Source organism: Enterobacter cloacae complex sp. P14RS (assembly GCF_014895895.1).
Lineage (GTDB): Bacteria > Pseudomonadota > Gammaproteobacteria > Enterobacterales > Enterobacteriaceae > Enterobacter > Enterobacter bugandensis.
In genome coordinates, this window is sequence record NZ_JADBQM010000019.1 from 56,929 (window position 1) to 112,845 (window position 55,917).

58 protein-coding genes (2 of these 58 cut by a window edge) are annotated in these 55,917 nt (G+C 55.2%); 17 read left to right on the plus strand and 41 right to left on the minus strand.

Translation table 11 applies throughout. The features are described 5' to 3' along the window. On the minus strand, positions 1–1,413 hold the 5' portion of the coding sequence (gene tamA, locus IM295_RS15000) for an autotransporter assembly complex protein TamA (protein ID WP_045259622.1). 321 nt of this gene lie to the left of the window's left edge; 1,413 of the gene's 1,734 nt are visible here — the first part of the coding sequence; its start codon is at positions 1,411–1,413; the stop codon falls past the left edge of the window. 223 nt (positions 1,414–1,636) lie between these two features. Between tamA and msrA the strand changes: the two genes are divergently transcribed. Both msrA and IM295_RS15010 read left to right on the plus strand, forming a co-directional pair. Next, complete coding sequence (msrA, locus tag IM295_RS15005) at positions 1,637–2,278, plus strand: peptide-methionine (S)-S-oxide reductase MsrA (RefSeq protein ID WP_028015284.1); 642 nt, start codon at positions 1,637–1,639, stop codon at positions 2,276–2,278. Between the two features lie 211 nt (positions 2,279–2,489). Beyond that, positions 2,490–3,827: a hemolysin family protein gene (locus IM295_RS15010; RefSeq protein ID WP_028015283.1), complete on the plus strand. Its 1,338-nt coding sequence runs from the start codon at positions 2,490–2,492 to the stop codon at positions 3,825–3,827. Positions 3,828–3,902: 75 nt separating this feature from the next. Here the strand turns inward: IM295_RS15010 and IM295_RS15015 are convergent, their stop codons facing one another. Continuing rightward, positions 3,903–4,109 (minus strand): DUF1107 domain-containing protein, encoded by a 207-nt coding sequence (locus IM295_RS15015; protein WP_008501430.1) that lies wholly within the window; start codon positions 4,107–4,109, stop codon positions 3,903–3,905. 324 nt (positions 4,110–4,433) lie between these two features. Here IM295_RS15015 and IM295_RS15020 point away from each other — a divergent pair, with 324 nt between their 5' ends. Then, complete coding sequence (locus IM295_RS15020; protein WP_193066887.1) at positions 4,434–4,991, plus strand: YtfJ family protein; 558 nt, start codon at positions 4,434–4,436, stop codon at positions 4,989–4,991. On the opposite strand, the gene cysQ is transcribed toward IM295_RS15020, so the two are convergent. Beyond that, positions 4,985–5,725, minus strand: coding sequence for a 3'(2'),5'-bisphosphate nucleotidase CysQ (cysQ, locus tag IM295_RS15025; protein ID WP_193066888.1), 741 nt, complete (start codon positions 5,723–5,725; stop codon positions 4,985–4,987). The genes IM295_RS15020 and cysQ overlap by 7 nt on opposite strands. Before the next feature lie 190 nt (positions 5,726–5,915). On the opposite strand from cysQ, the gene IM295_RS15030 reads away from it, so the two are divergent. Beyond that, entirely contained in the window at positions 5,916–7,859 is a 1,944-nt protein-coding gene (locus tag IM295_RS15030) for a bifunctional 2',3'-cyclic-nucleotide 2'-phosphodiesterase/3'-nucleotidase (protein ID WP_193066889.1), read from the plus strand. A gap of 40 nt (positions 7,860–7,899) precedes the next feature. Here IM295_RS15030 and IM295_RS15035 read toward each other — a convergent pair whose 3' ends face one another. Continuing rightward, positions 7,900–8,286, minus strand: coding sequence for a helix-turn-helix domain-containing protein (locus IM295_RS15035; protein WP_028015279.1), 387 nt, complete (start codon positions 8,284–8,286; stop codon positions 7,900–7,902). 84 nt (positions 8,287–8,370) lie between these two features. Between IM295_RS15035 and IM295_RS15040 the strand changes: the two genes are divergently transcribed. The 3 genes from IM295_RS15040 to IM295_RS15050 all read left to right on the plus strand — a co-directional run bounded on the left by IM295_RS15040 (position 8,371) and on the right by IM295_RS15050 (position 11,165). Then, on the plus strand, positions 8,371–9,219 hold the full coding sequence (locus IM295_RS15040) for an SDR family oxidoreductase (protein WP_193066890.1): 849 nt from the start codon (positions 8,371–8,373) through the stop codon (positions 9,217–9,219). 80 nt (positions 9,220–9,299) lie between these two features. After that, entirely contained in the window at positions 9,300–10,124 is an 825-nt protein-coding gene (locus IM295_RS15045) for an AraC family transcriptional regulator (protein WP_047366988.1), read from the plus strand. 75 nt (positions 10,125–10,199) lie between these two features. Next, the gene (locus IM295_RS15050; protein WP_193066891.1) at positions 10,200–11,165 is read left to right on the plus strand and encodes a DMT family transporter; all 966 of its coding nucleotides are present in this window, start codon (positions 10,200–10,202) and stop codon (positions 11,163–11,165) included. A 79-nt stretch (positions 11,166–11,244) separates the two neighbouring features. Here IM295_RS15050 and IM295_RS15055 read toward each other — a convergent pair whose 3' ends face one another. Continuing rightward, complete coding sequence (locus tag IM295_RS15055; RefSeq protein ID WP_045259627.1) at positions 11,245–12,894, minus strand: methyl-accepting chemotaxis protein; 1,650 nt, start codon at positions 12,892–12,894, stop codon at positions 11,245–11,247. A gap of 244 nt (positions 12,895–13,138) precedes the next feature. Between IM295_RS15055 and ytfE the strand changes: the two genes are divergently transcribed. Further along, positions 13,139–13,801, plus strand: a complete 663-nt coding sequence (ytfE, locus tag IM295_RS15060) for an iron-sulfur cluster repair protein YtfE (RefSeq protein ID WP_047366985.1) — start codon at positions 13,139–13,141, stop codon at positions 13,799–13,801. A gap of 86 nt (positions 13,802–13,887) precedes the next feature. Here ytfE and cycA read toward each other — a convergent pair whose 3' ends face one another. Both cycA and fklB read right to left on the minus strand, forming a co-directional pair. Then, positions 13,888–15,297, minus strand: a complete 1,410-nt coding sequence (cycA, locus tag IM295_RS15065) for a D-serine/D-alanine/glycine transporter (RefSeq protein WP_193066892.1) — start codon at positions 15,295–15,297, stop codon at positions 13,888–13,890. Between the two features lie 312 nt (positions 15,298–15,609). After that, complete coding sequence (fklB, locus tag IM295_RS15070; RefSeq protein ID WP_008502892.1) at positions 15,610–16,230, minus strand: FKBP-type peptidyl-prolyl cis-trans isomerase; 621 nt, start codon at positions 16,228–16,230, stop codon at positions 15,610–15,612. Between the two features lie 233 nt (positions 16,231–16,463). Here fklB and IM295_RS15075 point away from each other — a divergent pair, with 233 nt between their 5' ends. Continuing rightward, entirely contained in the window at positions 16,464–17,102 is a 639-nt protein-coding gene (locus IM295_RS15075; RefSeq protein ID WP_028015272.1) for an OapA family protein, read from the plus strand. Between the two features lie 46 nt (positions 17,103–17,148). Here the strand turns inward: IM295_RS15075 and IM295_RS15080 are convergent, their stop codons facing one another. From IM295_RS15080 to rpsF, 5 genes are all read right to left on the minus strand, one after another. Continuing rightward, complete coding sequence (locus IM295_RS15080; protein ID WP_063437233.1) at positions 17,149–18,078, minus strand: DMT family transporter; 930 nt, start codon at positions 18,076–18,078, stop codon at positions 17,149–17,151. A gap of 152 nt (positions 18,079–18,230) precedes the next feature. Further along, on the minus strand, positions 18,231–18,680 hold the full coding sequence (gene rplI, locus IM295_RS15085; RefSeq protein WP_006810372.1) for a 50S ribosomal protein L9: 450 nt from the start codon (positions 18,678–18,680) through the stop codon (positions 18,231–18,233). A gap of 41 nt (positions 18,681–18,721) precedes the next feature. Further along, on the minus strand, positions 18,722–18,949 hold the full coding sequence (rpsR, locus tag IM295_RS15090; protein ID WP_000135199.1) for a 30S ribosomal protein S18: 228 nt from the start codon (positions 18,947–18,949) through the stop codon (positions 18,722–18,724). Between the two features lie 4 nt (positions 18,950–18,953). Continuing rightward, positions 18,954–19,268, minus strand: coding sequence for a primosomal replication protein N (priB, locus tag IM295_RS15095; protein WP_028015270.1), 315 nt, complete (start codon positions 19,266–19,268; stop codon positions 18,954–18,956). Between the two features lie 6 nt (positions 19,269–19,274). Continuing rightward, positions 19,275–19,670 (minus strand): 30S ribosomal protein S6, encoded by a 396-nt coding sequence (gene rpsF / locus IM295_RS15100; protein ID WP_014068637.1) that lies wholly within the window; start codon positions 19,668–19,670, stop codon positions 19,275–19,277. 340 nt (positions 19,671–20,010) lie between these two features. Between rpsF and yjfY the strand changes: the two genes are divergently transcribed. Beyond that, positions 20,011–20,286, plus strand: a complete 276-nt coding sequence (gene yjfY, locus IM295_RS15105; protein WP_041911476.1) for a DUF1471 family protein YjfY — start codon at positions 20,011–20,013, stop codon at positions 20,284–20,286. Positions 20,287–20,426: 140 nt separating this feature from the next. Here the strand turns inward: yjfY and IM295_RS15110 are convergent, their stop codons facing one another. From IM295_RS15110 to ulaA, 6 genes are read right to left on the minus strand one after another with little or no spacing between them, the layout of a single operon-like run. Beyond that, positions 20,427–21,113 carry an L-ribulose-5-phosphate 4-epimerase gene (locus IM295_RS15110; protein WP_193066893.1) on the minus strand — a complete coding sequence of 229 codons (687 nt, stop codon included), beginning with the start codon at positions 21,111–21,113 and terminating at the stop codon, positions 20,427–20,429. Then, positions 21,106–21,966: an L-ribulose-5-phosphate 3-epimerase gene (locus tag IM295_RS15115; RefSeq protein ID WP_153656793.1), complete on the minus strand. Its 861-nt coding sequence runs from the start codon at positions 21,964–21,966 to the stop codon at positions 21,106–21,108. The genes IM295_RS15110 and IM295_RS15115 overlap by 8 nt, the downstream gene beginning before the upstream one ends. 9 nt (positions 21,967–21,975) lie before the next feature. Continuing rightward, positions 21,976–22,626: a 3-keto-L-gulonate-6-phosphate decarboxylase UlaD gene (gene ulaD, locus IM295_RS15120; protein WP_023334265.1), complete on the minus strand. Its 651-nt coding sequence runs from the start codon at positions 22,624–22,626 to the stop codon at positions 21,976–21,978. 12 nt (positions 22,627–22,638) lie between these two features. Then, a complete protein-coding gene (gene ulaC / locus IM295_RS15125; RefSeq protein ID WP_045259633.1) occupies positions 22,639–23,106 on the minus strand; it encodes a PTS ascorbate transporter subunit IIA in 468 nt (155 codons plus the stop codon). 9 nt (positions 23,107–23,115) lie between these two features. Then, positions 23,116–23,421: a PTS ascorbate transporter subunit IIB gene (ulaB, locus tag IM295_RS15130; RefSeq protein ID WP_003856022.1), complete on the minus strand. Its 306-nt coding sequence runs from the start codon at positions 23,419–23,421 to the stop codon at positions 23,116–23,118. Between the two features lie 12 nt (positions 23,422–23,433). Next, positions 23,434–24,834: a PTS ascorbate transporter subunit IIC gene (ulaA, locus tag IM295_RS15135; RefSeq protein WP_193066894.1), complete on the minus strand. Its 1,401-nt coding sequence runs from the start codon at positions 24,832–24,834 to the stop codon at positions 23,434–23,436. Positions 24,835–25,192: 358 nt separating this feature from the next. Here ulaA and ulaG point away from each other — a divergent pair, with 358 nt between their 5' ends. Continuing rightward, positions 25,193–26,257, plus strand: a complete 1,065-nt coding sequence (ulaG, locus tag IM295_RS15140) for an L-ascorbate 6-phosphate lactonase (RefSeq protein ID WP_006810379.1) — start codon at positions 25,193–25,195, stop codon at positions 26,255–26,257. A gap of 110 nt (positions 26,258–26,367) precedes the next feature. Continuing rightward, positions 26,368–27,123 (plus strand): HTH-type transcriptional regulator UlaR, encoded by a 756-nt coding sequence (ulaR, locus tag IM295_RS15145; RefSeq protein ID WP_024907324.1) that lies wholly within the window; start codon positions 26,368–26,370, stop codon positions 27,121–27,123. On the opposite strand, the gene yjfP is transcribed toward ulaR, so the two are convergent. Further along, the gene (gene yjfP, locus IM295_RS15150; RefSeq protein WP_193066895.1) at positions 27,120–27,842 is read right to left on the minus strand and encodes an esterase; all 723 of its coding nucleotides are present in this window, start codon (positions 27,840–27,842) and stop codon (positions 27,120–27,122) included. The two genes, ulaR and yjfP, sit on opposite strands and share 4 nt — an antisense overlap. A 137-nt stretch (positions 27,843–27,979) precedes the next feature. On the opposite strand from yjfP, the gene bsmA reads away from it, so the two are divergent. The 3 genes from bsmA (at position 27,980) to IM295_RS15165 (ending at position 30,836) form a co-directional block, all read left to right on the plus strand. After that, positions 27,980–28,309 (plus strand): biofilm peroxide resistance protein BsmA, encoded by a 330-nt coding sequence (gene bsmA / locus IM295_RS15155; protein ID WP_193066896.1) that lies wholly within the window; start codon positions 27,980–27,982, stop codon positions 28,307–28,309. A 136-nt stretch (positions 28,310–28,445) separates the two neighbouring features. Continuing rightward, the gene (gene yjfN / locus IM295_RS15160; protein ID WP_032644956.1) at positions 28,446–28,733 is read left to right on the plus strand and encodes a DUF1471 family protease activator YjfN; all 288 of its coding nucleotides are present in this window, start codon (positions 28,446–28,448) and stop codon (positions 28,731–28,733) included. 171 nt (positions 28,734–28,904) lie between these two features. After that, on the plus strand, positions 28,905–30,836 hold the full coding sequence (locus IM295_RS15165) for a methyl-accepting chemotaxis protein (protein ID WP_193066897.1): 1,932 nt from the start codon (positions 28,905–28,907) through the stop codon (positions 30,834–30,836). On the opposite strand, the gene IM295_RS15170 is transcribed toward IM295_RS15165, so the two are convergent. Then, a complete protein-coding gene (locus IM295_RS15170; protein ID WP_048998725.1) occupies positions 30,833–32,455 on the minus strand; it encodes an isovaleryl-CoA dehydrogenase in 1,623 nt (540 codons plus the stop codon). The genes IM295_RS15165 and IM295_RS15170 overlap by 4 nt on opposite strands. A gap of 194 nt (positions 32,456–32,649) precedes the next feature. On the opposite strand from IM295_RS15170, the gene IM295_RS15175 reads away from it, so the two are divergent. After that, positions 32,650–33,924: an MFS transporter gene (locus IM295_RS15175; RefSeq protein WP_193066898.1), complete on the plus strand. Its 1,275-nt coding sequence runs from the start codon at positions 32,650–32,652 to the stop codon at positions 33,922–33,924. A gap of 33 nt (positions 33,925–33,957) precedes the next feature. On the opposite strand, the gene IM295_RS15180 is transcribed toward IM295_RS15175, so the two are convergent. From IM295_RS15180 to nnr, 21 genes are all read right to left on the minus strand, one after another. Then, complete coding sequence (locus IM295_RS15180; RefSeq protein ID WP_069733199.1) at positions 33,958–35,121, minus strand: glutathionylspermidine synthase family protein; 1,164 nt, start codon at positions 35,119–35,121, stop codon at positions 33,958–33,960. A 2-nt stretch (positions 35,122–35,123) separates the two neighbouring features. Continuing rightward, on the minus strand, positions 35,124–35,738 hold the full coding sequence (locus IM295_RS15185; RefSeq protein ID WP_072058719.1) for a DUF1190 domain-containing protein: 615 nt from the start codon (positions 35,736–35,738) through the stop codon (positions 35,124–35,126). A 9-nt stretch (positions 35,739–35,747) separates the two neighbouring features. After that, positions 35,748–36,140 carry a DUF350 domain-containing protein gene (locus tag IM295_RS15190; RefSeq protein ID WP_047052621.1) on the minus strand — a complete coding sequence of 131 codons (393 nt, stop codon included), beginning with the start codon at positions 36,138–36,140 and terminating at the stop codon, positions 35,748–35,750. Between the two features lie 19 nt (positions 36,141–36,159). Beyond that, positions 36,160–36,813 (minus strand): DUF2491 family protein, encoded by a 654-nt coding sequence (locus IM295_RS15195; RefSeq protein ID WP_193066899.1) that lies wholly within the window; start codon positions 36,811–36,813, stop codon positions 36,160–36,162. Beyond that, positions 36,794–37,879 (minus strand): potassium channel family protein, encoded by a 1,086-nt coding sequence (locus IM295_RS15200; RefSeq protein ID WP_193066900.1) that lies wholly within the window; start codon positions 37,877–37,879, stop codon positions 36,794–36,796. Before IM295_RS15200 ends, IM295_RS15195 begins: the two co-directional genes overlap by 20 nt. Beyond that, complete coding sequence (locus IM295_RS15205; RefSeq protein WP_047364102.1) at positions 37,879–38,577, minus strand: PspA/IM30 family protein; 699 nt, start codon at positions 38,575–38,577, stop codon at positions 37,879–37,881. Before IM295_RS15205 ends, IM295_RS15200 begins: the two co-directional genes overlap by 1 nt. A 16-nt stretch (positions 38,578–38,593) precedes the next feature. Beyond that, complete coding sequence (locus IM295_RS15210) at positions 38,594–38,995, minus strand: YjfI family protein (RefSeq protein ID WP_069733201.1); 402 nt, start codon at positions 38,993–38,995, stop codon at positions 38,594–38,596. Positions 38,996–39,118: 123 nt separating this feature from the next. Further along, positions 39,119–39,850, minus strand: a complete 732-nt coding sequence (gene rlmB, locus IM295_RS15215) for a 23S rRNA (guanosine(2251)-2'-O)-methyltransferase RlmB (protein ID WP_047364106.1) — start codon at positions 39,848–39,850, stop codon at positions 39,119–39,121. Positions 39,851–39,915: 65 nt separating this feature from the next. Continuing rightward, positions 39,916–42,357 (minus strand): ribonuclease R, encoded by a 2,442-nt coding sequence (gene rnr / locus IM295_RS15220; protein WP_028015257.1) that lies wholly within the window; start codon positions 42,355–42,357, stop codon positions 39,916–39,918. A 38-nt stretch (positions 42,358–42,395) separates the two neighbouring features. Continuing rightward, entirely contained in the window at positions 42,396–42,821 is a 426-nt protein-coding gene (gene nsrR / locus IM295_RS15225; protein WP_028015256.1) for a nitric oxide-sensing transcriptional repressor NsrR, read from the minus strand. Positions 42,822–43,013: 192 nt separating this feature from the next. Further along, a complete protein-coding gene (locus IM295_RS15230) occupies positions 43,014–44,312 on the minus strand; it encodes an adenylosuccinate synthase (protein WP_006178975.1) in 1,299 nt (432 codons plus the stop codon). A 104-nt stretch (positions 44,313–44,416) separates the two neighbouring features. Beyond that, entirely contained in the window at positions 44,417–44,614 is a 198-nt protein-coding gene (locus tag IM295_RS15235; RefSeq protein ID WP_193066901.1) for a DUF2065 domain-containing protein, read from the minus strand. A 71-nt stretch (positions 44,615–44,685) separates the two neighbouring features. After that, complete coding sequence (hflC, locus tag IM295_RS15240) at positions 44,686–45,690, minus strand: protease modulator HflC (protein ID WP_028015255.1); 1,005 nt, start codon at positions 45,688–45,690, stop codon at positions 44,686–44,688. Between the two features lie 2 nt (positions 45,691–45,692). Further along, complete coding sequence (gene hflK / locus IM295_RS15245) at positions 45,693–46,952, minus strand: FtsH protease activity modulator HflK (RefSeq protein ID WP_028015254.1); 1,260 nt, start codon at positions 46,950–46,952, stop codon at positions 45,693–45,695. A gap of 56 nt (positions 46,953–47,008) precedes the next feature. Next, positions 47,009–48,289, minus strand: coding sequence for a ribosome rescue GTPase HflX (gene hflX / locus IM295_RS15250; RefSeq protein ID WP_193066902.1), 1,281 nt, complete (start codon positions 48,287–48,289; stop codon positions 47,009–47,011). A gap of 73 nt (positions 48,290–48,362) precedes the next feature. Continuing rightward, positions 48,363–48,674, minus strand: coding sequence for an RNA chaperone Hfq (gene hfq, locus IM295_RS15255; RefSeq protein WP_013095287.1), 312 nt, complete (start codon positions 48,672–48,674; stop codon positions 48,363–48,365). An 85-nt stretch (positions 48,675–48,759) separates the two neighbouring features. Then, complete coding sequence (miaA, locus tag IM295_RS15260; protein ID WP_193066903.1) at positions 48,760–49,710, minus strand: tRNA (adenosine(37)-N6)-dimethylallyltransferase MiaA; 951 nt, start codon at positions 49,708–49,710, stop codon at positions 48,760–48,762. Continuing rightward, positions 49,703–51,547, minus strand: a complete 1,845-nt coding sequence (mutL, locus tag IM295_RS15265; RefSeq protein WP_028015252.1) for a DNA mismatch repair endonuclease MutL — start codon at positions 51,545–51,547, stop codon at positions 49,703–49,705. Before mutL ends, miaA begins: the two co-directional genes overlap by 8 nt. A 9-nt stretch (positions 51,548–51,556) precedes the next feature. Further along, on the minus strand, positions 51,557–52,891 hold the full coding sequence (gene amiB, locus IM295_RS15270; protein ID WP_048960999.1) for an N-acetylmuramoyl-L-alanine amidase AmiB: 1,335 nt from the start codon (positions 52,889–52,891) through the stop codon (positions 51,557–51,559). Between the two features lie 16 nt (positions 52,892–52,907). Next, complete coding sequence (gene tsaE, locus IM295_RS15275) at positions 52,908–53,369, minus strand: tRNA (adenosine(37)-N6)-threonylcarbamoyltransferase complex ATPase subunit type 1 TsaE (protein WP_028015250.1); 462 nt, start codon at positions 53,367–53,369, stop codon at positions 52,908–52,910. Then, entirely contained in the window at positions 53,362–54,885 is a 1,524-nt protein-coding gene (nnr, locus tag IM295_RS15280) for a bifunctional ADP-dependent NAD(P)H-hydrate dehydratase/NAD(P)H-hydrate epimerase (RefSeq protein ID WP_193066904.1), read from the minus strand. Before nnr ends, tsaE begins: the two co-directional genes overlap by 8 nt. On the opposite strand from nnr, the gene queG reads away from it, so the two are divergent. Beyond that, positions 54,884–55,917 carry the 5' portion of a tRNA epoxyqueuosine(34) reductase QueG gene (gene queG, locus IM295_RS15285; protein WP_028015248.1) on the plus strand. It continues 106 nt past the right edge of the window, so the window shows 1,034 of its 1,140 coding nt (coding positions 1–1,034); it begins with the start codon at positions 54,884–54,886; the stop codon falls past the right edge of the window. The two genes, nnr and queG, sit on opposite strands and share 2 nt — an antisense overlap.

Genomic DNA, 55,917 nt, shown 5'->3' on the forward strand with positions numbered 1-55,917 from the left:
CCCGGCGAAGAAGCGCAGGTCCGGCGGAACGCGCTCGAAATCACCCGTCTCAATCCAGCCGAGATTGCCGCGCATCACAAAGCGGTGTTTGTCATACAGCGTGCGGATCCAGACGTTTTGCGCCTGCACCACCGTGAAGTCGACGTCAGAGCCCCACATCGTATTGGAGTAGTCGATAGAGTACCGCTGTGAATCACCCCAGGTTGGCATCAGGCCGCCGCGCGAGCGGGTACGGCTGATCATCACGCCCGGATAAAGCAGCATAGTGGTGTTGGTGACGTTTGCCTGGGTAAAGTGATCAAGGCTCCAGCGCAGGTTAATGGCGCGCTGCCAGCCGCTGGAGAGATCCCAGAAGCGTGAAACCGCAAGCGTTGTCGAGTCCTGCTCGGTATCGTTCAAATCGGTACGCTTAAAGCCGCCCTGCACCAGGTAATATTGCTCAAGCGGGTTTTTCAGCAGCGGTATTTTATAGCTGAAATCCAGCTGCTGTTCCGGTGCGGAAATGCTGGCGCTGGTGGTCAGGCTGTGGCCGTAGGAGTTCATCCACGGCTTTTTCCAGGAGGTCTTCACGCGCGGACCGACGTCTGTCGAGTAGCCAACACCGGTCTCAATGGTGTTCTCGGTGCGCGGCGAGACAACGCCATGCAGCGGCAACACCTTGGTTTTTCTAGACTTATCAAATTCCGGTGCGACAACCACGGAGTTAAACCAGCCGGTAGCGGAGAGGCGACGGTTCAGCTCCGCAAGATCGCTCGACTGGTAGTAGTCGCCTTTTTTAAACGGCACGAGGTTTTGCAGATACTCTTCACGAATTTGCGAACCTTCAAACGTTACATCGCCAAAGCGGTAGCGCTCACCGCTGTCGTAGTCAATATCCCAGAAGGCCTGACGTCGCTCCAGCGCGATGCCCAGCTGGCTTTTATTGAACTGGCTGTCGAAGTAGCCCTTGCGCAGGGAGACACTCGTCAGCTCTTTTTTGAAGTGGTCGTAGTCACCGTGGTTGAGCACGGTGCCGATTTTCGGTCGCGTGCTGAGCAGGTCCAGGTAGTCGCGGTCGGTACGCGCGCCGCCGCGCAGGATGACGTTCGTGCCGCCAATCAGCACCGGCTCGCCCGGCGAGACGCGGGCAATAAGCACCTGCCGCCCCTTCTTTGGCGGCGGGCGAAGATCGAAATCAATGGTGGGTTCGTAATACCCCAGCGCTTTTAGCCCTTCACGGATCGCGTCATCCACGCGCGCGCGAAAACGCCGGTCCGGCGTCACCTCATCGCTCTGGATGGTCGACAGCTGCGCACGCACGTTTTTTTCCAGCGTCCCGGATAACCCCTCAACCTGCAAACGGACATTCGCCGCGCTGGCAACCCCGCTTGTCAGCAATACACTGACTAAACATAACTGGCGGATTTTTGTCACGTTTTCTCCTGAATATCCCTTTTCCACCCTGGAAGCAAATGAAGCGCCGCCGTGCGGCAAAATACGGCCCGGAAGCCAAAAACCCAAAACGTGGGTTGAAAACGGGTGTAACACCCAAATATTTCTTATGATTAAATCTAGTCTCATTCAGCGCATTTATTGTGTTCAATTAAACGCTTCGTGACAACCTTAACCGAAACATCGCACCCCGGGAGGCCCCATCGTGAGTTTATTCGACAAGAAGCATCTGGTTTCACAAGCTGATGCATTACCGGGACGCAACACCCCTATGCCTGTGGCGACCTTACACGCCGTCAATAACCATTCAATGACCAACGTTCCTGATGGAATGGAAATCGCCCTGTTCGCCATGGGCTGCTTCTGGGGCGTTGAACGCCTCTTCTGGCAGTTGCCCGGCGTTTACAGCACCGCGGCCGGCTACACGGGCGGTTATACGCCGAATCCAACCTACCGCGAAGTCTGCTCCGGCGAAACCGGCCATGCGGAAGCGGTACGCGTGGTATATGACCCGACGGTCATCAGCTACGAACAGCTCCTGCAGGTCTTCTGGGAAAACCACGACCCGGCGCAGGGCATGCGTCAGGGCAACGACCACGGCACACAGTATCGCTCGGCCATTTATCCGCTCACGCCTGAGCAGGACGCCGCCGCGCGCGCCAGCCTTGAGCGTTTCCAGCAGGCCATGCGTGAAGCAGGCGATACGCGCGAGGTGACCACGGAAATCGCCACCGCGAAGCCGTTCTACTATGCCGAGGACGATCATCAGCAGTATCTGCACAAAAACCCGTACGGCTACTGCGGCATCGGGGGCATCGGCGTCTGCCTGCCGCCACAGCTGGCCTGATTATTAACCGTTAAATCGTCACCCGTACCGGACAGCGCACGCTGTCCGGTCTGTTTTATGCCAAAAATGTGACCTCTGGCAGATTTACATCTCTTTACGCTATACTACCGCTGAAATAATCGGCTCAACGCTACGAGCTGACGTTCTACGTGTTTTCACACAAATGGTATCAACTCCCCTTCTGAGGATCTGGCGAGAAGCCGGATAAACTATGTTAAACAGTATTTTAGTAATACTTTGTCTTATTGCCGTCAGTGCATTTTTCTCGATATCTGAGATCTCGCTGGCCGCGTCCCGCAAAATCAAACTTAAGCTGCTTGCCGACGAGGGCAACATCAATGCCACCCGCATCCTGAAAATGCAGGAAAACCCCGGCATGTTCTTCACCGTGGTGCAGATTGGCCTTAACGCGGTCGCCATTCTCGGCGGTATCGTGGGCGATGCGGCCTTTTCTCCAGCGTTTTATAGCCTCTTTGTCAAATACATGTCCGCTGAGCTTGCCGAACAGCTGAGCTTTATTCTCTCCTTCTCGCTGGTAACCGGCCTGTTCATCCTCTTTGCAGACCTGACCCCGAAACGCATCGGTATGATTGCGCCAGAAGCTGTAGCTTTGCGTATCATCAACCCGATGCGCTTCTGTCTGTACGTGTTTCGTCCGCTGGTGTGGTTCTTCAACGGCCTGGCGAACGTGATTTTCCGCATCTTTAAGCTGCCAATGGTGCGTAAAGACGACATCACCTCTGACGACATTTATGCGGTGGTGGAAGCCGGCGCGCTGGCCGGGGTGCTGCGTAAGCAGGAACACGAGCTGATTGAGAACGTATTTGAACTGGAATCCCGTACCGTGCCCTCTTCCATGACGGGCCGTGAAAACATTATCTGGTTCGATTTACATGAAGATGAGCAGAGCCTGAAGAACAAAGTAGCGCAGCATCCTCACTCCAAGTTCCTGGTCTGTAATGAAGATATCGACCACATCATCGGTTACGTCGACTCCAAAGACCTGCTGAACCGCGTGCTGGCAAACCAGAGCCTGGCGCTGAACAGCGGCGTGCAGATCCGCAATACCCTGATTGTGCCGGACACCCTGACGCTCTCCGAAGCGCTGGAAAGTTTCAAAACCGCCGGGGAAGACTTCGCGGTGATCATGAATGAATACGCGCTGGTGGTGGGTATCATCACACTGAACGACGTGATGACCACGCTGATGGGAGACCTGGTTGGCCAGGGACTGGAAGAGCAGATTGTTCAGCGTGACGATAATTCATGGCTGATCGACGGCGGTACGCCGATTGAAGACGTCATGCGCGTGCTGGATATCGACGAGTTCCCGCAGTCCGGTAACTACGAAACCATCGGCGGCTTTATGATGTTTATGCTGCGTAAAATCCCGAAACGCACCGACTCGGTGAAGTTCTCCGGCTACAAGTTTGAGGTGGTGGATATTGATAACTATCGCATCGACCAGCTGCTGGTGACGCGTATTGACAATAAGCCGACCGTACTGGTGCCGAAGCTGCCGGACGCGGAAGAGAAGGTGTCGGCGTAACGTTCCTGCCCCCACAAACATCAACGGCTCCCATCGGGAGCCGTCTTTTTAACTACTTACTGCATAGCACGTTGGTTAAGCCATCTCAGTTTGCAGACGCATAACCTGACGGTTGACTTCGGACATCACAGACAGGTGCTGTTTGTCCTTCACTTTTGGGACAAGGATCTTGCCCTTATCAAACTCAAAAGCGCCAACATCCTTGATGTACAACCGTCCACGGAACAGGATCTTCACGTACTTCGCCACCTGAAGCGGGTTGTAGCGTTGGAAAATTTTCATTCTTGTATCTCCTGCGAATCATACGCTCTTGCGGTGCCACAATCGGCCCGACTGTCCTGAGCGCAAATTTTGATGCCCAATGACTATAGACCAGAACTACGGTGTTACCCAGTGTGCATAAGTTTATTTACCGTTTGATTACAATTATTCAGAATAATCTTTGCAAAGCGTGATAGAGAGCAGTATAAGCCGTCGTTTTTTCATGGATATGTGCGTTCACCCGCAAACTGGCACTCGGATTGCGGGAAAACCACATTGATCGCACTTATGATTAAAAGCGTATGACCAAGTGGTCGGATCACCTGCAAACAATAAGGAAACGCCATGACCCTACGTAACATCCTTGCGGCAGCCTGCCTGCTGCTGCCCCTGTGGGCTTCCGCTCACAGCATTGAAAAAGGACAACGTGTACCGCCAGTCGGCATTGCTGACCGGGGAGAATTGATTCTCGACAATGATAAGTTTAGCTATAAAGCCTGGAATAGCGCGCAGCTCGCGGGCAAAGTGAGAGTTGTACAACATATTGCCGGTCGTACATCCGCAAAAGAGAAGAATGCCAACCTCGTGGAGGCGATCAAGGCCGCAAAATTCCCTCATGGCCGCTACCAGACCACCACGATTGTGAACACCGATGATGCCATTCCTGGCTCCGGGATGTTTGTGCGTTCAAGCCTTGAGAGCAATAAAAAGCTCTACCCGTGGTCGCAGTTTATCGTCGACAGCAACGGCGTGACGCGTAAGGCCTGGCAGCTTGAGGAAGAGAGCTCCGCGATTGTCGTGCTGGATAAGGACGGCCGCGTGCAGTGGGTGAAAGACGGCGCGTTAACTCAGGAAGAGGTGCAGCAGGTTGTCGCCCTGCTGCACAAACTGCTGGCTCAGTAAAGAGAGACGCGGAAGCCGGGGTTGAGGAATGATTCGCGCGGGGTATAGTCCAGCGGCTTGCCCTGCCAGTCATGGACATGCGCCCCGGCGGCCGCGGCAACGGCATGGCCTGCCGCGGTATCCCAGACGTTGGTTGGCCCAAAGCGCGGATACAGCTGCGCCTGACCTTCCGCCACCAGGCAGAATTTCAGCGACGAGCCAATCGAGGTGGTCTGGTGTTCACCCAGCTGTTGCAGGTATTCCTCCAGCTCGCTGTCGCTGTGCGAGCGGCTAATCACCACCAGCGGTGGACGGGCATCGCGCACCTGGATCTGCTTGCGTACGCCGCACTCCTCCTTCCAGGCCTTCCCTTCTGCGGCGCTGTACATCACCTTCATTACCGGCGCGTAGACCACGCCGAGCACCGCTTTACCCTTCTCAATCAGGGCAATATTGACGGTGAACTCACCGTTGCGCTTGATGAACTCTTTTGTCCCGTCCAGCGGATCGACCAGCCAGTAGCGCTGCCAGTGCTTGCGCTCGTCCCAGCTTTGCGGCGCTTCTTCAGACAGAACGGGGATATCCGGCGTTAAGGTCTGCAGACCTTGCAGGATCACCTTATGCGCCGCGATATCGGCCGCCGTGACCGGGGAGTCGTCCGCCTTGCTGACGACCTCCATCGGTTTAACACCGTCATACACCTGCATGATGGCATCTCCCGCATCCCGTGCGAGCTGACAAATCTTATCTAGCATTTTCCACCTCTTTGTTAACGCAGTGAGGTTAACTCTTTGTTTTAGTTATATCGTAATGTGAACAATTCCGCTATCTGTGAAGCAATTCCGGTTTCAGGTCGCTTTTTTCTGTCAGGATTCACATTTCTGTAAGCAACAAACGATAGATACATACTCTTTTGTGGAACGGATCGAAAAAAGGACTCCTCTGATGATTAAGTTTAGTGCAACGCTTCTGGCGACGCTGATTGCAGCGAGCGTGCAGGCGGCGACGGTAGATCTGCGTATTCTGGAAACGACCGATCTGCACAGCAATATGATGGACTTCGATTACTACAAAGATACCCCTACGGAAAAATTCGGACTGGTACGTACAGCAAGTTTGATCAACGCCGCGCGGGGTGAAGTCAAAAATAGCGTGCTGGTGGACAACGGCGATCTCATTCAGGGCAGCCCGCTCGGCGACTACATGGCGGCGAAAGGTCTGAAGAAAGGCGAGATCCATCCCGTTTATAAAGCGATGAACACGCTGGACTATGCCGTCGGCAACCTGGGCAACCACGAATTCAACTACGGCCTGAAATACCTGCACGATGCGCTGGCCGGCGCGAAGTTCCCGTACGTTAACGCCAATATCATCGACGTTAAGACGCAAAAGCCGCTCTTTACCCCATACCTGATTAAAGAGAGTGAAGTTGTCGATCGGGACGGTAAAAAGCAGACGCTGAAAATCGGCTATATCGGCTTCGTACCGCCGCAGATCATGACCTGGGATAAAGCCAACCTCGACGGCAAAGTGACCGTTAATGACATTACCGAAACCGCGCGCAAGTACGTGCCGGAAATGCGCGCGAAAGGCGCGGATGTCGTTGTCGTGGTGGCTCACTCAGGCCTGTCAGCCGACCCGTACCAGGCCATGGCGGAGAACTCCGTTTATTATCTGAGCGAAGTCCCGGGCGTTGACGCGATCCTGTTCGGCCACGCTCACGCCGTTTTCCCGGGCAAAGATTTTGCCAGCATTAAAGGGGCGGATATCGAGAAAGGGACGCTCAACGGCGTGCCGTCGGTGATGCCGGGCATGTGGGGCGACCACCTTGGCGTGGTGGATCTGGTGCTAAATAACGACAGCGGCAGCTGGAAGGTGACGCAGTCAAAAGCCGAAGCGCGCCCAATTTACGACGCGGCGGCTAAAAAATCCCTGGCAGGTGAAGATAAAAAGCTGGTCGACGTGCTGAAGCACGACCACGACGCCACCCGCGAATTCGTCAGCAAGCCGATCGGCAAATCCGCCGACAATATGTACAGCTTCCTGGCGCTGGTGCAGGACGATCCGACCGTTCAGGTGGTCAACATGGCCCAGAAAGCCTATGCCGAACACTTTGTTCAGGGCGATCCGGATCTGGCAAAACTGCCGGTGCTGTCTGCCGCTGCGCCATTCAAAGTGGGCGGACGCAAGAACGACCCGGCAAGCTATGTTGAGGTCGAAAAAGGCCAGCTCACCTTCCGTAACGCCGCCGATCTCTATCTCTACCCGAATACCCTGGTGGTGGTTAAAGCCACGGGGAAAGAGGTGAAGGAGTGGCTGGAGTGCTCCGCCGGACAGTTTAACCAGATCGACCCGAAGAGCAGTAAACCACAGCCGCTGATTAACTGGGACGGCTTCCGCACCTACAACTTCGACGTGATCGACGGCGTAAATTACCAGATTGACGTCACCCAGCCGGCGAAATATGACGGCGAGTGCCAGGCGATTAACCCGCAGGCCGAACGCATCAAAAACCTGACGTTCAACGGCAAGGCGATCGACCCGAATGCCACCTTCCTGGTGGTAACCAATAACTACCGTGCCTACGGCGGTAAGTTTGCCGGTACGGGAGATAGCCACATCGCCTTTGCCTCGCCGGACGAGAACCGCTCGGTGCTGGCGGCGTGGATCGGCGCGGAGTCGAAGAAGGCGGGCGAAATTCACCCGGCGGTGGATAACAACTGGCGTCTTGCGCCAATCCACAGCGATGCGAAACTGGATATCCGCTTTGAAACGTCACCGTCCGATAAGGCAGCCGCGTTTATTAAGGATAAGGCGCAGTATCCGATGAAGAAGGTTGCGACGGATGATATCGGGTTCGCGATTTATCAGGTGGATTTGAGCAGGTAGCGGTGATTGTGCCGGGTAAGGCGAAACCGCCACCCGGCTTTTACGCCGCACGCTCATCCCGATTCGCCATCACCTTCGGCGTATTGACTTCAATCCAGTCCGCCAGCGCGGCGACTTTCTCGCTCACCTCAATGCCCATCGGTGTCAGGCTATACTCGACGTGCGGCGGCACGACCGGATACGACACGCGATCGACAAACCCGTCCTGCTCCAGCGCCTGAAGCGACTGGGACAGCATCTTTTCGCTCACCCCGCCCATTTTATGGCGCAGCTCGCTAAAACGGTGCGTTCCTCCGCGCAGAGCCAGCAGGATCAGCACGCCCCAGCGGCTGGTAACGTGTTTAAGCACCTCCCGTGAAGGGCACTGTTCCGCGAAGAGATTGCCATCGCGCATTTGCTCGCTGAGCGTTGGGATCGTTTTTTTCATACTTACCTTTTTGTACGTACTTACTAAAAGTTAGCTATGGTGATAGTGTGCCACAACACCAGACAAACACGAAGGAGATTTATCATGATCGCGATTACCGGCGCTACCGGCCAGCTTGGCCAGCACGTTATTGAAGTACTGCTGAAAACCGTTCCAGCAAACCAGATTGTTGCCATTGTTCGTAACCCGGCGAAAGCTGAAGCGTTAAGCAACCAGGGTATTGTGGTTCGTCAGGCGGATTACACCGATAAGGCCGCCTTTACTGCCGCGCTGAGCGGCGTGGAAAAGCTGCTGCTAATCTCCTCCAGCGAAGTGGGCCAGCGCGCGACCCAGCACCAGAACGTTATCAACGCCGCCAAAGCGGCAGGCGTGAAATTTATCGCCTACACCAGCCTGCTGCACGCGGATAAATCACCGCTGGGTCTGCACGTTGAACATGTCGAAACCGAGAAAGCGCTGGCAGAATCTGGCGTGCCATACGCCCTGCTGCGCAACGGCTGGTACACCGAAAACTACCTGGCGAGCGCGCCGCCTGCGCTGGAACACGGCGTATTCATTGGTGCCGCAGGCGAAGGCAAAATTGCCTCTGCCACCCGCGCAGATTATGCCGCAGCGGCAGCCAAAGTGATCGCTGAAGAGGGTCATGCGGGCAAGGTATACGAACTGGCAGGCGACCACGGCTGGACATTGAGCGAGCTGGCGGCGGAACTGAGCAAGCAGAGCGGTAAACCTGTGGCGTATCAAAACCTGAGCGAAGCGGACTTTGCAGCCGCATTGAAGAGCGTGGGTTTACCCGCCGGGCTGGCGGATATGCTGGCGGACTCCGACGTGGGCGCGTCCAAAGGCGGCCTGTTTGACGACAGCTGTACCCTGAGCAAGCTGATTGGCCGCCCGACCACACCGCTGGCGGAGAGCGTCAAAGCCATTCTGTAATTGTTACGGATTGGTTATTTTTTGTGGCATCCCCTCGGGTCATCTCTGATAATGAAGCGATGACCCAGAGGAGGCTCACCGTGCAAGGCGTACCGGAACAGTTTATTGATGAGAGAGACAGCGCGCGCTTTCGCCATCTGGCGCAGCTGCCGGGCCTTGAACTCTATCACGCGCATATCTCTGACTACGCCTTTGAGCCCCACACCCATGAAGCCTTCGGCATCGGCACCATCGAAACCGGCGCCGAACGCTTTCGCTATCGCGGCACCCAGCATCTCGCACCTGAAAAATCCGTTGTTACCATGAACCCGGACGAGATCCATACCGGGGAGTCCGCGACCGAAGACGGCTGGCGCTACCGGATGGTCTACATCGAACCCGATCTTCTGGAAGAGGTAACCGGCCTGCGCCACTGGTGGTTCAGCGACGTAACCCGTTACGACCCGCAGCGCTCTCAGCAGATCGGCAGGCTAATTTACGGCCTGTGGCATACGGACGATCCGCTGGCGCAAAAAGGCTTATTGCTGGATCTGATCGAGACCTTTCAGCCGCTAGCCCATCACGCGCCGGTGGTTCAGGAAGGCGCACACCGGTTCGAGCGCGTGCGCGAGTATTTGCACGACAACTATATGCACGCCCTGACGCTGGACGAACTGGCGAACGTTGTCTCGCTCAGCCCGTACCATTTCCAGCGCCAGTTCAAAGCCCATTTTCACGTTACGCCGCACCAGATGTTGATGGCCATCCGCCTGTGGCGCGCCAAGGCGTTTCTCACCCACGGTATGCCCGCCGCCGAAGTCGCCGCCGCAACGGGGCTGACCGACCAGTCGCATTTAACCCGCGCCTTCACCCGCCGCTACGGCATTACGCCCGTGCGCTACCAGAAACAGGTCACCCGGCGCTAATGCGCAATCTCATACAATACGCGCGCGTTTCCCCCTTCTAGACTGAGTGCAGAGTAAATCAATGTGGATGGAAAAATGATTAGCGGCGTGTTGTATGCCCTGCTTGCAGGTCTGATGTGGGGGCTGATCTTTGTCGGCCCTCTGATCGTGCCGGAATACCCGGCGATATTGCAGTCTACCGGACGTTATCTGGCGCTCGGGCTGATTGCCCTTCCTCTGGCATGGCTGGGGCGTACGCGCTTGCGACAGCTCAGCCGTCAGGACTGGGGCACCGCGCTGGCGCTGACCATGATGGGCAATCTCATCTATTACGTCTGCCTGGCAAGCGCCATTCAGCGAACCGGAGCGCCGGTGTCGACCATGATTATCGGCACGCTGCCGGTGGTCATCCCCATCTTCGCGAATCTGCTTTATAGTCATCGGGACGGCAAGCTGGCGTGGTCGAAAATGATACCCGCCCTGGCCTGCACCGCCGTGGGGCTGGTGTGCGTCAATATCGCCGAGCTGCGCCACGGCCTGGCAGACTTCAGCTTATGGCGTTACGGTTCGGGGATCGTTTTAGCGTTCATCTCGGTCGCGTGCTGGGCCTGGTACGCCCTGCGCAATGCGCGCTGGCTGCGGGAGAACCCGGACAAACACCCGATGATGTGGGCAACGGCGCAGGCGCTGGTCACGCTCCCCGTCTCGTTAGTGGGGTATGCCAGCGCATGCCTCTGGCTGGGTCATCAGCAGCCGGAATTTGCCCAGCCCTTCGGGCCAAGACCCTGGGTCTTTATTGGCTTAATGGTTGCGATTGCGGTGCTGTGCTCCTGGGTGGGCGCGCTGTGCTGGAACATTGCCAGCCAGAAGCTGCCGACGGTGATCTTAGGGCCGCTGATTGTGTTCGAAACCCTGGCCGGGCTGCTGTACACCTTCCTGATGCGCCAGAGCGTGCCGCCGCTGTTAACGGCCTGCGGGATCGCGCTGCTGGTGGTGGGGGTGGTGATGGCGGTAAGAGCGAAGCCGGAAAAACCGAGGGTCGTTCCGGCTTCGGAGATGTGAGTCATGCCCAGCGGCGCTACGCTTGCAGGGCCTACAAAACCGTAGGTCTGGTAAGGCGTAGCCGCCACCGGGCAAGCCCTTAAAACGTTTCCCAGTTCGCTTCAGACGCCGTCGCTGCTGGCTGCGCTTTTGGCACATAGGTTTTCACCGGTGCCGCTTTGACCGCCTGATTACGCGTTATTTTGAACACTGCTACCGCTTCGTTCAGGCGTGCGGCCTGATCTTCCAGCGCCGCCGCTGCCGCCGCAGACTCCTCCACCAGCGAGGCGTTCTGCTGGGTCACGCGGTCCATCTCGGCTACCGCCTGGCCCACCTGGTCGATACCGCGGCTCTGCTCGTCAGAGGCAGAGGCAATTTCGCCCATGATGTCGGTCACGCGGGTAACCGCGTTAACGATTTCCGCCATCGTCGCGCCCGCTTCGTTCACCAGCTGAGAACCCGCGTTCACGCGCTCGCCGGAATCATCGATCAGCGCCTTAATCTCTTTCGCCGCCTGGGCGCTGCGCTGGGCAAGCGTGCGTACTTCTCCTGCAACCACCGCAAAGCCACGGCCCTGCTCGCCCGCACGCGCCGCTTCCACCGCCGCGTTCAGCGCCAGAATGTTGGTCTGGAAGGCAATGCCGTCGATAACGTTAGTAATTTGCGCGATTTTGCTGGAGCTGGTGGCGATCTCGTCCATGGTGCGCACCACGCCTTCCACCACGTTACCGCCCTTCTTCGCGGTTGAGGAGGCATCCAGCGCCAGACGAGACGCCTGACGCGCGTTATCGGCATTCTGCTTCACGGTGGCGGTCAGCTGTTCCATGCTGGCTGCCGTCTCTTCCAGAGACGCGGCCTGCTGCTCGGTACGGGAAGAGAGGTCGTTGCTGCCCGCCGAGATTTCACCCGCACCGGTATAGATGGTGTCTGCGCCTTCACGCACCACGCCCACAGTGTTCGCCAGCGAGGTTTGCATCTCCTGCACGTTGCGCGCCAGGATAGCCATTTCGTTTTTGCCTTCAGCCTGAATCGGCTGGGTTAAATCCCCTGCCGCGATGGCGCGGATATGGTTGATCACCTCTTCCAGCGGCAGCAGCAGCACCCGGCGCATGGCGATCCAGCTGGAGATAATCACCGCAATGACGAGGATCATGACGGCAGAAAGGATCCACAGGATGCGCTTGTAGTCGCTTTCGTTATCCTGAATGCCTTTACTGGTGAGCGCAGCCTGCGCCTCGCGCCACTCGCGATAGACCTTTTGCATTGCCGTCTGCTTCTGTTCGGCATTCTGTTTGAACATATCTTCCAGGTTGCCCTGGCCCAGCAGAACGTTCATTTGCGTCAACGTGGCGGAGTAGATGCGGTACTGCTCTTCCAGCCGATCGGCCAGGTTCTCATCCAGACCCGGGGTATTCGGCAGGGCGTAGTATTTGTCGTAATGGACCTGTGCATTGGCCAGCAGATTTTTCGCGGTGTTAACCAGCTCGTTCAGCTGTCCGCCGTTAATCTGAGAGGCCATGCTGCTTTGCAGACGCAGCATCCCGCGGTTTAGCGTGACGCGCGCCTGGTTCAGGCTGATCCAGGCGTCGGTAAATTCCGCCACGTTCTGGCTGGAAAGCTGCGACACGGTGAAGTTGTCTTTATCGTTATTCAGCGCGTTGATAAAGATACCCGCGGAAATCACTTGCATGATGCCGAGCACAAGCAGCACCGAAATAAGAAGAGTAATGACTTTTATACGTTTAAACATGCGTTGCCTTTGTTATATGCAGGTTTGTCTGACGTGTATCTATCGGCACGCGCGGCGGGTTGTTTACTGTTTCTCCACCTTTAAAAACTTTCTAAACCACTTTCCTAAATCCATTCAGGGAGTTAAACGGGACATTTTTTTGTGATCCGTGTCGCACTTTCTCCCTTCCCTCTAAAGGGTTATAGCGCCGCCTTAAAGATGCATTTAATATGCATCTTATATTCTTGATGACGAGGTAACTGCTATGGCCTTTCGTGACCACCCCCTCGGCGAGCTGGCGCTCTCCATCCCTCGCGCTTCCGCGCTGTTCCGTAAATACGATATGGATTACTGCTGCGGCGGTAAGCAAACGCTGGCGCGAGCGGCCTCGCGCAAGGAACTGGACGTGGAGGCTATCGAAGCGGAGCTGGCGCTGCTGGCTGAACAGCCTGTTGAAAAAGACTGGCGCACCGCCCCGCTCACGGAAATCATCGACCATATCATCGTGCGTTACCACGACCGCCACCGAGAACAGCTGCCTGAGCTGATCCTGCAGGCAACAAAAGTTGAGCGCGTACATGCCGACAAGCCTTCCGTGCCGCGCGGTCTGGCAAAATACCTGACCATGCTGCATGAAGAGCTTTCCAGCCACATGATGAAAGAAGAGCAGATCCTCTTCCCGATGATCAAACAGGGAATGGGAAGCCAGGCGATGGGGCCTATCAGCGTAATGGAAAGCGAGCACGATGACGCGGGCGAACTGCTGGACGTGATCAAACACACCACTAACAACGTCACGCCGCCGCCGGAAGCGTGCACCACCTGGAAAGCGATGTACAACGGCATTAACGAGATGATTGACGACCTGATGGAGCACATCAGCCTTGAGAATAACGTGCTGTTCCCGCGGGCATTGGCGGGGGAATAAAAAAGCCCGGTGGCGCTAGCGCTTACCGGGCCTACAACGTCCTCGAACATAGGCCGGGTAAGCGTCAGCGCCACCCGGCAACATGCTTAACGCAGGCCTGCCATACGTTTCTTACCGATAAACAGCCAGCCCAGCCCCAGCGCGATAAACCACAGCGGCGTGACGATCAGCGCCTGACGGGTGTCATCTTCGAGCGTCAGTAGCACCAGCACGAACACGAAGAACGCCATGCACACCCAGCACATCAGCTTGCCCAGAGGCATCTTGTAGATCGACTTCTCATGCAGGTGCGGACGCTGTTTGCGGTACACGAGGTACGAGCACAGGATAATGGTCCAGACGAACATGAACAGGATCGCCGACACCGTGGTGATCATAGTAAACGCGCCAATTACGCTTGGGTTTACGTAGAGCATCACCACGCCACCCAGCAGGCACATGCAGGAGAAGGTCAGCCCTTTCGCCGGTACCGCACGTTTAGAGAGTTTCGCAAAGGCGCTCGGCGCTACGCCCTCCTGCGCCAGACCAAACAGCATACGGCTGGTTGAGAACACGCCGCTGTTCGCAGACGATGCCGCAGAGGTCAGCACCACGAAGTTAATCAGGCTCGCCGCAGCAGGCAGCCCTACCAGCACGAACAGCTCAACGAACGGGCTCTTGCTGGGCACCACGGAGCTCCACGGCGTCACGGACATAATGATGATCAGCGCGAAGACGTAGAACATGATGATACGCACCGGTATGGAGTTGATGGCGCGCGGCAGGGACTTCTCCGGATCTTTGGTTTCCGCAGCGGTCGTTCCGACAAGCTCAATCCCCACAAACGCAAACACCGCAATCTGGAAGCCCGCAAAGAAGCCGCTGATGCCTTTCGGGAACCAGCCGCCGTCATTCCACAGATGGGTGAAGGACGCCTGAACGCCCGTTGGCGACTGGAAGTGCGTCAGGACCATCACCAGGCCCACCACAATCAGCCCCACGATAGCGACAATCTTGATCATCGCGAACCAGAACTCCATCTCACCGAACATTTTCACGGTGGCAAGGTTCAGGCTCAGCAGCAGAATAATCACCGCCAGCGAGGCGACCCAGTCCGACAGCCCCGGGAACCAGAACTGCGCGTAAGCGGTAATCGCCACGACGTCCGCCATGCCGGTGACCACCCAGCAGAACCAGTAGGTCCAGCCGGTAAAGTAGCCCGCCCACGGGCCGAGCAGGTCCGACGCGAAGTCGCTGAAGGATTTGTATTCGAGGTTCGAGAGCAGCAATTCACCCATTGCGCGCATCACGAAGAAGAGCATAAAACCGATGATCATATAAACGAAGATGATCGACGGCCCGGCAAGACTGATGGTTTTGCCCGACCCCATAAACAGCCCGGTGCCGATGGCACCGCCGATGGCGATAAGCTGTATATGACGGTTTGTGAGATTGCGCCGTAGCGACTGTTCAGACGTCGCCTCTTCTGCAGCGGCGACTTTGACCTGATCTACCATGTAATTTTTCCTGTTTATGCCTGTCTGTGTTGTTAAGGCTCTTCTGGCCTTTAAAAACGTCAAATAAATGACGGTCCCTTCGTAAGGGTTTATCGATATTAGGTAAGAATCGGCGGGATGAATACTATGATTTAGATATTATGTTAATAATATGTTGAAAGTGAGTGTCATATCACTCATACAGCGCGAAACAGCTCACAAAAATACACGCAACAGTTTCGTTTGCAACATAAAATGTTGATTCCGTCGTAACTATGGGTTTTATCACTATTTTCCTCTCCCCGGGCGGAGAGAGGAAATAAGAAAAGTCGATTACAGGATTTCCAGCAGCTCGACTTCAAAGACCAGGGTGCTGAATGGCGGGATGGACGCGCCAGCGCCACGCTCGCCGTAAGCCAGGTTGTGCGGGATGGTCAGTTCCCATTTGGAACCCACTGGCATCAGGGTCAGGGCTTCGATCCAGCCCGCAATTACGCCGTTGACCGGGAACTCAGCCGGTTCGCCGCGCGCCACGGAGCTGTCGAACACGGTTCCGTCGATCAGCTTACCGGTGTAGTGCACGCGAACGTGGTCGGTACGCGCCGGGATAGCGCCGTCGCCCTGGTTGATCACGCGGAACTGCAGGCCGGATTCGGTGCTGTTCACGCCTTCGCGCTCGCGGTTCTCTTCCAGATATTTCACGCCTTCGGCTGCCATCTCTTCGAAGCGCGCGCGACGCACAGCGTCAGCACGTTCGTGGATTTCACGCAGCGCACGATGCACAACGTCAACCGGAACGGCAGGCTGTTTACCTTCCAGCGCATCAGCGATACCCGCCACCAGCGCTTCAGGTAACAGACCTTCCAGGCCGGATTCGCTCAGCTGCTGTCCTACCTGCAAGCCGATACCGTAACTTGCCTGCGCTTCGATAGTGTCAAAAGTCGGGGTGGTCATGGGTTTTCCTTCCATCACATTTAAAGTAGCGGGCAGCATATCAGCCATGCCCTTATGGGTAAAACTTTGTCTGAAGTTAAGGTGACAAACCGCGACGAAACAGAAACAATAGAGACAACCAGGATTAATCCCGAACTGATGTCACGGATGTCCGGTTTGCTACGTCGTTCAGGCAGTTAGCGAACTATACTTCGAAGCACAGGATATAAAAGACGCGGAGCAGGAGGAGAGCCATGCCCGGGCGATTTGAACTGAAACCTACCCTGGCGAAAATCTGGCAGGCGCCGGACAATTTTCGCATTATGGACCCGCTGCCTCCTCTGCACCGCAGGGGGATCATCATTGGAGCGCTGATGGTGATCGTGGGCTTCCTGCTTCCTTCCGGCGGTGATGATGTTGATACCGCGCCGGTCACCCGCAATGCGCAGCTGGATCTTCAGTCGCAAACGCGGCCGCAGCCTGACGCGCAGCCGATGCAGACGCAGCTGGTAACCCCGTCTAACGATCCGGGTCAGGTCGCGCCTGTTGAACCCGAACCCGTTCAGGATGAACAGGAGCAGGCCGCAGCGCCGTCTGAGCCGCAAACCCAGCAGCCGACCGGCATTGAGCAGCAGTGGCGTTCCTATCGCGTGGAGCCGGGCAAAACCCTGGCACAGCTTTTCCGCGACCACAACCTGCCGCCGACCGACGTGTATGCCATGGCAAAAGTGGAAGGCGCAGGTAAACCGCTGAGTAACTTACAGAACGGCCAGATGGTGCAGATTCGCCAGAACGCCAGCGGGGTGGTCACCGGGCTGACCATTGATACCGGAAATGGGCAGCAGGTGCTGTTTACCCGCCAGCCAGACGGCAGTTTCATCAGAGCACGTTAATGGCGTATGCCGGGTAAGGCGAAGCCGCCACCCGGCACTTTTGTTCTCAGGCACTCCGTTTATTCACCCACCAGATCCCCGAGCAGACCAGCACCAGCGCAATCGCGTATTTGATATCCAGAATGTTTTCGCCGAGGAAAATGGCGGAAAGCACCGTCCCTGCAACAGGAATGACAAAGTTGAACGGAGCAATCATGCTTACCCGGTTCACTTTTAGCAGCGCGCTCCACAGGGCGAAAGCTACGGATGAGAGCAGCGTCAGATACCCCAGCACCGCAACGGCCTTCATGCTGTGCACTTCCAGCGTTCCGCCCGTGGCATAACCTCCCGCAACCAGCGCAGCCCCGCCTATCGCCAGCTGCCAGCCGGTCATCACCGTTGGGTCGACGGTCTGGGAAATACGTTTCCCGTAAAGCGTGGCGGCAGAGAGAATAAAAGCCGCCAGCACCACAAAACCGTCGCCTTTCCAGATAAACTGGAAATCGCTTAACCCACTGTGAAAGTTCACCAGCATCACCCCGGCAAACCCAAGAATACAGCCCAGCGTTTTGTTATAGCTGAGTTTGTCATTGTGGTAGATAAAGTGCGCCAGCAGTACGCTGAAGAAAGTCCCGGTGGCGTTCATGATTGAGCCGTTTACCCCCGTCGTGTAGGCCAGTCCTATATAGAAGAAAGTGTACTGAATGGTGGTCTGGGTCAGCCCGAGGATCGTGAGCTGGCCAAACTGCGCGGGCGTGAGCCTGCCAATCGGTTTGCGCTGGGCCAGCGCAAACAGCAGCAGCAAGGCACCGGCAAACAGAAAACGGTATCCGGCAAAAACGACTTTGGACGGAATATCATCGGTCGCGATCTGAAAGAGTTCGTAGCCATTTTTAATGGCCGGGTACGAGCTCCCCCAAAGCAGGCAGCAGAGCGTGGCGCAGGCGTAGGCCACATGTCGACGGGCAAAGACGGGCGTGGGCAGAGCGGTATCCATGACAAATCTCATAAATAAAATTGCGTTTCAATTTATTATCAGAGAATGCGTCAGGAATAGCTACCATACGAGATAAAAAGAGAATTTCCGGTAGCTTTAAATAGCAAAACGCCGGCACAAGGCCGGCGCTTCGACGCGAGCAGAGTAAAAAATTACTCAGCTACAACGTTAACAACCAGTTTAGCGAACACTTCGCTGTGAACCTGGAAGTCAACTTCGTGCTCACCAGTGGTACGCAGAACGCCGTTCGGCATGCGAACTTCGCTCTTAGCCACTTTAACGCCTGCTGCAGTAACTGCATCAGCGATATCGCGGGTACCGATGGAACCGAACAGTTTACCTTCGTCGCCAGCTTTGGAAGCGATGGTAACAGTGCCCAGTGCGTTGATTGCTTCAGCGCGAGCGTTAGCAGCCGCCAGAACGTCAGCCAGTTTGGCTTCCAGTTCAGCGCGACGTGCTTCGAAAAACTCTACGTTTTTCTTAGTAGCTGGAACAGCTTTACCCTGTGGAACCAGGAAGTTACGAGCGTAGCCCGCTTTAACGTTAACCTGATCACCCAGGCTGCCCAGGTTTGCTACTTTATCAAGCAGAATAACTTGCATTACCTTATCCTCTTAAAGTCGTATTAATGGACCGTGCCCGATTACTGATGACGATCAGTGTACGGCAGCAGGGACAGGTAGCGAGCGCGTTTGATAGCGCGAGCCAGCTGACGCTGATATTTTGCACGAGTACCGGTGATACGGCTTGGGACAATCTTACCGCTTTCGGTGATGTAGTTTTTCAGCGTTGCGATATCTTTATAGTCGATCTCTTGAACGCCTTCCGCGGTGAAACGGCAGAACTTGCGACGACGGAAATAACGTGCCATATGGCTAGTCTCCAGTATCTATCAAATCAATCTGCTCGGCATGCAGAACCATTTTGCTCAGGCCGTTCTTTGCCTTGTGGCAAGAGATGAACCCCTGAACGATTACTGCGCTACCGACCGTTAAACTGTGAGTAATGGCCTGGTTTTCGTGTCCGCTAATAATAACGGGCATTTGGCACCACGCCTGCCGGTGAAACCCGGCTTCCTCTTGCACAGAACGATGCTCAAGCACGAACTGGCAATGCGGAATTCCTGATGGACTGACCTTTCGAAGGGGAGCCCTGCATACGATGCCGGACAACGCCAGACGGTTGGTCATCAGAAATTACTCTTCAGAATCCCCAGCATCAGAATCATCTGCGGTTTCGTTTGCGAAATCATCGCGACGCTCACGGCGCTCGTCTTTCGCTTTAACCATCGGAGATGCTTCGGTAACTGCGTTTTTGGTACGCATAACCATGCTGCGGATAACGGCATCGTTGAAGCGGAAGGTAGTTTCCAGCTCATCGATCACTTCCTGCGGCGCTTCAACGTTCATCAGAACGTAGTGTGCTTTGTGCAGTTTGTTGATCGGGTAAGCCAGCTGACGGCGGCCCCAGTCTTCCAGACGGTGGATCGTACCTTCTGCACCAGTGATGGCAGCAGAGTAACGCTCGATCATACCCGGAACCTGTTCGCTCTGGTCAGGATGGACCATAAAAACGATTTCGTAATGACGCATCGAATTGCTCCTTACGGATTATTCAGCCTCCTGTCTGGGTCAGCCGAGGCCCGGGGAGGCAAGGAACGTGTTAAAGGTCGGCTGAAAAATTGACGCGTCATAATACTTGCCCCCCCCAGGAAACTCAAGCTGATTGCACAAATAATTCGCACAAAGCGTAAAGCTGGTCTAAGTGGGTGATTTAAAATTAATCGCATCAGGAAGCGTTGTTTTTTTGAACAATTGCATCAGAAATGGTCACGCATCCCCGCCGGAGGAATGATTACACTTTAATCAGAGATCAACTGAATTAAAGAAGGAGTATTTCCCTCACACAGCACGCAGTCGTGGAGCGCATATCATGAAAAAAATCGCAGTAGCCATAATGGCGGCGCTTTTGCTCAGTGCAAACGCGATGGCAGCCATCAAAATAGACGGCCGGCAGGCCAGAAACATGGATGATGTGCACAGCTTGGGCGTAATCTATATCAATCATAATTTCGCCACTGAAAGCGAAGCAGATCGGGCACTAAATGAAGAGACCGATGCCCAGGGCGCAACCTATTACCACGTGATGTTAACCCGTGAGCCCGGCAGCAACGGCAACATGCACGCCAGTGCAGATATCTATCGGTAACCTTTAACGCTAGCACCAGGAAAGCCAACAACGAGAACATAGCCATAGTTGACGTTGCCCCCTGTCCGGGGGCTTTTTTTTGTGAATGGCTCCGGAATACCACCGGTTACAACTATTTTTCGGTATTCCAGAGCACTTATTCACTTCTGCCCGTAGTAGGCATTCGGGCCGTGCTTGCGCATGAAATGCTTGTTCATCAGGTAATCGTCAATGCCCTGAAGCTGTGGGTTGATGCCGCGGGCAATCCACGCCATTTTAGCTACCTCCTCCATCACGACAGCATTATGTACCGCGTCGTGAGCATCTTTACCCCAGGAGAACGGACCGTGCTGATACACCACAATACCCGGCGTATGCAGCGGTTCGCTTTCACCCAACGTTTCGATGATGACCTTCCCGGTGTTGAGCTCGTATTCGCCTTCCACTTCAGCCTGCGTTAATGCGCGCGTGCAGGGGATGTCGCCAAAGAAGTAGTCCGCATGCGTTGTTCCCAGCGCCGGAATCGCCAGCCCCGCCTGTGCCCAGGCGGTGGCATGCGTGGAGTGGGTATGCACAACGCCACCCAGCGATAGATAACGCTGGTACAGCGCCAGATGGGTCGCCGTATCAGAAGAAGGACGCCATTTGCCCTCAACGACGTTTCCTTCGAGGTCGACCACCACCATATCGTCCGCTTTCATGGTTTCATACGCCACGCCGCTCGGCTTGATCACAACCAGACCTTGTTCTCGGTCGATGGCGCTCACGTTGCCCCAGGTGAACGTTACCAGGCCATAGCGCGGCAGATCCATATTGGCCTCAAAGACCTGCTGTTTCAGCTTAAGCATGTGCAACCTCCAGCAAACCCGCCCGCGCCATTCGCTCGCGCACCCAGTCCCGCGCTTTTGCCACTTCCGCAGCCGGATCGTCTGACGTTTCGCTCCACATCTCAATCAGATAAGGCCCGCAATACCCTGTCTGTTTGAGCGTCTCGAAGCACCGTTCGAAATCCACCACCCCGGTGCCGAACGGTACGTTTTTAAACACGCCAGGGCGGGTATCTTTGACGTGCACCGCCACGATATGCCCAATGCCCGCCTGCAGCTCCATCTGCACGTCGTTATCCCAGGCCGACAGATTGCCGATATCCGGATAAAGCTGGAACCAGGGGTTATTCAGATAGTGCGCATAGCCCAGCGCCTTGCTGATAGAGTTCATCAACGGGTAGTCCATGATCTCCATCGCCAGCGTGACCTGCGCGCGGCTTGCCATCTCAACGCTCTCTTTCAGGCCGTCACGGAAACGACGGCGCGTTTCGTCGTTGGCTTCCTGATAGTAGACGTCGTAACCCGCCAGCTGGATCACGCGGATGCCGACATCCTGCGCAAAACGAATGGCTTTGCGCATGATCTCCAGCCCTTCAGCGCGCACAGCATCGTCTTCACTGCCGAGCGGAAAACGGCGGTGGGCGCTCAGACACATGGACGGCACGCGCACGCCGGTTTCGGCAATGGCGCCCACCAGCGCCAGGCGCTGCTCGCGACTCCAGTCGAGGCGAGAAAGGCGCACATCCGTCTCATCCACGGACATTTCGACAAAATCGAAACCCAGCTGTTTTGCCAGCCGTAACCGCTCCAGCCAGCACTCCCCTGCAGGGAGTGCCTTTTCATAGATGCCAAGCGGGACCTGTTTTGACAACATACCCGCTCCTTAACCCCAAAGCTGAGCGATTGAGCGTTTGAACTGACGCGCTGCTTCCACCGGAGATGCCGCGTCGCGAATGCTGCGGCCAGCGATAAAGACGTGAATAGGGATGCCCTGGAACAGCGGCAGATCTTCCAGCGCCAGGCCACCGGTGACGGTGACTTTGAAGCCCATATCCGCCAGACGCTTAATCGCGCTGATATCCGCTTCACCCCACGCCACGCCTGCGGCTTGCGCATCGCGGCTGCGGTGATAAACCACCTGCTGGATGCCCGCATCGCGCCACTCCTGCGCCTGCTCCCAGGTCCAGAAGCCGGTCAGTTCAATCTGCACGTCGCCGTTAAACTCTTTTGCCACGTCCAGCGCGCCTTTGGCGGTGTTGATATCCGCACAGCAGATCACGGTGACCCAGTCGGCGTTGGCTTCAAAGCACATGCGGGAAAGGATTTTGCCTGCGTCAGCAATCTTGGCATCCGCCAGCACGATTTTGTGCGGATAGAGCGCTTTCAGGTCACGAACGGCGCGCACGCCTTCGCCCACGCACAGAATGGTCCCCACTTCGATGATATCCACCTCCTCCGCAATCAGGCGGGTGGTTTCGTAAGCGTGAGACAGCGTCTGGTTATCCAGCGCAACTTGCAACATTGGTAATGACATGTTCAATTCCTCTTAAACGGCCGCCGCAGTGGCGTTATCAATTAAATCCAGCACTTCCTGCGCGGTGCGGCAGGCGCGTAAACGGTCAAAATTGGCTTCGTCATCAAACAGGTTGACGATCTGCATGATGCCCACCTCCTGGTGGGTGTTGGCATCAACGGCCGCCATGGTGATGAGAATATCGACCGGGTCGTTATCTTCGTGGTTGAACACCAGCGGCGTTTTCAGGGTCACCAGCGCAAAACCGGTTTTCTTGACGCCCTCTTCCGGGCGGCCGTGCGGCATGGCCAGGCCCGGCGCAATCACGAAATAGGGGCCGTGCTGCGCCACGCCATCCAGAATGGCCTGGTAATAGCGCGGCTCGACAACGTCCGCCTTAACCAGCAGATCCACACTCAGCTTCACCGCTTCCTGCCAGGTGCTGGCGTCGGCCTGTAAAAGGATGGCGTTATTCTCTGCCAGCGAATCACGTAGTTTCATGTGGCGTCCTTACTTCACGTCTTGTGGGAAGTGTTCTTTGATCACTTCCAGCAGTTTTGGCCCGAAATCCGCAGGCGACAGCATGTTGCGCACGCCTACCACATATTTGTTGCCCGACACGCTAATCTCACCGGCAATATGAGTTGAAGCGATGATGATGTCCGCGCCGTTCAGTTCACTTTTGTATTCACCCACTGCGCAGCTGTTCACCGTGTGGTCGATGTTTGACTGGGTCAAAAACTGGTCCACTTTCATCTTCATGATCATGGAGCTACCTTGCCCATTGCCACACACAGCCAGGATACGTACGGTCATAATCGAAACTCCTTAATGAGCAGACACTTCTGCTGTTTGTTTTTCCGCATCTTCTTCAGCTCGCAGCGAACGGCCAGCGAAGAACATATAAGCCAGAGCAATCAGGATGATGACGGCCATAAAGGCCAGACCGACGGAGGCAAAGCCCTGCATCATCGGCGGTGCCAGAATTGACCAGTCCGCCATGCCCATCCAGGCGCTCATACCGGTGAGCTTGACCGCCCACACGCAACCGAAGATTTCCACCATGCCCATCACCAGGCAGATCTTGAGCGCCGCGCGCCAGCCGCCGAAGTGGTTCGCAAACACGCCAATGGTGGCGTTGGAGAAGAACATCGGGATAAAGCCAGGAATGATCAGGATTGAGGAGCCGCAGCCCACCAGGATGCCCACCGCAATCAACTGGCCGATGGTGCCCCACATAAAGCCCCAGACGACGGCGTTTGGCGCAAAGCTATAGATAGCCGCACAGTCAATCGCCAGTACCGCACCAGGGATCAGGCGCTGAGAGATGCCGTTAAAGGCTTCCGACAGCTCGGCGACGAACATACGCACGCCCTGAGTGATGATGAAAATCGCTACCGCGAAGGAGAAACCAGTCTGCAGGATATAGACCGTCCAGTGGGTTTTACCCGCCATCGCCTGCACGACGTCAATGCCGAAAGAGAGCAGAATGGCGCCGAAGAAGATGGTCATCACAATCGCCGTTGAGACGATGTTGTCGTGGAAGATATTCAACCAGCTAGGCAGTTTGAGGTCTTCGACACTCTCCTCTTTTTTGCCCAGGTACGGCGCAACTTTATAGGCAATCCAGGCGGCAAACTGCTGCTGGTGACCGATGGAGAAGCCACAGCCGTCGGTCACGATCTGCGTTGGCTTGTACATCATGTTGGAGGTGATACCCCAGTAGAGCGAGACCAGCACCGCGGTGCAGATAATCGTGGTCCACATTGGGTAACCGAAGATATAGAGAGAAACCGCGATCAGCCCCGCCTGCTGGAACATGATGTGCCCGGTGAGCATGATGGTGCGAATGCCGGTAATGCGGCGCAGGAGCACGTAAATGATGTTCAGCGCCAGCGCGAGCAGCACCGCATACCCCACCCAGCTATAGGCATCACCCATGCGATCGATGGTCGCCATCATTGAGGCGTACGTATCAGAGATAGCGCCGTTGATGCCATACACTTCCGACATTTTGGCGACGACTGGCTTAAACGTACCGGTGAGAATGCCTGACCCCGCCTGCAACAGCATGAAACCGATAATGGTTTTGATGGTGCCTTTAATAATCACGCTGACGCTTTTACGCAGCAGGATGTACCCCAGGCACGTCACGATACCCAGCAACAGCGGGGCGTTGGTCATTACCTGATTAAAGAAAACGGTAAAGACGTTGTAGAGGATCTCCATAACTCTCTCCAGAAATGAGAACACGAGGGGCAATCCCTGTGCGGTTGGTGCCATCACTCTATTAATCACAAATAATCACCACAAGATTGCATTTGATTATTTGTGACGCATCACGCAATTTATTTCCATGCTGTTAGTAATGATTTTCACTACCGCACCACAAAAATAAATTAATCCTTATAATTCATCGAATTAATGTTTAATGCAGGATAATCTAACAAGTAAAGAGTGGAGAGTCCGTGAAGTCGCGCAGATAAAATTCCGCATTTTGACCATTGCAAAGCACGTCAAATAGTGCCAGCATTAATCATAACGAATCACTATGTGATTATTTTTGATTAAACCAGGAGTCAAAACGATGAGTAAAGTGAAAACCATTACCCGTGAATCATGGATTCTGAGCACCTTTCCGGAGTGGGGTAGCTGGCTGAACGAAGAGATCGAGCAGGAACAGGTTGCTCCTGGCACGTTTGCAATGTGGTGGCTGGGCTGCACCGGTATCTGGCTGAAATCTGAAGGCGGCGCCAATATCTGCGTCGATTTCTGGTGCGGCACCGGCAAACAGAGCCACGGCAACCCGCTGATGAAAAAAGGCCACCAGATGCAGCGTATGGCCGGCGTGGAAAAGCTCCAGCCGAACCTGCGCACCACGCCGTTTGTGCTTGATCCTTTTGCCATTCGCCAGATCGATGCCGTGCTTTCTACTCACGATCACAACGACCATATCGACGTGAACGTGGCGGCAGCGGTGATGCAAAACTGCGCGGACGACGTACCGTTTATCGGGCCGCAAACCTGCGTAGATCTCTGGATTGGCTGGGGCGTGCCGAAAGAGCGCTGCATCGTGATGAAGCCTGGCGACGTGGTGAAAATTAAAGACATTGAAATCCACGCGCTGGATGCCTTTGACCGTACCGCGCTGATTACCCTGCCGGCCGACCAGAAGGCTGCTGGGGTACTGCCAGACGGCATGGACGAGCGTGCGGTGAATTACCTGTTCAAGACGCCGGGCGGCTCCCTGTATCACAGCGGTGATTCCCACTACTCTAACTATTACGCGAAGCACGGCAACGAACATCAGATTGACGTGGCGCTGGGCTCGTACGGGGAAAACCCGCGCGGTATTACGGACAAAATGACCAGCGCCGATATGCTGCGCATGGCGGAAGCGCTCAACACCAAAGTTGTGATCCCGTTCCACCACGATATCTGGTCAAACTTCCAGGCCGATCCGCAAGAGATCCGCGTGCTGTGGGAGATGAAAAAAGACCGCCTGAAGTACGGCTTCAAGCCCTTTATCTGGCAGGTAGGCGGCAAGTTCACCTGGCCGCTGGACAAAGACAATCTCGAGTATCACTACCCGCGCGGCTTCGATGATTGCTTCACCATTGAGCCGGATCTCCCGTTCAAATCCTTCCTCTGATTGTGAGGCCACATCGCCAGACCCTGTGTCTGGCGATTTCATATTTATTTTAGTAATTTCACGCTATTTCAAATATCATCTTTTCAAATCAATTCTTATCGGAATAGCTCATGACGGAAGCGCAACGGCATCAAATTTTACTGGAACTCCTGGCGCAAACAGGGTTTATCACCGTCGAGAAAGTGATCGAACGTTTAGGGATCTCCCCCGCCACCGCGCGGCGAGACATCAACAAGCTGGATGAGAGCGGCAAGCTGAAAAAAGTCCGCAACGGCGCAGAAGCCATCAGCCAGCAGCGTCCACGCTGGTCGCCGATGAATATTCATCAGGCGCAGAATCACGATGAAAAAGTACGGATTGCCAGAGCGGCATCACAGCTGGTGAACCCCGGTGAGAGCGTCGTCATCAACTGCGGCTCCACGGCGTTTTTGCTGGGCCGTGAGATGTGCGGCAAGCCGGTGCAAATCATTACCAACTATTTGCCGCTGGCTAACTACCTGATCGATCAGGAACATGAAAGCGTGGTGATCATGGGCGGCCAGTACAACAAAAGCCAGTCCATCACGCTCAGCCCGCAGGACAGCGAAAACAGTCTCTACGCCGGGCACTGGATGTTTACCAGCGGCAAAGGCCTGACCGCTGACGGCCTGTATAAAACCGATATGCTGACCGCGATGGCGGAACAAAACATGCTCAACGTGGTGGGCAAGCTCGTTGTGCTGGTCGACAGCAGCAAAGTCGGTGAACGCGCAGGCATGCTGTTCAGCCGCGCAGAACAGATCGACATGGTGATCACCGGCAAAGGGGCGAACCCCGAGATCCTCCAGAAGCTGGAAGATCAAGGGGTGAAAGTCCTGCGCGTTTAAAGATGCTTGCGGAAAAACGCCACCGTGGCGTCCAGCGCCGCTGGCGTGATGCGGTGGCGGACGCCTGATTCCCACAAACAGGTCAGATTAGCGTCCAGTCCTTCATTCTTTAACGCCTGCTGCAGGCGGAAGGTTCCATCGGGCGGGACAACATCGTCCGCGTCACCATGCCATAGCAGCAGCGGGCGATCGGCCAGGCGCGGCAATGCCCGGGTCACTTCCCACTCTGCCAGCATCGGCTTAATTTCCGTTAAGTCCTGAGGGGGGAAAAGCGTCTTCGCCAGCGAGGTAAAATAGCCCGAGCCCATCAGACAGGCGACAGACCGCACGTCAGGATGATGCGTCATAATCCCCAGCGCCGTCATGCCGCCCATCGACGCCCCGGCCACCGCCAGCCGATTGTCGGCCACCAGCCCTGCCTCATAGAGCGCATCGCGCAACCCGGCAAACTCGGTCAGGCTGCCGTGCAGAATGTGCCAGAACTGCCCCAGTCGCGCCCGCTCATTGCCCGTAAAGCGCGCGCCGTGGTCAGGCGCATCCGGCATTACCACGCGAAAACCTGCCTGAGCCAGCGCCACTGCAAAATAACTGTAAACCAGTTTCGATGAGGTAAACCCATGATAAAAAACCACAACAGGCAGCGATTTATCACGTTTCCCTGCCGGCACAGCGTGTAAAATTTCATGGGCGCCGAGATGGCGTATTTCAATTTCAATCATTGTCGACCCTGTACGAATGAATGATTCATAATGTTGAGAACTGGATTACGGTTTGACACTATTTTCATTCGAAAATTACGTCCCAGATAACACTTCGGGAACATTCCCCCAAAACTAAATTCGCAGACAACTACACTATGGCTAACAGGAAACGAGATATGGTTATGCACAGGTTTGCTGCTTTATTGCTGGTGTTTCTGCTCAGCGGCTGTAGCGCACTGCAGGGTACACCGCAACCCGCTCCCCCGGTTGCCGATCATCCGCAGGAGATTCGTCGTAATCAGACGGAAGGATTACAGCGAATGGGCACCGTCTCCGCGCTCGTTCGCGGTTCGCCGGATGATGCAGAAGACGCAATAAAGGTACAAGCCGTCGCTGCCAAAGCAGATTATTACGTCATTATTATGATCGACGAAACCATCATAACGGGACAGTGGTATTCACAAGCCATTTTGTACCGGAAATAATGGTTTACCTTTGAACGACATTTACACTGCTTTGCGTCCATAGACATTTTCCTGTCCACAATAAACTCCATGCCAGCGACAAGGAATGGGAGTTTATTCGCGAAGGATTGCCCGGCGGATACCGGAAATATGTGAAATGGAGCTGACGATGAAACGAACTCTTGCTTTGACCTCTTTGTTGCTCTCTGCAGGCCTGGTGAGCACCACCGCGCAGTCAGCAGAATTCGCCAGTGCGGATTGCGTAACAGGTCTGAATGAAATAGGCCAGATCTCCGTCAATAACATTCCGGGGAGCCCGCAAGACGTTGAACGTATCGTGGCATTAAAGGCCGATGAACAGGGCGCGTCATGGTATCGCATCATCCAGATGCAGGAAGATAACCATATCGACCAGTGGCGGGTACAGGCCATTCTCTACGTATAAATCCTTCCTGATAAAAGCCACTTATTTTTAGTGGCTTTTCGTTTTTGCAAATTTTTTATCTAATTTAAAACCACTCTAAAACAATAAAATAACATTTTGTTACATTAATTCAGTAAACGTAATCTCCGCTCTGCCGTTGAAGAACCATACCTTTTCAATGATGAGCAATTTATGATCAATGTTTTCCGCCGTGCGGGCCTTGGAACAAAGCTGTCGCTGCTGACGGGCGTCAGTGTCGCCACGCTGTTTCTGCTTTTCACTTTCCTGCTCAGCCAAAAAGCCAGCCAGCAGCTTGAAGCCCTCGCGGTAGAAGATCTGCATAATCAGTCCACCGGTATGGTCGACATGGTGCAGATGTTTAATACCAGCCTGAGCGAAGAAGTCGAAAGCTACACCAGACTGTTTACGACATTTCTGCCTCAGCCGTTTAGCGTCGATACTCAGCAGACCCGGTCCATAAACGGGCTCGCCGTTCCCCTGCTGAAAGGGGGCGACGCTGAACTCCATGAAAATACAACGTTTTCTGATGATTTTCTGAGCCGTACGGGAGCGATCTCAACGCTGTTTGTTCGCAGCGGTAACGACTTCATTCGCGTTGCCACCTCCCTGCGCAAAGAGAATGGCGATCGCGCTATGGGGACGGTTCTGGACACGAGCAGCCCGGCGTTTGCCTCCGTCACGAAAGGCGAGGTGTACCGCGGCCTGGCGCTCCTGTTTGGCAAGCGCTACATAACCCAGTACCAGCCCGTGAAGAACAGTGAAGGTCAGGTTATCGGGATCATCTTCGTTGGGGTGGATATCACTCACTCCTGGAATGTCATGCGCGAGAAAATCCTCAACCGCCGCCTGGGCGAGAGCGGGCACTTCTTCGTGCTGGACCGCAGCAACGGCAAAACGCGCGGTCAGTATCTGTTCCACGCCAGCGAAGAGGGAAAACAGCCGAAGTGGGATAGCGCCACCCAACAGCAGCTGTTGAGCGATTCCTCAGGCTCGCTGGAACGCGTAAGCGACGACGGTCGCACGCTGAAAATGGCCTATACGCCGCTGCCCGGCTGGAACTGGACCATCGTCGGTGAAGTGGATAAATCAGTCCTGCTCTCAAGCGTTAACGCTATGCGCGACCGTTTCCTGCTGGCCGGCGTAGCGTTGTCTGTCCTCTTCGCGGGCCTGTTTGTGGTGCTTATTCGCCGGATGCTGACCCGTCCGCTGCGTAACGTGATTGACCTTGCCCGCCAGTATGCCGCGGGCGATTTACGCTCCAGCCTGCCCGTGACCCGCCAGGATGAGGTTGGCCAGCTGGTTGAAGCCATTAACGGTATCGGCGATGGGCTACAAAAAATTGTCCTGCAGGTCCGCGAGGCCGCGGGCGAGATCCATCTGGGCACCAATGCGCTGGCCTCCGATACCGGAGACATCTCCGAGCAGATCAACAAGCAGGCCAGCAGCGTTGAAGAGACCTCCGCCAGCATGGAGCAACTGGCCGCGACCGTGCAGCAAAATGCCGCCAACATGGAGCAAACGCAGCAGCTGGTAGGTGAAACCTCGCGCGCGGTTCATCAGGGTGGTGAAACGGTGACCCATGCGGTTGCCACCATGGACGACATTCGCGAAGCGTCAAAACGTATCGAGGACATCACCCGCGTGATCGAGTCCATCGCGTTCCAGACTAATATTCTGGCGCTGAATGCGGCGGTAGAAGCGGCACGCGCAGGCGAGCATGGAAAAGGTTTTGCCGTGGTCGCGCAGGAAGTTCGCGCCCTGGCAGGTCGAAGCGCCAACGCGGTGAAGGAGATTGAACATCTGATTGGCGATACCCTGCGAAAAGTGGGCGAAGGCCACGCGCTGTCTGAACAGACGCGTCTGGCGATGGATTCCATCATCGTTCATATCGACAACATAAGCCAGCTGGTCACGGAGATTAACCACGCGTCACGCGAGCAGTCCGCGGGGATCGGCCAGGTCAATCTTGCCATGACCCACATTGGCGAAGCGTCGCATATCAATGCCGATCGCATCTCACGCAGCGAGCAAACCGCACGCACGCTGCGCGAGAAAGGGTCACACCTTACCCAACTGGTCAGCCTGTTCCAGCTTAAACGCTAGCCAACCCTGCCCGTGGCGCGCAGCAGCAGATCGCTTTGCACCTGCTCATTCATGAGCGTACCGCCACGGGTATCCAGCATCATGCGGCACCACGCCTGCGCCACGGGCGGCGATGCGTGCCGCAGCATCTGGCTGCCGGCCCCCAGCAAAAAGAGCTGCTGAGCGATCTCCCTCCCCTGCGCCTCCTGCGGTTTACGCAGCTTTTGCTGAAGCTGCCGCCAGCTGCGGTCAAAGTGTCTGTCCTGCCCTTTGACCTGGGCAAACTCGTCGGCAAGCAGGTCGTGGATACCTGGCTGCTTCGCCAGCACGCGCAGCACGTCCAGGCACATGATATTGCCCGATCCTTCCCAGATGCTGTTCACCGGCATCTCGCGATACAGGCGTGGAAGTTCATTCTCCTCGCAGTACCCGACGCCGCCGAGTGCCTCCATCGCCTCCGCCACGAACGGAATGCCCGCTTTGCACACGCTGAATTTTGCGGCTGGGGTAAAAAGCCGCGCCCAGGCGGCCTCCTGCGGGTCGGTGCGGTTATCCCACGCCCGGGCCAGACGGAACAACAGCGCCGTATGCCCCTCCAGCACCAGCGCCATACGGCTCAGCACTTCACGCATTAGCGGCTGATCGATAAGATTTTTGCCGAAGGTCTGACGCTGATGGGCGTGGTACAGCGCCACGGAAAGCGCCCGGCGCATTAGCCCGTGGCTGCCCAGCGCACAGTCGAAGCGCGTCAGCCCGCCCATCTTCAGGATTTGCCGCACGCCTTCTCCCTCTTCACCCAGCAGCCAGCCGGAGGCATCGAGGAACTCCGCCTCGCTGCTGGCGTTCGAGCGGTTGCCGAGCTTATCTTTCAGACGTTCCAGCCGGACGGCGTTGCGCTGTCCGTCGGGTAAGAAACGCGGGACAAAGAAGCAGGACAAACCGCCTTTCGCCTGCGCCAGCACCAGATGCGCATCGCTCTGCGGCACGGAGAAAAACCACTTGTGGCCCACCAGTCGGTAGCTGCCGTCGCTGCATTTTTCCGCTCTGGTGGTGTTGCTGAGCACGTCCGAGCCGCCCTGCTTTTCCGTCATTCCCATGCCGATCAGCAGGCCGCGCTTTTGCCCACCCGGCGCGAGATGGGGATCGTAACGGTCGCTCATCAGCGGCGTTAACCATTCATGAAACGGTTTGGGCAGCGACTGCTGCAACAGCGGCGTGGCGGCGAAGGTCATGGTCACCGGGCATAACGTCCCCGCTTCTACCTGAGCATGGAGCACGAAGCGCGCGGCCCTGGCGACGAAAGACCCTTTTCGTGCCTCTTCCTCCCATGCCAGATTATGTACCCGGTTAGCGCAGAGCCCCTGCATCAGCAGGTGCCATGCCGGATGAAAGCGGACGTCATCCAGCCGCTCTCCCGTGGGGTCGTAGCGTAATAGCTCCGGCGGATTCACGTTCGCCAGCCTGCCCAGCTCCAGCGACTCCGCCGTGCCTAACTGTTGTCCAATGCTGGCAAGAAGATCCATATCCCACTCGGCACCCTCGCGCGCAACCGCGTCGCGCAGGGCGCAGTCAGAGAGGAAAAGGTTGCTGTTAGAGAGTGGGGCTGGTTGATTAAAAACGGTATGGGTCTGCCAGTGCATGCTGTCTCCCTCCTTCAGTGGCAATGAAGGTAAGTATGGACAGACCGTATGAACGCTGCATGGGAGTGAGGTCACACGATGGCGATCCCGCTGATATCATTCGTGAAATAGCTCACAGAACATAAGAATAAACTATTTCATTACTTCGCTTATGTTGAATAATTTATTCTTAACCCGTCTTTGTGAGGATCGTTATGCAACAGGATGCGCACAAGCGAGCATTAATTGCAGGCTCCATTGGTAACTTTATCGAATGGTATGAGTTTGCGGTCTACGGTTTTCTGGCGACCGTGATTGCGAAGCACTTCTTCCAGCTTGAGGGAGAGGCGGGACTGACCAGTCTGATCCTCACCTGGGCCTCGTTTGCCATTGCCTTCTTCTTCCGTCCGCTGGGTGCGGTGGTATTTGGCCGCATTGGTGACAGGATAGGCCGAAAACCGACGCTGATTATTGTGCTGGTGCTAATGACGCTCGCCACCACGGCCATCGGCATCGTGCCCGTCTACGCCAGCATTGGCATTGCTGCGCCGCTGATCGTTACGCTGCTGCGCATCCTGCAGGGCCTGTTCGCGGGCGGCGAGTACGGCGGTGCGGTCTCACTGATGACGGAGTTCGCCCCGCGCGGCAAGCGCGGTCTGTACGGCGCGTGGCAGTCCTTTACCGTGGCGCTCGGGCTGTTAGCGGGCGCAGGTATTGTCGCGCTGCTCTCTGCCCTCCTCACGCCTGAAGCCCTGCACGACTGGGGCTGGCGCATTCCTTTCTTCCTTGCCCTGCCGATGGGCGCGGTCGCGCTATGGCTGCGGGTGAGCATGGAAGAGACGCCGAGCTTTGTGCAGCAGAAGGAAAAAGCGGTCATTGCTCAGGCCAGTACTTCCGCCACGCTCAAAACCATCCTGATGGGCATTGGCCGCGTGATGGTCTGGTCCGCGGCGGGGTATACCTACCTCGTGATCATGCCGACCTATCTGCAGTCTGCGCTGCACACTGGGTTTAATCAGGCGCTGCTGATAGCGGTGATTTCTAACATTGGGTTTGCGCTCACCATCATTCCGTCGGGAATGCTGAGCGACAGGATCGGGCGGCGAAAGGTGATGATTATCGCCACCGTGCTCCTGCTGATCCTTGCCCTGCCGCTGCTGAAAATTTTGCAGGCGGAATCCAGTACGCTGGCGGTGAAAGCGATAGTGGTATTGATTGCGGGCGGTCTGGTGGGGATGCTGGCGGGGCCGGGCCCGGCGATGCTGTCTGAGATGTTCCCGACGCGCGTGCGCTATACCGGGCTGGGGCTGGCCTATTCGTTATCGAACGCGATTTTTTCGGGCTGTGCGGGGTTAATCATCACCGGGCTGATTAAGCAGACGGGCAACCTGGACATTCCGGCCTATTACGTGATGGCAACGGCGGTGGTGAGTATTTTCGCGCTGATGACGCTCAGGAAGGATGACCATTTACGGTCGTTAGAGGAGTGAACTTCAGAGCTGGGGTTTTCACCCCAGCTAAAATTAACCCGCTATGTAGTGGGGAATAAAACGCGAGGTGTCTTTCGTTATCAACGATCCGTCTTCACGAATACCGATTCCGGCAGGTTCATCATCGACCACCCAACTTCCTATCAATGTATAGCTGTTGCCAAAACGCGGTAATGCCTGGAAGCCCTGATAAATCATAGGTTCGTTTGCATAATCACCAGCTTCACTCTCAACAATATTGCGCTGCGCGTCAAAAATAGTCACATTTCCTCCTTCTCGTGAAAAAAGGGGCTTACGGACTAACGGAACGCCATTTGGAATCGACGTTAATTCATCTTCAAACCACGCAGGAAGAAGGTTGGGATGCCCTTCAAAAAAGCGCCACAAAAGGGGTAAAATACCCTTATTGCTGATGACGCTTTTCCAGAGTGGTTCCAGCCATTGCTCTCTTCTGGCACACAGCAGCGGACCATTTTCATCACGCATCATCCATTCCAGAGGGTAGAGCTTAAACGCACGCCGGATAACATTATCGTCAATGTCCGTTAAAAAACCGCCAGTGCCCAGGCCAATATCGTCCATATAGATAAAGCGGGTGTTCAGTCCGGCCTGGACGGCGCAATCTTCCAGATAGAGAAGCGTGCCGCGATCCTCCTCACTCTCTTTGCAGCAGCAGAAGTAGAGTGGAATGTCGGTGGCTAGTTCTGCAAATCGAGCGACAAGCTTATCCTGAATGGAATTAAACTGATCGGCGTCTCGAGGAATGATCCCAGCGCGACGTGCGTCCTCCATCCATTGCCACTGAAAATAGGCTGATTCATATAGGGACGTCGGTGTGTCGGCATTGTATTCCAGCAGTTTGACACTACCTTCATTAGTCCATACGAAGTCCATACGGCCATACAGTGAAGGATCCTGGCTCTGCCAGCTTTCCGCAATGGCATCCCAGTAAAGCGGCGGAATGGCAAGTTGCGTCATCAATTCTTCACTTTTTACCGCACGATCCACCACATCCAGACACATTTGATGCAGTTCAGCCGTGGGTTTTTCAATTCTTTCTTCAATCTGCTGTAACGTAAAGCGGTAGGCACGGCTCTCATCCCAGTAAATTTCATCGTCGATAATATGAAAATGAAAACCATGGTCGCGGGCAATTTTGTCCAGCCCCGAACGAATAGGAACGTCATGACGTAACATAATTACCCTCCCCAGCTTCCACGGGCACTGGATGAGCGCCCATATCCACCCCGAGAGATTGTTGATACGCGCTTTGTTGTATAGCCCATTTGACTGCCGGCCTGCTTACCGGAGTGCCAGACATAGGATGAAGAATTTCGCCACACGGGACGGGAAGAGTAAAATGAACCTCCACTTGTATACCTGTACCCTTCATCAGCGTCTTCTCTGACTTTTTTATTAAGTAAAAATCCTGACAGAACCGGTATCCAGCTATTTTCGATATTGTCGTAATAGCAGTTCTCGAATTGACGTATGCAGTCTTCCCTTGACATATTTTTCGGCATATCTGCTTCAAATTTAGCTTTCGCATTGTTCCATGCATCGCTGCAAACCTGAGCGCTATTGCCATCGTCAACGCACGCCTGCGGCGATGCGTAAAACACGCCATCACCGTCATTATCATCAGCCGAACTATCGCACCCCTTCAGGGCGATAAATGCTGCACCGCCCATAATTGCCAGCGTCAAATACTTCCCGCTTTTGCGCTTTGAGGGTGAAGAGCGGAACGCTGCATCTTGGCTTCCTGATGCAGATCGAATCGGACTAGACTTCCGTGTTTTTTTCTTTTTAGCCATGTTCATTTATTACCATGTCATGCAGGCAGCATTTAAGATCCCGCCAGCCAGTGCTGCCATCCCCATAAATAAACCTGCGGCGTAGTGGCGGTTAACGATTTTTTCACTAATGTTCGGCATATAAATGCGTACGCAGCCATACACCAGTAATTGTACGACTAGCGCAACGCATCCCCATATCAGGTAATCCGGCATGCTAACCGAGTTTACGGCAGCGCTGGACAGAGGAATCACATACCCCAATAGCGTGCCACTGAATGCTGCCGCCGCCGCCAGGTTATTTTCTTTAATCAGTTTCCATTCATCATGTGACGTTATTCTTGAGTAGATGAATAAGAATATGACGGTCATCGCCAGACCGGTTAAGAAGTAAGAAAGAAAAGCAAATAATGAACCCAGCATGGTTTACATCCCCAGAAAGTTATCCAACAATGTTTAGCGAAGTGAGTGGAATATCCACACCTACGGCATACGAAAAGATCCACTCTGGCTCGCTATTATCACAAAATATCTCTTCGCCAGTTAGCAAAAGGTACTCATACAGATCGGCAGTCGCCTCCCTCTGATATGCCATCATGAAATTATGCACATCCCATTTTTCGTTCTGGTTATTTTCAACGTGTTCCAGCAGGTAAACCGGCTCAACGTTCCCCTCCTCATTCTCGTTAAATATTCTTGTCCAGTCTCGTTCATTCCATTGCAGACTGGGTCTGCCAATTAAAGCTGCACCAATCTCTTTTTGCCATTGTTTCTCCGAAGTAATACCAAAGCTATCCTGATAAATAAAAAGCTTAATATCATCAATACTTTCCCTTTCCATACCACCAGTAGTATTTATCTGCAAAAACTCATCACCAGACGTGTAATAACGATAAATACGACAACCCGCGCCAGCTTCAATCACGCTGCTAGCTGCAATGGTATATTCCTCTTCTGGTAGTTGAGTCAAAAAACGGGCGGACAGTCGAAATGTCAGCGTATCAAGTGTAAACGCCGCACGTTGATGTAATCCCAATGGGCCACGCATTACTGGCTGAGGTGTTTTATTAAATAAATTAAAAAATAAGTTCCGCATGACTTTTCCCTATGTTCTGCCAGCACACCTCATTCGACGAAATGCGACTATTGCCGATTAAATGCAACCACATCCCTCCTCTAACCTCTGTGGAGATCTCAGGGTTAAGCTCCATACCACGACCATTTTTACAGTGGCTAATCCCCAGCACCGTCGCATCATGTTGCAGTTTCATGTAATGCATTAACGCACCATAAGGTATACAGGAAACCGATGTGGGTACCATCAGCGTGTAACCCGTATCACCCAGCATCGGGTTCATGATTGACGCTACGGATTGAGAAGAGCCAGGATCCTGGATCGAACGGGAAAGCTGTTCGGCTGAAAGATTGCGAACAATCTCTATTGTCGGGCAATGGGTCTCCAGTAAGCCTGCGTAGCGTTCATCCTCAAGATAAGCAACGATATGGCAATGCGCTGGCGCATCGTTTACCAGTGAGAGTGTGGCCGTAAAGGTTTGTTCATCGGTGCTGGAAAAAATGACTACACATGAACAATTTACTAACCCCATCCGTTTTTGCTCTTTCGGATCGCTGTAATTACTTACTTTGAGAAAATCGACATATAAATTATCGGATAAAGGATGCGCTATATCCTGCTGCTCACACAACACTACGCGACTAAATACCCGCTGCTCATCATAAAGCAGCAATGAGATCATTTTCTCTGTCTGATGACCGCGCCAGCCAATCACCAAAACATGGTTATGTAGTGAACTAAAATTGCCCATTCCTGCTATTCCTTTAGCTAATAATCCCTGTACTAACGCGATGATTTTGCCCATCAATGCGCCGAAAAGCCCAACGCCGATAGGGATTTGCCAAAAAGCTGTGAACAACTCCCCTGCTTCGCTCTGAGGACTCAAATCCCCAAAGCCAATCGTCGCCCCAACCACTGAGCTGTAATAAACAAAATCACTTATCCGGCCAACGAGGGTCGTCTCTCCCAACCAATGAAAGACAATAAAGCAAAGCAAATAATGCCCGGCAAACAAGCACAGCAGCGCTGTCCAGGTAAGCCGGAATAAATGTTGCCTGCAAACATTCACGACCCAGGAGAGAAACATTACAGAGCCTGCGTAAGTTTTAACCGTTCAAGAACCGCCTGTGCGGAGCTTGTTCCTGTGGTACCCACGCCTGCCTGCGCGAGTTTCTCTTCAAGCTCACGTCCATCCGCCACTTTTTCCAGTTGCGCTACCGCATCCAGTTTGGCCTGACGTTCAGCCTGACGCGTCTGAAGTCTTTTTAAAGACTCTGCGGCCGTCGTTACGTTCGATGTTGCTCCGACCGTTGACGTCGTCACGGCCTGTTGCGCCCGCTGCATGGCTTCCGTGGCTTTAACAACCTCCAGCTGCTGTTCAAACTGATTAATACGTTGTGAAGTAATAGCTACGGCTTTTTCAATATTATTTCTTGAGGTTTCAAGAGAGTCCAAAACCTGTGCTTCACGAGTAATGGTATTCTCAAGTCGGGCGATTTCTTCTGCAACCTCGTTTAGCAGCGCAGCATCAATATTCTTGCTCATTCCTTCTATCGCTCGTGACTCAAGATATTGCTTCCGCTCCCGCAACTCGGAAAGCTTGTCATTACTGAGCTTCACCCGGGCAAGCAGATCAACCCGGGATTTGCCTGCTTTATCAAGCTCAGCTTTTGCATCCCGGATGTGCTGCTCCAGCATCCGAACGCCCTGCGCTTCTTCTATCGCTTCATCGGCCTGATTGAGTAGTGATTTACCCAGTGTAAAAAGATTCTTCAAGATGCCCATACCTTTCCCTTACCTGTTAATTTATAAATTCTTGTGTAAGCTCAGCCAAATCCAGCGCATTCTCCGCAAGGGTTGTAATTTCCAGAATGATATCCTCAAGAGAAGAACTTACGGATAAGGCACCAAAAGCGACATAATATTCATCATGCTGAATTTGCGAAATTCCAACAGAAGATAAGGGAAGCATTTTTTGATTACGTAATAAGAAGAGGTTGAAGTCAGCCTGGCGCTTAATGTCATTAACAGGACATATATAGGTTTCAATGATAATTTGCTGGGATGTAATAAAAATACTTAATGGCAAATCGCCATATTCATTCATTTTTATAATAAGTACATCATTGTTATTTTTTAAATCAATATAAATATCGCGCCGGCGTGACAATTCATCGGCAAGCGATGAGAGAGACCATCTCATAATTTCATCCATGTGTTAGTTTTAAAGATATTTATAAAAGCCGAAATCACTTCGGTCGTTATATTACCAGCCAGGGCATAAAAAAAGCCACCCGAATTGGGTGGCTTTTTTACAGATTAATAATCAGCTACGCTGGCGCACCGCTTCAAACAGGCAGATACCCGTTGCAACGGAAACGTTCAGAGACGACACGCTGCCCGCCATCGGGATGCTGATCAGCTCGTCGCAGTGCTCGCGCGTCAGACGACGCATGCCTTCACCTTCCGCCCCCATCACCAGCGCCAGACGGCCGGTCATTTTGCTCTGATACAGAGTATGATCCGCTTCGCCCGCGGTACCGACGATCCAGATATTCTCTTCCTGCAGCAGACGCATGGTGCGCGCAAGGTTGGTCACGCGGATCAGCGGAACGTTTTCCGCCGCGCCGCAGGCTACTTTCTTCGCCGTCGCGTTCAGTTGGGCAGAGCGATCTTTCGGTACGATCACCGCGTGCACGCCCGCCGCATCCGCGCTGCGCAGGCACGCGCCGAGGTTATGTGGGTCGGTGACGCCATCCAGAATCAGGAAAAACGGGTTTTCCAGCTCAGCGATCAGATCCGGCAGATCGTTTTCCTGATACTGACGACCTGGCTTCACGCGGGCAATAATGCCCTGGTGCACCGCGCCTTCGCTTTTCTCATCCAGGAACTGGCGGTTCGCCAGCTGGATCACCACGCCCTGCGCTTCCAGCGCGTGGATCAGCGGCATCAGACGTTTATCTTCACGACCTTTCAGAATAAACACTTCCTGAAAACGCTCCGGTGCGCGCTCAAGAAGGGCCTGCACCGCGTGGATGCCGTAAATCATTTCACTCATTGATGGTTCTCGTAATAAATATTTCCCCTCTCCCGGTTGGGGAGAGGGTCAGGGTGAGGGGAGAATTACTCCGCCTGCTTTTTCTTGGCTGCGCGCTTCGCTTTTGTCGCGGCAGCGATTTTCTGCGTTTTCGCGGAAGGCTTTTTCGCTGAGCGAGCCTCTTTCTTCGCCGCCTTTGGCTTCTGTTTCTTCTCGCCGCGGAACGCGCTGTCCGGCTCGAAGTTTACCTTTTTGCCCGCCTGGCGACGTTTACCGCTCGCTTTGCCGTTTCCGCCTTTTTTCGCCCTTTCACGCTCGGTTTTACCGACGTTACGCGGCGCGCGCTCGCTGGAGATCAGGCTGAAGTCGATTTTACGGTCGTCCATATTCACGGCTTCGACCTTCACTTCCACGCGATCGCCCAGACGGTAGGTCTGGCCGCCTGATTCGCCAATCAGACGCTGGCCGACCTGGTCGAAGCGGTAGTAGTCGTTATCCAGGCTGGAGACGTGCACCAGACCGTCGATAAACAGCTCATCCAGACGAACGAAGAAACCAAAGCCGGTCACGCTGGCAATCACGCCCTTAAAGACGTTGCCCACCTGATCCAGCATAAAGTCACACTTCAGCCAGTCCGCCACGTCGCGCGTCGCTTCATCCGCACGGCGCTCGGTCATGGAACAGTGCTGACCCAGTTGCAGCACTTCGTCCATGGAGTAGTGATACCCACCGGTTTCAGTCGTGTTGCCTTTATGGCCCTGCTCGTGTGCCAGCAGATACTTGATCGCGCGGTGCAGTGACAGATCCGGATAGCGACGGATCGGCGAGGTAAAGTGCGCGTAAGACTGCAGCGCCAGGCCGAAGTGCCCTCGGTTTTCCGGATCGTAAATCGCCTGCTTCATGGAGCGCAGCAGCATCGTCTGCAGCATTTCTGCGTCAGGACGGTCGCTAATGGATTCCAGCAGTTCGGCGTAATCGCGTGGCTCAGGCTTATTACCGCCAGGCAGCTCCAGGCCGAGCTCAGCCAGCACGGAGCGGAACGACGTAATGGCTTCCGTGGTCGGCTTATCGTGAATACGGAACAGCGCAGGTTCTTTGGCTTTCTCAACGAAGCGTGCCGCCGAGATATTCGCCAGAATCATACACTCCTCGATCAGCTTGTGCGCATCGTTACGCTGGGTCTGTTCGATACGCTCAATGCGGCGCTCGGCGTTGAAGATAAACTTCGCTTCTTCGCTCTCAAAGGAGATCCCGCCGCGCTCTTCGCGCGCCTGCTCCAGCGTTTTGTAGAGGTTATGCAGCTCTTCAATGTGTTTAACCAGCGGCGCGTACTGCTCGCGAAGGTCCTGGTCGCCCTGCAGCATATGCCAGACCTTGGTATAGGTCAGACGCGCGTGCGAGCTCATTACCGCTTCGTAGAATTTGTAGCCCGTTAAGCGCCCTTTGGTGGAGATAGTCATCTCACATACCATACAGAGACGGTCAACCTGCGGGTTCAGGGAGCACAGGCCGTTGGAGAGCACTTCCGGCAGCATCGGTACAACCTGAGACGGGAAGTAGACCGAGGTACCGCGGCTGCGCGCTTCGTTATCCAGCGGCGTATGCGGACGAACGTAGTAGCTTACGTCAGCGATAGCCACCCACAGACGCCAACCGCCGCCGCGTTTTTTCTCGCAGTAGACCGCGTCATCGAAGTCGCGAGCGTCTTCACCGTCGATCGTGACCAGCGGCAGGGAGCGGAGATCCACACGGCCCGCTTTGGACTCTTCCGGTACTTCTTCGCGCAGGTTTTCGATCTGCTCTTCGACCGCTTTCGGCCAGACGTACGGAATTTCATGGGTACGCAGCGCCATATCGACGGCCATGCCGGTGCCCATGTTATCGCCCAGCACTTCGACGATTTTACCGACCGCTTTGGTGCGACGGGTCGGACGCTGGGTGAGTTCCACCACCACCACAAAGCCCATGCGCGCGCCCATCACCTCTTCAGGTGGGATCAGAATATCGAAGCTCAGACGGCTGTCGTCAGGCACCACGAAGCCTACGCCCGCATCGGTAAAGTAGCGGCCCACAATCTGGCTGGTTTTTGGCACCAGCACGCGAACCACGCGTGCTTCGCGGCGGCCTTTACGGTCTGCACCCAGCGGCTGCGCCAGGATCTGGTCGCCGTGGATGCACATTTTCATCTGTTCGGATGAGAGGTAAAGGTCGTCCTTACGGCCTTCCACGCGCAGGAAGCCAAAGCCATCGCGGTGACCAATGACGGTCCCTTTCAGCAGATCGAGGCGTTCCGGCAGCGCGTAGCACTGGCGGCGGGTAAAGACCAGTTGCCCGTCACGCTCCATCGCGCGCAGGCGGCGGCGAAGGGCTTCAATTTGCTCTTCACCTTCAATATTTAATTCAACGGCAAGTTCTTCACGATTGGCGGGTTTTTCGCGTTTTGTTAAGTGTTCAATGATGAACTCGCGGCTGGGGATAGGATTCGCGTATTTTTCGGCTTCGCGTTCCTGGAAAGGATCTTGTGACATGTCGGTTCCTCCGTTGTCAGCTCCGGTGGAAATTTTCTTCATTCCACCAGCAATAATTTATAAAGCGGTTGATTCTCTTCAACCAAATCGGCCAGCGTGTAGTTATCCAGTTCCTTGAGAAAACTTTGCACGGCCTTAGAAAGCGCCTGTTTCAGGCGGCAAGCGGGCGTAATGTGGCAGAACGCGCTGCTGCAGTTCACCAGAGACAAGGGCTCCAGCTCGCGTACCACATCCCCGATACGAATACTCTGTGCCGGTTTACCAAGACGGATCCCTCCATTCTTCCCGCGGACGGCAGCAACGTATCCGGCACGGCTAAGTTGATTGATTATTTTGACCATATGATTACGGGATACACCGTATACCTCTGTCACTTCAGAGATACTGGTCATCTTCCCTTCGGGTAACGACGCCATGTAAATCAGCGCGCGTAAGCCGTAATCGGTGAAACTTGTTAACTGCACATCAACCTCAGGAAAAAGGGAAAACGCGGTTAAACCGCAGAGATATTCATTAATGATGATAAACCAGCCAGATAGTTAGCGGCTAATTTATTTGACAGACGGGGCGAAAAAGCGGAGATCCAGGAGCGGTCGCCGGTTGGCGCTACGCTTATCCGGCCTACGGGTCTCCCCGCAGGCCAGCAGTCACGAAGATTATGCGTCGAACGGGTCGCGCAGGATCATCGTTTCAGTACGATCCGGGCCGGTAGAAATAATATCGATCGGCACTTCGGTCAGTTCTTCAATGCGCTTGATGTAATCCAGCGCCGCCTGCGGCAGGCCGCTACGCTCTTTCACACCGAAAGTGGTCTCAGACCAGCCCGGCATAGTTTCGTAGATTGGCTCAATGCCTTCCCAGTCGTCAGCAGCCAGCGGCGTGGTGGTCACTTCGCGGCCATCTGGCATACGGTAGCCTACGCAGATTTTCACTTCTTTCAGGCCGTCCAGCACGTCCAGCTTGGTCAGGCAGAAGCCAGACAGGGAGTTGATCTGCACTGCGCGACGCACGGCAACCGCATCCAGCCAGCCGGTACGACGACGACGACCGGTGGTCGCGCCAAACTCGTTACCCTGCTTGCACAGGAACTCGCCGGTTTCATCAAACAGTTCGGTCGGGAATGGACCCGCACCTACGCGAGTAGAGTACGCTTTGATGATGCCCAGAACGTAATCCACATAACGTGGACCCAGGCCGGAGCCGGTCGCCACGCCACCCGCGGTGGTGTTAGAAGAAGTAACGTACGGATAGGTACCGTGGTCGATGTCCAGCAGCGTACCCTGCGCACCTTCGAACATGACGAAATCGCCACGCTTGCGCGCCTGGTCCAGCAGATCGGACACATCAACAACCATACCGGTCAGAATGTCTGCAATCGCCATGACGTCATCCAGCACTTTCTGGTAGTCAACAGCGTCAGCTTTGTAGAAGTTCACCAGCTGGAAGTTGTGATATTCCATCACTTCTTTCAGCTTTTCAGCGAAGGTCGCTTTGTCGAAGAGGTCACCGACGCGCAGACCGCGACGTGCAACTTTATCTTCGTAAGCCGGGCCGATACCACGACCGGTGGTGCCGATCGCTTTCGCGCCACGCGCTTTTTCACGCGCCACGTCCAGCGCCACGTGATAGTCCAGGATCAGCGGGCAGGCTTCGGAGAGCAGCAGACGCTCACGAACAGGGATACCACGGTCTTCCAGACCTTTCATCTCTTTCATCAGCGCAGCAGGAGACAGCACAACGCCGTTACCGATGATGCTGGTGACGTTTTCGCGAAGAATGCCTGATGGAATAAGATGGAGGACGGTTTTTTCACCGTTGATTACGAGAGTATGGCCTGCGTTGTGACCGCCCTGGTAGCGTACAACATATTTAGCCCGTTCAGTCAGAAGATCGACAATCTTCCCTTTACCTTCGTCACCCCATTGGGTGCCCAGTACGACGACGTTGTTACCCATTTTTTTCAAAATCACCGTTTGCTTAAAAATGGATTCTACCATCGCTTTTTCAGATATACAGCACTTTTTGACCTTAAAATACGCCAATTGCGGCTAGTTTTTGATCAGCCAATCGTTTTCCTCAACATGTAGTAGATAACGATACCAGCAACCACAAGACCACCGCCGAAACGACGCAAAATAATATCCGGTAGCTGGCTCATGGTCGCGATCATACGACGCCATGCGCGCGGATAGAGCATCGGGCCGAGACCTTCCAGCACCAGAACCAGAGCCAGCGCGAGCCAGATCGTTGAATTCATTTTTCATCCTTATAAAAGAAAACCACCGCTCCGTTGGGAGCGGTGGTTTGAATACTCAAACGAGCCTGAGTTTATCGCGTTGCGTTGGTCGGCGTCTTCATATAACGGAAGAAATCGCTGTCCGGGCTGAGCACCATCACATCCTGGTTGCTCTTAAAGCTATTCTCGTAAGCGCGCAGGCTACGGATAAAGGCGTAGAAGTCTGGATCCTGGCTGAATGCATCGGCAAACAGCTTCGCCGCTTCCGCATCGCCTTCACCGCGCAGGATACGGCCCTGACGCTCTGATTCCGCCAGCGTCTTGGTCACTTCATAGTCCGCTGCTGCACGCAGTTTTTCAGCCTCTTCCTGACCCTGTGAACGGTGACGACGGGCTACCGCTTCACGCTCGGCGCGCATACGGTTGTAGATCGCCTCGGACACTTCCGCTGGCAGGTTGATCTGCTTGATACGCACGTCAACCACTTCGATACCCAGCGCCGCCATACTGTTCGGGTTGATCACCGGCACTTTACCGTTGGTTTCAGCCTGAACGCGTTCGGCCGCTTTAGCAATCGCGTCATCCGCTGCTGGCGTTGCCACTTCGTCTTCGGTGCCCGCTGTACCGGAGTTCAGCGCATCGCGCACTTCCAGGGTCAGACGACCGCGGGAGTCGGTCACGATGTCTTTCACATCAAGACGACCAATTTCAGAACGCAGACGGTCAGAGAACTTACGTTTCAGCAGCACTTCTGCCTGAGAAACGTCACCGCCGCCCGTTGCCAGGAAGTAGCGGCTAAAATCGCTGATACGCCATTTGATGTAAGAATCAACGATCAGGTCTTTCTTCTCTTTAGTCACGAAACGGTCAGCCTGGTTATCCATGGTCTGGATACGCGCATCGAGCGTTTTCACAGACTGAATGAACGGCACCTTGAAGTGCAGGCCCGGCTCGTAAATCACCGGACGTTTGTCGCCATCACGCACGACGCTGCTGAACTGGAATTTGATCCCACGCTCGCCCTCTTTCACCACAAAGATCGAGGTATACAGCACGACCAGTACGATGACGATGATCGCAATAACTGACTTACGCATCCTTATTCCCCCTGACGCTGGTAGTCGTTACGCTGCGCGTTAGCACGGCGTTGGTCCATAATGTCACCATCGTTCGAAGAAGGCGTTGTGTTCGCGCTGGAGCTGCCTGATGAGGCTGGCGGCAGACGCAGCAGGTTGTTCGCTCCGCTGGTGTCTTTCGCTGCCGGTGCAGAACCGCCTTTCAGCATCTGATCCAGCGGCAGAACCATCAGGTTTCCGCCTTTGCTGTCGTTAACCAGCACTTTGCGGGTGTGGCTCAGCACTTTTTCCATAGTCTCGATATACAGACGCTCGCGGGTAATTTCCGGGGCGGCTTTGTATTCCGGCAGGATGCGCGCGAAGCGAGCCACTTCACCCTGAGCTTCCAGGATGGTCTGGGTCTTATACGCTCGCGCCTCTTCCAGAATACGCTGCGCCTGACCGTTAGCACGCGGCTGAACTTCGTTGGTGTACGCTTCTGCTTCGCGGATGTACTGCTGTTCGTTTTCACGGGCAGCAATCGCATCGTCAAACGCGGCCTTCACCTCTTCCGGCGGACGTGCAGCCTGGAAGTTGACGTCCAGCAGGGTGATACCCATGTTGTACGGACGAATCGTCTCTTCCAGCTCGCGCTGGGTATCGCTACGAATAACGGTACGACCTTCGGTCAGGATGCGGTCCATGGTGTATTTGCCGATCACACCACGCAGGGCGCTGTCGGTCGCCTGACGCAGGCTGTCATCGGCGCTGGTCACGCTAAACAGATAACGCTCAGGATCCGTCACGCGGTACTGCACGTTCATCTCAACGCGCACCACGTTTTCGTCCGAGGTCAGCATCACGCCAGAAGCGGCCAGTTCACGGACGGATTCCACGTTTACCGCAGTCACGTCGTCAATGAAGGTCGGTTTCCAGTTCAGGCCCGGCTCAACCAGGTGGCTGAACTTACCGAAACGGGTGACCACGCCGCGTTCTGCTTCTTTAATGGTGTAGAACCCGCTGGCAGCCCAGACGATCACCAGCCCGGCAGCAACGATGCCCACCAGGCGGCCACCTAATTGCGGGCGCGGTCCCTGGCTGGAACTGCCACCCGAGCCAGAACCTTTTCCTCCGCCAAGGCCACCAAGCTTTTTGCTCAGCTTGCGGAAGATATCATCCAGATCCGGCGGCCCCTGCTCGCGACCACCTTTGTTGCCATTTCCCCCAGAGTTGCCGCCTTGATTATTGCTGCTTCCCCACGGGTCGCGGTCTTGTCCGTTATTACCGGGCTGATTCCACGCCATGTATATGCTCCATATTTGTTATGCAAGGGCGAATTTTTCAGGCTTCCCCTTTCTGATCAGACGATATAGTCCGCCAGCGCAGGTTCTTGTTTACAGAGGCGACGCCAGTCAACGATCGGCATACGCACCTGCATCCCCACGCTGCCGTCATCCTCCATCCACTCTTTTTCTATCGCCTGAAGCTGATAAAACCGACTGCGCAGCCTGCCTTCCTGTGGCGGCAGTCGCAGCGTGTGCTGAGCTACCTCACCGGAAAGACGTTCTGTCAAAGCCTGGAAAAGCAGTGGCACACCGATTCCGGCCTGAGCAGAAAGCCAGACCCGAATCGGTTTGTTCTCTTCATCACGGTCGATACGCGGTTCGAAATCCTCCAGCATATCGATCTTATTCATCACCAACAGGGTGGGAATTTCGTGGGCGTCAATTTCTTCCAGCACCACGTTCACCGCGTCGATGTTCTCCTGCACGCGTACGTCAGCCGCATCAATCACGTGCAGCAGCAGAGTCGCCTGACGCGTCTCCTGCAACGTCGCCTTAAACGCCGCCACCAGATCGTGCGGCAGATGGCGGATAAACCCTACGGTATCCGCCAGCACTGTTTCACCCACGTCTGCAACGTCAATGCGGCGCAGCGTCGGGTCCAGGGTCGCAAACAGCTGGTCTGCGGCATACACCTGGGCCTCGGTTATCTGGTTAAACAGGGTGGATTTACCGGCGTTGGTATAGCCCACCAGCGACACCGTGGGGATGTCGGCTTTGGTTCGCGCCCGACGCCCCTGTTCACGCTGTTTCTCGACACGTTCCAGACGTGAGAGGATCTGGGTAATACGGCCACGCAGCAAACGGCGGTCGGTTTCGAGCTGGGTTTCACCCGGACCGCGCAAACCAATCCCGCCTTTTTGTCTTTCAAGGTGGGTCCAGCCACGCACCAGACGCGTCGCCAGATGGCGCAACTGCGCCAGCTCAACCTGCAGTTTCCCCTCGTGGGTACGGGCACGCTGAGCAAAAATATCTAAAATCAATCCCGTGCGATCGATAACACGGCACTGGCAGAGAGCTTCCAGGTTGCGCTCCTGGGCTGGAGACAGCGCATGATCAAACAACACGACTGACGCGCCGGTTGCTTTTACGGCATCCGCAATTTCTACTGCTTTACCTTCACCAACAAAATACTTTGGGTGCGGCGCTTTACGGCTACCGGTAATCACCTGCATTGCTTCGACACCGGCGGAAGAGACCAGAGATTCAAACTCCTGGAGGTCTTCCATATCTTTGTCTTGCGAAAAATAGATGTGTACCAGCACCGCCTGCTCACCGGCATCATAACGGTCAAACAAGCGTAAACCTCTCTAAAAAGATCAGCGGGGAACGCAGGATCCCTGGCTCCCCGTGTGGATAACAGCTAAAACCTTATTCGGTCTCGTCGCTGTCCTGCGCAGGAGCAGAAGAACCCTGCGCGTTGCTGCCATGATGGTAGTTACTGCCTGTGCCGCCGCCAGCGTTATTGCTGTGATGAGAGACCGGACGGGACGGAACAACAGTAGAGATAGCGTGCTTGTAGACCATCTGGCTGACCGTGTTTTTCAACAGGATCACGAACTGATCGAAAGACTCAATCTGACCTTGCAGCTTAATACCATTCACCAAATAAATAGAAACTGGAACACGTTCCCGACGCAATGCGTTCAGGAACGGATCTTGTAAAGATTGCCCCTTAGCCATTCTATCTTTTCCTTATATGCTTGTTTTGTACTTAGAACCTTGCGATTCTGAAAAATTGCGCACGATACGTCTCAATTGTACACATTCAGTGGGCGATATCACCAACAACCTCAATCACATCGTTTAACGCCTGTTGCGGTTTTTCACTGTCTAACCAGTGAACCCCCTCCCAACCGCGCAACCAGGTGATCTGGCGCTTCGCTAACTGTCTCGTGGCGCAAACACCTCGATAAACCATTTCATCGTATGAAATCTCACCTTCAAGATACGACCACATCTGGCGGTATCCCACACAACGAACGGAAGGCATATCCGTATGCAAATCTCCACGGGCAAATAGCGCCCGCACTTCTGCTTCAAAATCTGAAGCCAACATCTGATGAAAACGCTGCTCAATTCGTTGATGGAGCAGTTCACGGCTCGCCGGGGCGATGGCGAACTGATGCACCTGATACGGCAGAGCGTCTCCTGACGTTTGCGTCAGTTCCGTTAAAGTTTTACCCGAAATGAAAAAAACTTCCAGTGCCCGGGAAAGCCTTTGCGGATCGTTTGGATGGATTCGCGCCGCCGCAACCGGGTCAATCTCTGCCAGTTGCTTATGCAATGCGTCCCACCCCTGCTCTGCCGCCTGCTGCTCAATCTTTGCTCTGATTTCAGCATCTGCAGAAGGTAAGGGTGACAAACCTTCGAGCAGCGCCTTGAAGTAGAGCATGGTTCCGCCAACCAACAGCGGTATACGCCCCGCCGCCGTTATCTCGGCCATCTCAGCTAAGGCATCCCGGCGGAAATCCGCTGCGGAGTAAGCCTCTGCCGGGTCGAGAATATCCAGCAAACGGTGCGGTGCCGCACGCAGTTCGTCTGCGCCGGGCTTCGCCGTGCCGATGTCCATCCCTCGATAGATGAGGGCGGAATCAACGCTAATCAACTCTACAGGCAAAACTTTACGTAACTCAATGGCTAACGCTGTTTTGCCAGAGGCCGTTGGGCCCATTAAAAAAATTGCCTTTGGCAGGCTCGCCTTGCTTACGTCAGTCATGTTTCAGGGCGGTCATCGCCGTTTTTAAATCAACAGGTTGTAATAACCCACCCGGCGGCGCTTTCACCAGCTGTGGGCAGAGGCGTTCCACCTCCGCCAGCACGGTAATCGCCTGCGCCATACTCCACGGTGAATGTTCGCTGGCCAGATGGCGGGCGATCCACTGCGCGGTGTTGGCAGCCTCCAACGATGTTTGCTGCGCCAGGTAGCCTATCAGTTCAGGAATCAAGTTTTGTAAATTTTGTTGGCGTAAGGGTAAAGGCACTGCGCGAATTGTCACATGTTGTGGTTCGAGCACAATTTCAATGCCCATTTGCGCCAGCTGGGCCTCTGCACGCTGCAATACCCTTGTTTCTTCAGCGGATATTTTCAGGCGAACCGGGATCAATAACGGCTGCGCACAGGCCGCATGTTCCCCCGGCGTCAGTTGCGCCTGCTTGAGCCAGCGTTCGGCAACCGGCAGCGCCAGAAGCAGCAGTTTGCCGTCGCGCTCAAGCAGGGCCATATCCGGTGCGATAATCGTCAGCACCCGGCCAAAACTCTGGCTATGGCCTTCAAGGGAAGGTGTCGCCACCGAAACGTGCTCTTTGCGCTCGACTGCGGGCGTTTCCAGCAGTTTACGGTACAGCGCCCCCTGCTGCTTCTGATAGCCGGGCTGAGCGTTCGGGTAGTTCACGCCCGTCGGACGCGGCGCGGCTCCTGCAGAGGAGAAACGCGGGGCGTCTGGTTCACGCGCGACGGCAGGCTCCGCAAAATGGTTGCGGCCTGCCGCGACACGGTTTTCCGGAATGGGGCGCGGTGCGGAGTCTTCTTTTTCCAGCGGCAGCGTGGGTTCAAGCTGCTGTTGCAGCACGCTCAGCACGCCCTGGTAGATAAAATCATGCACCAGACGCGACTGATGGAACCGTACTTCATGCTTGGCAGGATGGACGTTGACATCCACCTGATGCGGGTCGATCTCCAGATAAAGCACAAAGGCCGGTTGCTGATCGGCCCCGAGCTTGTCTTCGCAGGCCTGGCGAATGGCGTGGTTAATGAGGCGGTCGCGCATCATGCGGCCGTTCACGTAGCAATACTGAATTTCAGAATACGCCGCGCTACTGGCGTTCGGATCGGCCACCCAGCCGCGTAAAGCCAGATCGCCGTGCTGCCACTCGATAGCCAACGCCTGCTCCAGGAACGGGGTCCCGCAGATAGCGCCTAACCGTCGCTCTTTCTGACCACCTTCAGCCACCGCGCGGTACTGGCGCATCACCTTGCCGTTATGGCTGAGGTTGATGGTGACGTCGAAACGGGCGAGCGCAATTCGGCGGATGATCTCGTCGATATGGCCGAACTCGGTTTTTTCGGTACGCATAAACTTGCGGCGGGCGGGAGTATTGTAGAACAGGTCCAGAACTTCCAGCGTAGTACCGACAGGGTGCGCCGCGGGTTTGACCGTGACGTCCATATCCCGCCCTTCAGCGTAGGCCTGCCAGGCTTCCTGCTGTTCAGCGGTGCGGGAGGTCAGCGTTAAACGAGAAACCGAGCTGATACTGGCCAGCGCTTCGCCGCGAAAACCGAGGCTGATAATCGCTTCCAGGTCATCCAGAGAGGCAATTTTACTGGTGGCATGACGCGCCAGCGCCAGCGCCAGCTCCTCTTTTTTGATGCCGCAGCCGTTGTCGCGAATGCGGATAAGCTTTGCGCCGCCGCGTTCGATATCAATATCAATGCGGGTGGCGCCCGCATCGAGGCTATTTTCAACCAGCTCCTTCACCACCGACGCAGGGCGTTCCACCACCTCACCGGCGGCGATTTGGTTCGCGAGCTGCGGCGGCAGAACCTGAATCGGCATGAAATCTCCTTAATTTGTGGCGGTCAACCCACCCGGCTGCGCGGCGCTGGCCGTCTGGGCTGCTCCGCCCTGCGGCGCGGACTGCAGAGGATGCGCCTCAAAATATTTACGTAAACCGTTATAAATCGCTTCGGCAATTTGCTGCTGATAGCTGTCGCTGCCCAGCAGGCGCTCTTCACTGTTATTGCTGATAAAGCCCGTCTCTACCAGAATTGACGGAATATCCGGCGAGCGCAGAACGCCCAGGCTCGCATGTTCAGGGCGGCGCTTATGCAATGCCCCGATGCCCTGCAACTGGTTCAATACGTTAGTGGCGACATCATACCCGACGCGCTGAGAATGACCGAATTGTAAATCCAGCACCGCCTGGCTGAGGTATGGGTCAGACTGGCTGTTTGCCAGCACATCACCCGCGCCGCCTAACAGTTCAGACTGTTTCTCATGCTCTTCCAGCCAGTTGGCCATTTCGCTGTTTGCCCGGCGGTTCGACAGGACCCATACCGAGGCGCCCGTCGCGTTACGGTTCGGCGCGGCATCCGCGTGAATGGAGACCAGGAAATTGGCGTTTTGTTTGCGCGCCACGTCTGAGCGGCCCATCACAGAGATAAAATAGTCGCCGTCGCGGGTTAGTACGCCTTTAAACATCGGATCATCGTTTAACAGCGTCCGCAGCTTGCGGGCCACCGCAATAGTGACATTTTTCTCTCGCGTGCCGCCCGGGCCAATCGCTCCAGGATCCTGTCCACCGTGCCCGGCATCAATGGCGATAATCACTTTGTCACCGCTGACCGTACGCCGTGCGCTGACCGCCGGACGCGTTACCGTGTTACTGCTGGTTGCCGCGGTGATGCGATCGTTCTGCGATTTAAACGGATTACGCGCAGGTTCCGATGGGCGAGGCGTATACACCGGTTCTTCCACGCGTTTCGCGACAACCGGTGGCGGCGGAGGCGGCGGAACATCGGCATTGATGGTGAAGACCACCGTATAGTTCGCCCCGTTTTGCTGCTTCACCGCCCTCGTTTTGCCCTTTTCGGTCAGATCGACCACCAGGCGCAGTGACTGGCTGTCCTGAGGGGTACCCGAGCGGATACTTTTCACCAGGTTGTTACCGCTGAACCGCAGCGGTAACCCCTGGATCACGCCTGTCTGTTTGATATCCAGCGCCACGCTGTGGCTGTCTGGCTGTGAAAACGCGTATTCAGGGTCGCCCATAAAGCTGAACGTAATCCGGGCCTGGCTTTCGCCGTTTGACACCTGAATATCCGAAAGGCTTGCCGCCCCGGCCTGCGCGCACAGCAGCACCGTCGCAGCCAACACCCAACCTTTAACGCGACTAATCATCCCGTCATCCCTACTCTTAACCGGCGAGACGCGCCAGTAAGGAACACCCTGATGAGGAAACCGCACTGATGCGAGCCTCACGCCCTTGAGCCTGGTAATCTAAGTGAATTTCGACATCCGGGTCAGGCAGCACACCCGCACCTTGTTGCGGCCACTCCACCAGGCAGATGGCGTCGTTGGCAAAATAATCACGGATCCCCATAAATTCCAGCTCCTCAGGATCCGCAAGGCGGTATAAATCAAAGTGGTACACCATAAGATTGTCGAGGGTGTACGGCTCGACCAGCGTGTAGGTAGGGCTTTTCACGTTCCCGTTATGCCCTAACGCCTGCAAAAAACCCCGGCTGAAGGTGGTTTTACCCGCACCTAAATCGCCATACAGATAAATGACGGTTGCCCCCTGACAGGCCTGCGCCACGCGCTTGCCGAGATCTAAAGTGGCTTGTTCATCAGGTAAAGGAATCGCTCGATTAGTCATTTTCTACGTCAATCACATCCGGGTTAACAACACGCCGCAGCGTGCAAAAGAGATCGGTGGCCAGCATACCGCGTGTCCCCTCCCGCGCAGCAAGCCTGTCAGCTGCCGCGCCGTGGGCCACGCAGCCCGCACAGGCTGCATCATAAAGGGGAAGTTTCTGTCCAAGCAATGCGCCGATGATGCCTGAAAGCACATCGCCCATACCGCCGCTCGCCATGCCCGCATTTCCGGCATCAATAATGCCCTGCGTCTCGTCACTGGCGACAACGGTGCCTGCCCCTTTCAAAACGGCAACACCTCCGTAACGTTTTACCAGACGCTGAGCAGAAAGTAAGCGATCGCTTTCAATTTCTGCCACGCTGCAGTTAAGCAGGCGCGCGGCTTCGCCGGGGTGTGGCGTCAGAATGCGATTGTGACGCTTATCCGGATTTATTGCCAGAAGGTTAAGCGCGTCGGCATCCCACAGCATCGGTTTACGAAAATTCTCGACCTTTTGCAGGGCCTGTTTACCCCATGTCTGTTGCCCAAGCCCGGGACCAATAACCACCACATCCGCCCATTCGAGGCTTTCTTCCAGCGTCTGGGGCGTAAGCTCATGGACCATCAGTTCCGGTCGGGCTGTGATGATTGGCGCAATATTTTCAATGCGAGTGAGTACTCGCACTAACCCGGCACCGCTGCGAAGTGCCGCCTCACCGGTCATGCGAACCGCTCCTGCCGTACCGCGATCGCCACCAATAATCACCAGCCTGCCGTTGTCGCCCTTGTGAGACGTTGGGCGGCGCGGCGGAAGCCACTCTTTTAGCTGTGAGGAATCAAAGCGCGACAGGAGCGTTTCCTGTCCAACGAGCCAGCTCTCCAGCCCCAGCGCGTTATGGTGCAATACGCCGACCACATCCCGCGCTTTTCCGGTTAACAAGCCCGGCTTCAGGGCGATAAAGGTCACGGTGTGCGCAGCCTGAATAACGGCGCCAGGCGTCGCGCCGGTCTGCGCGATCAGGCCCGACGGAATATCCAACGCGATTACTGGTGCAGAGTACCCGTTAGCGTGTTCAATAAGCGCGGCAATGTTTTCGCGAGGCGCGCTGCGTAGCCCGGTCCCCAGCAGACCATCAACAATCAGATCAACATCTTCCGGCCAGACGATATCAGGAGCATGAATCACGCCGCCTGCGTTCAGCCATGCCTCCCGCGCCGCGCAGGCCTCTTCCGGCAGGGGCTTATCACTCTCCAGCGCCAGCAGGGTAACGCGGAGACCGGCTGCAACGGCAAGACGCGCAACGACGTAGCCGTCGCCGCCGTTATTGCCGTGCCCGCACAAAATCAGCCAGTGAGTGGACTGCGGGTACGCGCTGCGGGCAACGTTAAACGCCGACTCTCCCGCGCGCTGCATCAGTTCATAAAGGGTAATGCCGAGACTGTCTGCGGCCTCTTTTTCGGCGCGCCGGAGGTCATCCGCATGCCAGATGGAATGTGGTATACTTGCGGGGTTTTTCTTCACCGTATGGTCCGTCATGTCACAGCCCCTCGATCTCAATGAATTAGCGCAAAAAATAAAACAGTGGGGTGCTGAGCTTGGCTTCCAGAAGGTAGGCATTACCGATACCGACCTCTCTGCCAGCGAGCCAAAACTGCAGGCCTGGCTGGACAAACAATACCACGGCGAAATGGAGTGGATGGCGCGTCACGGCATGATGCGCGCCCGTCCACATGAACTTTTACCGGGTACATTACGCGTCATCAGCGTGCGCATGAACTACCTGCCTGCCAACGCGGCCTTTGCGCGCACGCTAAAAAATCCCTCCCTGGGTTACGTCAGCCGGTACGCTCTGGGACGTGATTACCATAAGCTTCTGCGTAACCGCTTAAAAAAACTCGGGGAAACCATTCAGCAGCACTGTGATTCGCTGAATTTTAGACCCTTTGTCGATTCCGCGCCTGTTCTTGAGCGCCCGATCGCCGAAAAAGCCGGACTTGGCTGGACAGGTAAGCACTCACTTATCCTGAGCCGCGACGCCGGATCGTTCTTCTTCCTCGGTGAGCTGCTGATTGATTTACCCCTGCCGGTAGATGGCCCGGTGGAGGAAGGCTGTGGCCGCTGCGTGGCCTGCATGACCATCTGCCCGACGGGCGCCATCGTTGAGCCTTACACCGTTGATGCCCGCCGCTGCATCTCCTATCTCACGATAGAGCTTGAAGGGGCGATCCCGGAAGAATTCCGACCGCTTATCGGCAACCGGATCTACGGCTGCGACGACTGTCAGCTGATTTGCCCGTGGAACCGCTATTCACAGCTGACGGACGAAGAGGACTTCAGCCCGCGTAAAGCGCTGCATGCGCCACAGCTTATTGAGCTGTTCGCCTGGACCGAAGCCTGGTTTCTGAAGGTGACGGAAGGTTCCGCTATTCGGCGTATCGGCCACCTGCGCTGGCTGCGAAACGTGGCCGTCGCGCTGGGCAATGCCCCGTGGGATGAAGCGAATATTCAGGCGCTCGAAAGCCGTAGAGGTGAGCACCCACTTCTTGATGAACACATAGAATGGGCGAT

What these genes read in the sequence shown, in the direction of transcription:
- mutL (WP_028015252.1), bottom strand. Translation starts at nt 51,547, where the DNA reads ATGCCGATTCAGGTTCTGCCGCCGCAGCTCGCGAACCAAATCGCCGCC.
- IM295_RS15055 (WP_045259627.1), bottom strand. Translation starts at nt 12,894, where the DNA reads ATGTTTAAACGTATAAAAGTCATTACTCTTCTTATTTCGGTGCTGCTT.
- rplI (WP_006810372.1), bottom strand. Translation starts at nt 18,680, where the DNA reads ATGCAAGTTATTCTGCTTGATAAAGTAGCAAACCTGGGCAGCCTGGGT.
- hfq (WP_013095287.1), bottom strand. Translation starts at nt 48,674, where the DNA reads ATGGCTAAGGGGCAATCTTTACAAGATCCGTTCCTGAACGCATTGCGT.
- bsmA (WP_193066896.1), top strand. Translation starts at nt 27,980, where the DNA reads ATGGCTAACAGGAAACGAGATATGGTTATGCACAGGTTTGCTGCTTTA.
- miaA (WP_193066903.1), bottom strand. Translation starts at nt 49,710, where the DNA reads ATGACTGACGTAAGCAAGGCGAGCCTGCCAAAGGCAATTTTTTTAATG.
- IM295_RS15200 (WP_193066900.1), bottom strand. Translation starts at nt 37,879, where the DNA reads ATGTTTCTCTCCTGGGTCGTGAATGTTTGCAGGCAACATTTATTCCGG.
- IM295_RS15185 (WP_072058719.1), bottom strand. Translation starts at nt 35,738, where the DNA reads ATGGCTAAAAAGAAAAAAACACGGAAGTCTAGTCCGATTCGATCTGCA.
- amiB (WP_048960999.1), bottom strand. Translation starts at nt 52,891, where the DNA reads ATGATTAGTCGCGTTAAAGGTTGGGTGTTGGCTGCGACGGTGCTGCTG.
- rpsR (WP_000135199.1), bottom strand. Translation starts at nt 18,949, where the DNA reads ATGGCACGTTATTTCCGTCGTCGCAAGTTCTGCCGTTTCACCGCGGAA.
- ulaD (WP_023334265.1), bottom strand. Translation starts at nt 22,626, where the DNA reads ATGTCATTACCAATGTTGCAAGTTGCGCTGGATAACCAGACGCTGTCT.
- IM295_RS15075 (WP_028015272.1), top strand. Translation starts at nt 16,464, where the DNA reads ATGCCCGGGCGATTTGAACTGAAACCTACCCTGGCGAAAATCTGGCAG.
- priB (WP_028015270.1), bottom strand. Translation starts at nt 19,268, where the DNA reads ATGACCAACCGTCTGGCGTTGTCCGGCATCGTATGCAGGGCTCCCCTT.
- ulaA (WP_193066894.1), bottom strand. Translation starts at nt 24,834, where the DNA reads ATGGAGATCCTCTACAACGTCTTTACCGTTTTCTTTAATCAGGTAATG.
- nnr (WP_193066904.1), bottom strand. Translation starts at nt 54,885, where the DNA reads ATGACGGACCATACGGTGAAGAAAAACCCCGCAAGTATACCACATTCC.
- yjfN (WP_032644956.1), top strand. Translation starts at nt 28,446, where the DNA reads ATGGAGCTGACGATGAAACGAACTCTTGCTTTGACCTCTTTGTTGCTC.
- hflK (WP_028015254.1), bottom strand. Translation starts at nt 46,952, where the DNA reads ATGGCGTGGAATCAGCCCGGTAATAACGGACAAGACCGCGACCCGTGG.
- ulaR (WP_024907324.1), top strand. Translation starts at nt 26,368, where the DNA reads ATGACGGAAGCGCAACGGCATCAAATTTTACTGGAACTCCTGGCGCAA.
- IM295_RS15115 (WP_153656793.1), bottom strand. Translation starts at nt 21,966, where the DNA reads ATGTTGTCAAAACAGGTCCCGCTTGGCATCTATGAAAAGGCACTCCCT.
- IM295_RS15035 (WP_028015279.1), bottom strand. Translation starts at nt 8,286, where the DNA reads ATGAAAAAAACGATCCCAACGCTCAGCGAGCAAATGCGCGATGGCAAT.
- tsaE (WP_028015250.1), bottom strand. Translation starts at nt 53,369, where the DNA reads ATGACTAATCGAGCGATTCCTTTACCTGATGAACAAGCCACTTTAGAT.
- IM295_RS15010 (WP_028015283.1), top strand. Translation starts at nt 2,490, where the DNA reads ATGTTAAACAGTATTTTAGTAATACTTTGTCTTATTGCCGTCAGTGCA.
- hflC (WP_028015255.1), bottom strand. Translation starts at nt 45,690, where the DNA reads ATGCGTAAGTCAGTTATTGCGATCATCGTCATCGTACTGGTCGTGCTG.
- IM295_RS15080 (WP_063437233.1), bottom strand. Translation starts at nt 18,078, where the DNA reads ATGGATACCGCTCTGCCCACGCCCGTCTTTGCCCGTCGACATGTGGCC.
- yjfP (WP_193066895.1), bottom strand. Translation starts at nt 27,842, where the DNA reads ATGATTGAAATTGAAATACGCCATCTCGGCGCCCATGAAATTTTACAC.
- IM295_RS15020 (WP_193066887.1), top strand. Translation starts at nt 4,434, where the DNA reads ATGACCCTACGTAACATCCTTGCGGCAGCCTGCCTGCTGCTGCCCCTG.
- rpsF (WP_014068637.1), bottom strand. Translation starts at nt 19,670, where the DNA reads ATGCGTCATTACGAAATCGTTTTTATGGTCCATCCTGACCAGAGCGAA.
- IM295_RS15180 (WP_069733199.1), bottom strand. Translation starts at nt 35,121, where the DNA reads ATGTTACGTCATGACGTTCCTATTCGTTCGGGGCTGGACAAAATTGCC.
- ulaG (WP_006810379.1), top strand. Translation starts at nt 25,193, where the DNA reads ATGAGTAAAGTGAAAACCATTACCCGTGAATCATGGATTCTGAGCACC.
- ulaB (WP_003856022.1), bottom strand. Translation starts at nt 23,421, where the DNA reads ATGACCGTACGTATCCTGGCTGTGTGTGGCAATGGGCAAGGTAGCTCC.
- ulaC (WP_045259633.1), bottom strand. Translation starts at nt 23,106, where the DNA reads ATGAAACTACGTGATTCGCTGGCAGAGAATAACGCCATCCTTTTACAG.
- IM295_RS15205 (WP_047364102.1), bottom strand. Translation starts at nt 38,577, where the DNA reads ATGGGCATCTTGAAGAATCTTTTTACACTGGGTAAATCACTACTCAAT.
- IM295_RS15040 (WP_193066890.1), top strand. Translation starts at nt 8,371, where the DNA reads ATGATCGCGATTACCGGCGCTACCGGCCAGCTTGGCCAGCACGTTATT.
- IM295_RS15110 (WP_193066893.1), bottom strand. Translation starts at nt 21,113, where the DNA reads ATGCTTAAGCTGAAACAGCAGGTCTTTGAGGCCAATATGGATCTGCCG.
- IM295_RS15050 (WP_193066891.1), top strand. Translation starts at nt 10,200, where the DNA reads ATGATTAGCGGCGTGTTGTATGCCCTGCTTGCAGGTCTGATGTGGGGG.
- IM295_RS15235 (WP_193066901.1), bottom strand. Translation starts at nt 44,614, where the DNA reads ATGAATTCAACGATCTGGCTCGCGCTGGCTCTGGTTCTGGTGCTGGAA.
- IM295_RS15030 (WP_193066889.1), top strand. Translation starts at nt 5,916, where the DNA reads ATGATTAAGTTTAGTGCAACGCTTCTGGCGACGCTGATTGCAGCGAGC.
- cysQ (WP_193066888.1), bottom strand. Translation starts at nt 5,725, where the DNA reads ATGCTAGATAAGATTTGTCAGCTCGCACGGGATGCGGGAGATGCCATC.
- IM295_RS15190 (WP_047052621.1), bottom strand. Translation starts at nt 36,140, where the DNA reads ATGCTGGGTTCATTATTTGCTTTTCTTTCTTACTTCTTAACCGGTCTG.
- ytfE (WP_047366985.1), top strand. Translation starts at nt 13,139, where the DNA reads ATGGCCTTTCGTGACCACCCCCTCGGCGAGCTGGCGCTCTCCATCCCT.
- IM295_RS15170 (WP_048998725.1), bottom strand. Translation starts at nt 32,455, where the DNA reads ATGCACTGGCAGACCCATACCGTTTTTAATCAACCAGCCCCACTCTCT.
- IM295_RS15195 (WP_193066899.1), bottom strand. Translation starts at nt 36,813, where the DNA reads ATGCGGAACTTATTTTTTAATTTATTTAATAAAACACCTCAGCCAGTA.
- IM295_RS15230 (WP_006178975.1), bottom strand. Translation starts at nt 44,312, where the DNA reads ATGGGTAACAACGTCGTCGTACTGGGCACCCAATGGGGTGACGAAGGT.
- rnr (WP_028015257.1), bottom strand. Translation starts at nt 42,357, where the DNA reads ATGTCACAAGATCCTTTCCAGGAACGCGAAGCCGAAAAATACGCGAAT.
- IM295_RS15175 (WP_193066898.1), top strand. Translation starts at nt 32,650, where the DNA reads ATGCAACAGGATGCGCACAAGCGAGCATTAATTGCAGGCTCCATTGGT.
- yjfY (WP_041911476.1), top strand. Translation starts at nt 20,011, where the DNA reads ATGAAAAAAATCGCAGTAGCCATAATGGCGGCGCTTTTGCTCAGTGCA.
- IM295_RS15210 (WP_069733201.1), bottom strand. Translation starts at nt 38,995, where the DNA reads ATGAGATGGTCTCTCTCATCGCTTGCCGATGAATTGTCACGCCGGCGC.
- IM295_RS15015 (WP_008501430.1), bottom strand. Translation starts at nt 4,109, where the DNA reads ATGAAAATTTTCCAACGCTACAACCCGCTTCAGGTGGCGAAGTACGTG.
- rlmB (WP_047364106.1), bottom strand. Translation starts at nt 39,850, where the DNA reads ATGAGTGAAATGATTTACGGCATCCACGCGGTGCAGGCCCTTCTTGAG.
- IM295_RS15165 (WP_193066897.1), top strand. Translation starts at nt 28,905, where the DNA reads ATGATCAATGTTTTCCGCCGTGCGGGCCTTGGAACAAAGCTGTCGCTG.
- fklB (WP_008502892.1), bottom strand. Translation starts at nt 16,230, where the DNA reads ATGACCACCCCGACTTTTGACACTATCGAAGCGCAGGCAAGTTACGGT.
- cycA (WP_193066892.1), bottom strand. Translation starts at nt 15,297, where the DNA reads ATGGTAGATCAGGTCAAAGTCGCCGCTGCAGAAGAGGCGACGTCTGAA.